The sequence below is a fragment of the Rhizobium sp. CB3060 genome (assembly GCF_025200735.1).
Lineage (GTDB): Bacteria > Pseudomonadota > Alphaproteobacteria > Rhizobiales > Rhizobiaceae > Rhizobium.
Genome location: NZ_CP104158.1, coordinates 1700026 through 1756893 on the forward strand (window position 1 = coordinate 1700026; position 56868 = coordinate 1756893).

At 60.0% G+C, this 56868-nt stretch carries 55 protein-coding genes and 1 riboswitch (2 of these 56 cut by a window edge); of the genes, 20 read left to right on the top strand and 35 right to left on the bottom strand.

The features are described from left to right. From N2601_RS08325 to N2601_RS08380, 12 genes are all read right to left on the bottom strand, one after another. Positions 1 to 403: the 5' portion of a zinc-binding dehydrogenase gene (locus tag N2601_RS08325; RefSeq protein ID WP_104823364.1), read on the bottom strand. It extends 626 nt beyond the left edge of the window; 403 of the gene's 1029 nt are visible here — the first part of the coding sequence; it begins with the start codon at positions 401 to 403; its stop codon lies beyond the left edge, outside the window. Between the two features lie 54 nt (positions 404 to 457). Then, positions 458 to 1744, bottom strand: coding sequence for a beta-ketoacyl-ACP synthase (locus N2601_RS08330; RefSeq protein WP_104823365.1), 1287 nt, complete (start codon positions 1742 to 1744; stop codon positions 458 to 460). A 12-nt stretch (positions 1745 to 1756) separates the two neighbouring features. Beyond that, positions 1757 to 2962: a beta-ketoacyl-ACP synthase gene (locus N2601_RS08335; RefSeq protein ID WP_104823366.1), complete on the bottom strand. Its 1206-nt coding sequence runs from the start codon at positions 2960 to 2962 to the stop codon at positions 1757 to 1759. Positions 2963 to 3005: 43 nt separating this feature from the next. Then, entirely contained in the window at positions 3006 to 3479 is a 474-nt protein-coding gene (locus tag N2601_RS08340) for a 3-hydroxyacyl-ACP dehydratase FabZ family protein (protein WP_104823367.1), read from the bottom strand. A gap of 123 nt (positions 3480 to 3602) precedes the next feature. Further along, positions 3603 to 3887 carry an acyl carrier protein gene (locus N2601_RS08345; protein ID WP_003495848.1) on the bottom strand — a complete coding sequence of 95 codons (285 nt, stop codon included), beginning with the start codon at positions 3885 to 3887 and terminating at the stop codon, positions 3603 to 3605. A gap of 247 nt (positions 3888 to 4134) precedes the next feature. Continuing rightward, a complete protein-coding gene (locus N2601_RS08350; protein ID WP_104823368.1) occupies positions 4135 to 4563 on the bottom strand; it encodes a L,D-transpeptidase in 429 nt (142 codons plus the stop codon). A 121-nt stretch (positions 4564 to 4684) separates the two neighbouring features. Beyond that, entirely contained in the window at positions 4685 to 5665 is a 981-nt protein-coding gene (cbiB, locus tag N2601_RS08355) for an adenosylcobinamide-phosphate synthase CbiB (protein WP_104823369.1), read from the bottom strand. Beyond that, a complete protein-coding gene (gene cobD, locus N2601_RS08360; RefSeq protein ID WP_104823370.1) occupies positions 5662 to 6660 on the bottom strand; it encodes a threonine-phosphate decarboxylase CobD in 999 nt (332 codons plus the stop codon). The genes cbiB and cobD overlap by 4 nt, the downstream gene beginning before the upstream one ends. Continuing rightward, a complete protein-coding gene (locus N2601_RS08365; RefSeq protein WP_104823371.1) occupies positions 6657 to 7964 on the bottom strand; it encodes a cobyrinate a,c-diamide synthase in 1308 nt (435 codons plus the stop codon). Before N2601_RS08365 ends, cobD begins: the two co-directional genes overlap by 4 nt. Then, the gene (cobA, locus tag N2601_RS08370) at positions 7961 to 8809 is read right to left on the bottom strand and encodes a uroporphyrinogen-III C-methyltransferase (RefSeq protein WP_104823372.1); all 849 of its coding nucleotides are present in this window, start codon (positions 8807 to 8809) and stop codon (positions 7961 to 7963) included. Before cobA ends, N2601_RS08365 begins: the two co-directional genes overlap by 4 nt. A 314-nt stretch (positions 8810 to 9123) precedes the next feature. After that, complete coding sequence (locus N2601_RS08375; RefSeq protein WP_104823373.1) at positions 9124 to 10074, bottom strand: nucleoside hydrolase; 951 nt, start codon at positions 10072 to 10074, stop codon at positions 9124 to 9126. A gap of 214 nt (positions 10075 to 10288) precedes the next feature. Beyond that, a complete protein-coding gene (locus tag N2601_RS08380) occupies positions 10289 to 10693 on the bottom strand; it encodes a cobalamin biosynthesis protein (protein WP_104823374.1) in 405 nt (134 codons plus the stop codon). 166 nt (positions 10694 to 10859) lie between these two features. Here N2601_RS08380 and N2601_RS08385 point away from each other — a divergent pair, with 166 nt between their 5' ends. Next, positions 10860 to 11645, top strand: coding sequence for a TSUP family transporter (locus N2601_RS08385; RefSeq protein ID WP_104823375.1), 786 nt, complete (start codon positions 10860 to 10862; stop codon positions 11643 to 11645). A gap of 21 nt (positions 11646 to 11666) precedes the next feature. Here N2601_RS08385 and N2601_RS08390 read toward each other — a convergent pair whose 3' ends face one another. After that, on the bottom strand, positions 11667 to 12779 hold the full coding sequence (locus tag N2601_RS08390) for a DNA alkylation repair protein (protein ID WP_104823376.1): 1113 nt from the start codon (positions 12777 to 12779) through the stop codon (positions 11667 to 11669). Beyond that, complete coding sequence (locus N2601_RS08395) at positions 12764 to 13105, bottom strand: hypothetical protein (protein ID WP_158704459.1); 342 nt, start codon at positions 13103 to 13105, stop codon at positions 12764 to 12766. Before N2601_RS08395 ends, N2601_RS08390 begins: the two co-directional genes overlap by 16 nt. A 72-nt stretch (positions 13106 to 13177) precedes the next feature. Here N2601_RS08395 and N2601_RS08400 point away from each other — a divergent pair, with 72 nt between their 5' ends. After that, positions 13178 to 13912: a helix-turn-helix transcriptional regulator gene (locus N2601_RS08400; protein WP_104823378.1), complete on the top strand. Its 735-nt coding sequence runs from the start codon at positions 13178 to 13180 to the stop codon at positions 13910 to 13912. 4 nt (positions 13913 to 13916) lie between these two features. Here the strand turns inward: N2601_RS08400 and cobO are convergent, their stop codons facing one another. The 7 genes from cobO to cobU are packed head-to-tail and all read right to left on the bottom strand — an operon-like array spanning position 13917 to position 21181. Then, entirely contained in the window at positions 13917 to 14561 is a 645-nt protein-coding gene (gene cobO, locus N2601_RS08405; RefSeq protein WP_104823379.1) for a cob(I)yrinic acid a,c-diamide adenosyltransferase, read from the bottom strand. Next, positions 14558 to 15157 (bottom strand): dimethylsulfonioproprionate lyase family protein, encoded by a 600-nt coding sequence (locus tag N2601_RS08410; protein WP_104823380.1) that lies wholly within the window; start codon positions 15155 to 15157, stop codon positions 14558 to 14560. The genes cobO and N2601_RS08410 overlap by 4 nt, the downstream gene beginning before the upstream one ends. Next, a complete protein-coding gene (gene cobN / locus N2601_RS08415; protein WP_104823381.1) occupies positions 15154 to 18924 on the bottom strand; it encodes a cobaltochelatase subunit CobN in 3771 nt (1256 codons plus the stop codon). The genes N2601_RS08410 and cobN overlap by 4 nt, the downstream gene beginning before the upstream one ends. 24 nt (positions 18925 to 18948) lie before the next feature. Next, positions 18949 to 19248 carry a HigA family addiction module antitoxin gene (locus N2601_RS08420; protein WP_104825122.1) on the bottom strand — a complete coding sequence of 100 codons (300 nt, stop codon included), beginning with the start codon at positions 19246 to 19248 and terminating at the stop codon, positions 18949 to 18951. An 11-nt stretch (positions 19249 to 19259) separates the two neighbouring features. Continuing rightward, positions 19260 to 19541: a type II toxin-antitoxin system RelE/ParE family toxin gene (locus N2601_RS08425; protein ID WP_104823382.1), complete on the bottom strand. Its 282-nt coding sequence runs from the start codon at positions 19539 to 19541 to the stop codon at positions 19260 to 19262. Positions 19542 to 19598: 57 nt separating this feature from the next. Further along, positions 19599 to 20648, bottom strand: coding sequence for a cobalamin biosynthesis protein CobW (gene cobW, locus N2601_RS08430; RefSeq protein WP_104825123.1), 1050 nt, complete (start codon positions 20646 to 20648; stop codon positions 19599 to 19601). A gap of 5 nt (positions 20649 to 20653) precedes the next feature. Beyond that, positions 20654 to 21181, bottom strand: a complete 528-nt coding sequence (cobU, locus tag N2601_RS08435) for a bifunctional adenosylcobinamide kinase/adenosylcobinamide-phosphate guanylyltransferase (RefSeq protein WP_104823383.1) — start codon at positions 21179 to 21181, stop codon at positions 20654 to 20656. Positions 21182 to 21324: 143 nt separating this feature from the next. After that, positions 21325 to 21722, bottom strand: a riboswitch (cobalamin riboswitch). A gap of 181 nt (positions 21723 to 21903) precedes the next feature. On the opposite strand from cobU, the gene N2601_RS08440 reads away from it, so the two are divergent. Continuing rightward, positions 21904 to 23700: a chloride channel protein gene (locus N2601_RS08440; protein ID WP_104823384.1), complete on the top strand. Its 1797-nt coding sequence runs from the start codon at positions 21904 to 21906 to the stop codon at positions 23698 to 23700. Here N2601_RS08440 and N2601_RS08445 read toward each other — a convergent pair. After that, positions 23697 to 25151 (bottom strand): cobyric acid synthase, encoded by a 1455-nt coding sequence (locus N2601_RS08445; RefSeq protein ID WP_104823385.1) that lies wholly within the window; start codon positions 25149 to 25151, stop codon positions 23697 to 23699. The two genes, N2601_RS08440 and N2601_RS08445, sit on opposite strands and share 4 nt — an antisense overlap. Positions 25152 to 25384: 233 nt before the next feature. Here N2601_RS08445 and N2601_RS08450 point away from each other — a divergent pair, with 233 nt between their 5' ends. From N2601_RS08450 to bmt, 5 genes are all read left to right on the top strand, one after another. Next, the gene (locus N2601_RS08450) at positions 25385 to 25528 is read left to right on the top strand and encodes a hypothetical protein (RefSeq protein ID WP_162950158.1); all 144 of its coding nucleotides are present in this window, start codon (positions 25385 to 25387) and stop codon (positions 25526 to 25528) included. An 818-nt stretch (positions 25529 to 26346) separates the two neighbouring features. Next, positions 26347 to 27345 carry an ABC transporter substrate-binding protein gene (locus tag N2601_RS08455; protein WP_104823386.1) on the top strand — a complete coding sequence of 333 codons (999 nt, stop codon included), beginning with the start codon at positions 26347 to 26349 and terminating at the stop codon, positions 27343 to 27345. A gap of 244 nt (positions 27346 to 27589) precedes the next feature. After that, positions 27590 to 28501, top strand: a complete 912-nt coding sequence (locus tag N2601_RS08460) for an ABC transporter permease (RefSeq protein ID WP_104823387.1) — start codon at positions 27590 to 27592, stop codon at positions 28499 to 28501. Next, a complete protein-coding gene (locus N2601_RS08465; RefSeq protein WP_104823388.1) occupies positions 28494 to 29546 on the top strand; it encodes a quaternary amine ABC transporter ATP-binding protein in 1053 nt (350 codons plus the stop codon). The genes N2601_RS08460 and N2601_RS08465 overlap by 8 nt, the downstream gene beginning before the upstream one ends. A 166-nt stretch (positions 29547 to 29712) precedes the next feature. After that, entirely contained in the window at positions 29713 to 30726 is a 1014-nt protein-coding gene (gene bmt / locus N2601_RS08470) for a betaine--homocysteine S-methyltransferase (RefSeq protein WP_104823389.1), read from the top strand. A gap of 107 nt (positions 30727 to 30833) precedes the next feature. On the opposite strand, the gene glf is transcribed toward bmt, so the two are convergent. The 3 genes from glf to N2601_RS08485 all read right to left on the bottom strand — a co-directional run bounded on the left by glf (position 30834) and on the right by N2601_RS08485 (position 35584). Beyond that, positions 30834 to 32009, bottom strand: coding sequence for a UDP-galactopyranose mutase (gene glf, locus N2601_RS08475; protein WP_104823390.1), 1176 nt, complete (start codon positions 32007 to 32009; stop codon positions 30834 to 30836). An 86-nt stretch (positions 32010 to 32095) separates the two neighbouring features. Further along, positions 32096 to 33235, bottom strand: coding sequence for a DUF707 domain-containing protein (locus tag N2601_RS08480; RefSeq protein ID WP_260303885.1), 1140 nt, complete (start codon positions 33233 to 33235; stop codon positions 32096 to 32098). 60 nt (positions 33236 to 33295) lie between these two features. After that, positions 33296 to 35584 carry a capsular polysaccharide export protein, LipB/KpsS family gene (locus N2601_RS08485; RefSeq protein ID WP_158704460.1) on the bottom strand — a complete coding sequence of 763 codons (2289 nt, stop codon included), beginning with the start codon at positions 35582 to 35584 and terminating at the stop codon, positions 33296 to 33298. A gap of 212 nt (positions 35585 to 35796) precedes the next feature. Here N2601_RS08485 and N2601_RS08490 point away from each other — a divergent pair, with 212 nt between their 5' ends. After that, complete coding sequence (locus N2601_RS08490) at positions 35797 to 37008, top strand: glycosyltransferase family 2 protein (RefSeq protein ID WP_158704461.1); 1212 nt, start codon at positions 35797 to 35799, stop codon at positions 37006 to 37008. A 7-nt stretch (positions 37009 to 37015) separates the two neighbouring features. Here N2601_RS08490 and N2601_RS08495 read toward each other — a convergent pair whose 3' ends face one another. The 3 genes from N2601_RS08495 to N2601_RS08505 form a co-directional block, all read right to left on the bottom strand. Beyond that, on the bottom strand, positions 37016 to 37756 hold the full coding sequence (locus N2601_RS08495; protein WP_104823394.1) for a phosphodiester glycosidase family protein: 741 nt from the start codon (positions 37754 to 37756) through the stop codon (positions 37016 to 37018). A 78-nt stretch (positions 37757 to 37834) separates the two neighbouring features. Next, positions 37835 to 38503 carry a ferredoxin gene (locus tag N2601_RS08500; protein ID WP_445944995.1) on the bottom strand — a complete coding sequence of 223 codons (669 nt, stop codon included), beginning with the start codon at positions 38501 to 38503 and terminating at the stop codon, positions 37835 to 37837. Positions 38504 to 38622: 119 nt separating this feature from the next. Continuing rightward, the gene (locus N2601_RS08505) at positions 38623 to 40203 is read right to left on the bottom strand and encodes a trimethylamine methyltransferase family protein (protein WP_104823396.1); all 1581 of its coding nucleotides are present in this window, start codon (positions 40201 to 40203) and stop codon (positions 38623 to 38625) included. Between the two features lie 262 nt (positions 40204 to 40465). On the opposite strand from N2601_RS08505, the gene N2601_RS08510 reads away from it, so the two are divergent. Then, entirely contained in the window at positions 40466 to 41167 is a 702-nt protein-coding gene (locus N2601_RS08510) for a corrinoid protein (protein ID WP_104825124.1), read from the top strand. 66 nt (positions 41168 to 41233) lie between these two features. Here N2601_RS08510 and N2601_RS08515 read toward each other — a convergent pair whose 3' ends face one another. Beyond that, complete coding sequence (locus N2601_RS08515; protein ID WP_104823397.1) at positions 41234 to 41392, bottom strand: entericidin domain-containing protein; 159 nt, start codon at positions 41390 to 41392, stop codon at positions 41234 to 41236. Positions 41393 to 41412: 20 nt separating this feature from the next. On the opposite strand from N2601_RS08515, the gene N2601_RS08520 reads away from it, so the two are divergent. The 7 genes from N2601_RS08520 to N2601_RS08550 all read left to right on the top strand — a co-directional run bounded on the left by N2601_RS08520 (position 41413) and on the right by N2601_RS08550 (position 47736). Next, positions 41413 to 42051, top strand: coding sequence for a DUF1638 domain-containing protein (locus tag N2601_RS08520; protein WP_104823398.1), 639 nt, complete (start codon positions 41413 to 41415; stop codon positions 42049 to 42051). A gap of 228 nt (positions 42052 to 42279) precedes the next feature. Next, the gene (locus N2601_RS08525; protein ID WP_104823399.1) at positions 42280 to 42582 is read left to right on the top strand and encodes a virulence factor; all 303 of its coding nucleotides are present in this window, start codon (positions 42280 to 42282) and stop codon (positions 42580 to 42582) included. After that, a complete protein-coding gene (locus tag N2601_RS08530) occupies positions 42575 to 43153 on the top strand; it encodes a methylenetetrahydrofolate reductase C-terminal domain-containing protein (RefSeq protein WP_104823400.1) in 579 nt (192 codons plus the stop codon). The genes N2601_RS08525 and N2601_RS08530 overlap by 8 nt, the downstream gene beginning before the upstream one ends. A 3-nt stretch (positions 43154 to 43156) precedes the next feature. Further along, on the top strand, positions 43157 to 44263 hold the full coding sequence (locus N2601_RS08535; protein ID WP_104823401.1) for a methylenetetrahydrofolate reductase: 1107 nt from the start codon (positions 43157 to 43159) through the stop codon (positions 44261 to 44263). Positions 44264 to 44368: 105 nt separating this feature from the next. Beyond that, positions 44369 to 45334, top strand: coding sequence for a methyltetrahydrofolate cobalamin methyltransferase (locus tag N2601_RS08540; RefSeq protein ID WP_104823402.1), 966 nt, complete (start codon positions 44369 to 44371; stop codon positions 45332 to 45334). A gap of 92 nt (positions 45335 to 45426) precedes the next feature. After that, positions 45427 to 45687: a hypothetical protein gene (locus N2601_RS08545; RefSeq protein WP_245463841.1), complete on the top strand. Its 261-nt coding sequence runs from the start codon at positions 45427 to 45429 to the stop codon at positions 45685 to 45687. 45 nt (positions 45688 to 45732) lie between these two features. Then, on the top strand, positions 45733 to 47736 hold the full coding sequence (locus tag N2601_RS08550) for an ASKHA domain-containing protein (protein ID WP_104825125.1): 2004 nt from the start codon (positions 45733 to 45735) through the stop codon (positions 47734 to 47736). A 17-nt stretch (positions 47737 to 47753) separates the two neighbouring features. Here N2601_RS08550 and N2601_RS08555 read toward each other — a convergent pair whose 3' ends face one another. Beyond that, entirely contained in the window at positions 47754 to 48695 is a 942-nt protein-coding gene (locus N2601_RS08555; RefSeq protein ID WP_199773475.1) for a LysR family transcriptional regulator, read from the bottom strand. Positions 48696 to 48772: 77 nt separating this feature from the next. Here N2601_RS08555 and N2601_RS08560 point away from each other — a divergent pair, with 77 nt between their 5' ends. From N2601_RS08560 to N2601_RS08570, 3 genes are all read left to right on the top strand, one after another. Beyond that, positions 48773 to 49018 carry a hypothetical protein gene (locus tag N2601_RS08560; protein WP_104823405.1) on the top strand — a complete coding sequence of 82 codons (246 nt, stop codon included), beginning with the start codon at positions 48773 to 48775 and terminating at the stop codon, positions 49016 to 49018. Positions 49019 to 49092: 74 nt separating this feature from the next. Continuing rightward, on the top strand, positions 49093 to 49299 hold the full coding sequence (locus tag N2601_RS08565; protein ID WP_104823406.1) for a hypothetical protein: 207 nt from the start codon (positions 49093 to 49095) through the stop codon (positions 49297 to 49299). 301 nt (positions 49300 to 49600) lie between these two features. Continuing rightward, positions 49601 to 50620, top strand: coding sequence for a GlxA family transcriptional regulator (locus tag N2601_RS08570; protein WP_348632693.1), 1020 nt, complete (start codon positions 49601 to 49603; stop codon positions 50618 to 50620). A gap of 19 nt (positions 50621 to 50639) precedes the next feature. On the opposite strand, the gene N2601_RS08575 is transcribed toward N2601_RS08570, so the two are convergent. The 5 genes from N2601_RS08575 to N2601_RS08595 all read right to left on the bottom strand — a co-directional run. After that, complete coding sequence (locus N2601_RS08575; protein WP_104823408.1) at positions 50640 to 51968, bottom strand: diguanylate cyclase; 1329 nt, start codon at positions 51966 to 51968, stop codon at positions 50640 to 50642. Between the two features lie 204 nt (positions 51969 to 52172). Then, on the bottom strand, positions 52173 to 53003 hold the full coding sequence (locus tag N2601_RS08580; RefSeq protein ID WP_104823409.1) for a response regulator: 831 nt from the start codon (positions 53001 to 53003) through the stop codon (positions 52173 to 52175). Positions 53004 to 53198: 195 nt separating this feature from the next. Further along, positions 53199 to 55829 carry a mechanosensitive ion channel family protein gene (locus tag N2601_RS08585; RefSeq protein WP_104823410.1) on the bottom strand — a complete coding sequence of 877 codons (2631 nt, stop codon included), beginning with the start codon at positions 55827 to 55829 and terminating at the stop codon, positions 53199 to 53201. 170 nt (positions 55830 to 55999) lie between these two features. Then, on the bottom strand, positions 56000 to 56560 hold the full coding sequence (locus N2601_RS08590) for a DUF924 family protein (RefSeq protein ID WP_104823411.1): 561 nt from the start codon (positions 56558 to 56560) through the stop codon (positions 56000 to 56002). 75 nt (positions 56561 to 56635) lie between these two features. Beyond that, positions 56636 to 56868: the end of a FecCD family ABC transporter permease gene (locus N2601_RS08595; RefSeq protein ID WP_104823412.1), read on the bottom strand. It continues 778 nt past the right edge of the window; the window shows 233 of its 1011 coding nt (coding positions 779–1011); its start codon lies off the right edge, out of view; the stop codon is at positions 56636 to 56638.

Here is a 56868-nt window from a genome sequence, read left to right on the forward strand (position 1 = left end):
GCGCCGGAACCAGCAGGCGCGCCGGCAGGTTGACCTTCTCCTGCGCGAAGCCATCGAGATGGAAGCCATGCACGCCGCCGACATGTTCGCAGAGATTGTCGCGGCCTTCGCGGCAGTGGCGGCAGAGACCGCAGGTGCGGGCACCGTAGATCGATACGAGCTGGCCGGGCAGTACGTTGGCAACACCCGGTCCGATCGCCTCGACGACACCGGCCGCTTCCGCGCCGATCACCAGCGGCATCTTGCGCTTGGCAAACGCCATCCCACGCCAGCCCCATACGTCGATATGGTTGAGGGCGACTGCCTTCACGCGCAGGGTAACCTCACCCGCGCCCGGAGCTTCAGGCTCCGGTAGATCGGTGATCTCAAGTTTGCGGTCGTCGATCAATTGCAAAGCGCGCATGGCAAAATCCCCCGCCTCTCGGGCGCAGTAACGTCTTTTTGTTCAAAGGTCCGATTAAGCCGGTTCAAGCGCCATGACAAGGCTGGCGTTCTGTCCGCCGAACCCGAAGGAGTTCGAAAGAATGGCGCCCACCTGCTTTTCGCGCTTCTTGTTCGGCACGACGTCGAGAATGATCGACGGATCGGGATTGTTGTAATTGATGGTCGGCGGCAGCGTGCCGGTCAGCATGGTCTGCAGCGAGAACACCGCTTCGACCGCGCCGGCGGCCGTCAACGTATGGCCGATCATCGACTTGTTCGACGAGACCGGAATGGACGGAAGCCGCTCGCCGAAGACGGCGGACATGGATCCGTACTCCATCTTGTCGTTTTCCGGCGTCGACGTGCCGTGCGCGTTGATATAGCCGATATCGGTTTCAGCCATTCCCGCATCGGCAAGAGCAGCGCGGATCGTCGCGATCGCCGGGCCGCCGTCCGGCGACGAGCGGGTGCGATGGAAGGAATCCGCCTTGTCGCCGGCGCCCTTCATGATGCCAAGGATCTTTGCGCCGCGGGCAATAGCAGATTCCAGCGATTCCAACACAAGCGTTGCGGCACCTTCCGCGATAACGAAGCCGTCGCGGTCCTTGCTGAACGGCTTGGACGCCTTGGTCGGCGGGTCATTCTGCGTCGACAATGCCGAAAGCAGCGAAAAGCGGATCAGCGCTTCGGCACTGAGCGAACCATCCGTCGCGACTGTCAGCGCCCGCGTGGTGCGACCCTGGCGGATTGCCTCGATGCCGAGCTGGATCGCGGTAACGCCCGATGCACAGGCCGTCGACAGCGTCACCGGCAGGCCGCGTGTACCGAAACGGTCGGCAAGACGCTCTGAAATGGCGCCGAACAGGGCTGCCTCGTGGAAAGCCGGATCGGGACGCTCACGCATTGCCGCGAGGAAGCGCTCATAGGCATCGGCCGGATGATCGGCCGGCGGCGAGCGGTCGGCCAGCTCGAAGCGTGCGCTCCATTCCGGCTCGATCGGCGGTGCGGCGAGGAAAAGCGGCGCGTTGAAATCACCCGAAATGCCTGCCTGGGCGAGCGCCTCGATCGTGGTCTCGCGAGCAAAGGCATAGGAGCGCTCGACCGCGTTCGGTACCGGAATATCGATGAAATCCACGGTGCCGGCAATGCGCGTCGAAAGGCCGTCGGTCGGGAAGCGGGTGATCCCGTGGATGCCGGACGTGCCCGAGGAAAGCGCGTTCCAATTGTCCTGCAGCCCCTGGCCGAGTGACGTGATGATGCCCATGCCGGTAACGGCGACGATCGGGCGGCCGAGATGATCCTTGTAGGCGGATGCGGTCATGATCCTAACTCCTCACGCTTCGGCGGAAAGTACGGCGACGCCTTCACCGCGCACATGCCCAACGGTCGTGACGACCGCTTTCTGCGCGCCGGCAGTCATCGGCTTTTCATGCGTGGCATCGAAAGGCGGTACTTTGGCCTTGTTGGCGACCGCCAGAGCGGCAAAGGCGAGCCCAAGCGGAAACTGGCTTTCAAGGCCGTGGCCGGAAACGCCGGCATAGCCCCGAATGGCCGATCCGGGCAACTGCGCTTCCAGAACGGCCTTCTCGCGCGTCGCGAGATCTGGGATCGCAGTCGTGCCGCAGAAGACGACCGTGCTGTCGCCTTGCGCGTCCTTGGCGGGCGCGAGCAAGTGCTCCAACCGGGCCTCGAACTTGCCGCTATCGCGGCTGCCGCGATCGCCTTCGATGGCGTCGATGGTTGCGTAGATGCGCGCGCCACGGCCTTCGGCATGGGCGCGCGATTCGAGCACGAGGAAAGCGCTGAGCGAACCCATGATCATACCGCCGCCATCTTCAGGCTTGCGGGACCAAAGCGGATGCCAGTCGCCGATCGCATGCGCGTTCACTGATTCGATCAGCAGTATCATGTCCTGACGCTCGGCCGAAAACGCACCGCCGACCAATGCATGGCTCGATTCGCCCGACCTGATGCGATGGAAAGCAGTTTCGATGGCCGAGATGCCGGAAGCTTCCTCGCCCATGAAGGTACGCGACGAACCCGTGACCTTGTGGACGATGGAGATATTGCCAGCGAGCAGATTGGAAAGCTGGGCGAGGAACAGCGTCGGACGCAGCTCGGTCGTCAGCTTCTCGTTCAGAAGCAATTCGCGGTCGTTGCGCTTCAGACCTTCGTTGACGATCAATGTATCGACATTGATGTCGCGCTCGCCGCCGCCGGCCGCAACGATCATGTCCATGCTGCCGCAAGCGTCCAGATCGTCCTTGAAGCCGGCATCATCCAGCGCCAGGCCGGCAGTGAAGACGCCGATGCGCTGCCAGTTTTCCATCTGGCGCTGATCACCACGCTTTGGGATCTGTTGCGACCAGTCGATCTCCGGCAGCGGATGCACGGGATAGGGTTTGAATTTCTCGGTCTCGACGATGGTCGGCGGCACCTTGTCCGATGTCAGCAGGGCGACATGCGCATCCTTGCCGACACCCTGACAGGTGACGATGCCGATACCCGTGATCACCACATCATTCTGAGCCTTGCTCATTCATCAATCCTCTTAGAATGCGGCGCCATGCAAGCCGGAAACGTCAGCCATTAGCGGCGATAGCGTCGAGAAGCCCGACCTCGCCTGCCCGCTTGCGCACGATATCGGCGAGCGGCACCTCATTAAACGGCATGGTGCGCAGCTTCAACTGCGCATCGCAGATCTTCTTGCCGGCAATCGTGATCCGCGCCTTTGTCACCGCAAAGCCCGAGCCGTCATGCTCCAGTTCCGCCTCGATGTCGAGCTTTGCTTCTGGCTCGACGAAGGTACGCATCTTGGCGCCGTCGACCGACATCAGGAACGGCATATAGGCGAATTTCGTTGCCGCGAGCACCAGCATGCCCGACGCCTGCGCCATGGTCTCGATCAGAAGGACGCCGGGAACGAGCGGCATGCCCGGAAAGTGACCTTCGAAAACGGGGCTCTTGGCCGGAACGACCGAATGCGCCTTCAAAAGGCCCTTGGTGAGATCGACCGACTCGACCCGGTCAATCATCTGGAAATATTCCAGCAGCATTAACGCCTCCGATCCGACCCGGTGACGCGGTTTGGCCCGGGCAGGATACGATAGTTAAGAATGAAACCGCCCGGCCGCCATATTTCAAGGGCGGCTGGGCGTCAAAAAAAGCAAGGACGTTGCTCAGCCCTTGGCGGCGCGCAATTCGTCGATCTTGGCACAGAGGTTCTTGAGGACGAAATATTCCTCGGTCGAAACCTTGCCCTCGTTGACTTCCTGCGTCCACTGTTCCAGCGGAATCTTGATGCCGAATTCCTTGTCGATGGCGAAGACGATGTCCAGGAAGTCGAGGCTGTCGATGCCGAGGTCGTCGATCGTGTGGCTCTCTGGCGTGATCGTTTCACGGTCGATTTCGCTTGTCTCAGCGATGATGTCGGCAACTTTGTCGAATGTAGCAGTCACGCCCATACCTCTTGAAATGATAATTCAACCCTCCTCATAGGGAAATCCATTCCAAAAGCCAATGGTTTCCACCCGAGACCCCGGTAATTTGGCGAAGCACTGTTGCCTAAACAGCAAAGATACTTCCGGTGCGCAATTGCCGGAACAGCGGCCGGCATGCGAGCAAGATACGGCAGCATTGCGGCTTAGTGGCAAAGCCAAGCAAATTAGTTGCAATCCCAGCCAGATCGCTGGTGCAATGAGCAAACCGTGGTCACTGGTTGATGATAATGCGCGTGTTGCTCAGCCCCACCTGCGATGCCATCGAGAAGAAGGTCGCGGCGTTTCGCGGTTCCAGACGAACGCAGCCATGCGATGCCGGCCGGCCGAGATGCTTCAGCTCATAGGTGCCGTGCACCGCGTAGCCGCCGTTGAAGAAGACCGCATAGGGCATCGGCGCATTGTCGTATTTCTTCGAGCGATGATCGCGCGACAACCACTTCGCAGTATAGGAGCCGGTAGGGGTTACATAACCTCTGCGGGCCGTTGATACTTTCCAGCGATACTTGAAAACGCCGTCTTCGGAAACGGTCATCGTCTGCGACCGAAGATCAACACTGGCGAGAACAGTTCCAGCCTGCGCTGTTGTAACATGAAACTGCATGCATAGACATGCGGCAGCGGCCGCCGTTATTCGCTTCATTTCGCCCCTCCACCGTTTGCTTCTTTTCGAAACAATTCCGATGGAGGGAATAACTACCAGCTCTCTGATTATACTAAATTAATACAGATAGTGACCAATTCGTTAACGCAAGCGTGGCCAATCACAACAACAACAGGAATGCCGCGAAGGCGATAAGCGTCAGCATCGTGCATGCCGAATAGAAGATCGAGATGCCGCTGTCGACATCGCTGACGGTGGCGATATCGCGGCCGGAACCGTTGATCATCGGCTCGCGAACGACCTCGCCGCCGTAGACGCGCGGCCCGGCAAGCTGGATATCCAAGGCGCCGGCCATCGCCGCCTCCGGCCGGCCGGAATTCGGCGAGCGGTGCAGCCCGCCATCGCGAACCGCCACGCGGATCGTATTGCCGAGTGCCGAAATCCCCTTCTTGGCGAGCGCGCCGGCGGCAATGAACAGGATCGACAGCCGCGCGGCCGGCCAGTTGGCGATGTCGTCCAGCCGGGCCGCAGCCCAGCCGAAATCGATATAGGTCTCGGATTTATGGCCGATCATCGAATCGGCCGTATTCAGCATCTTGTAGAGAAACAGGCCCGGCAGGCCGAACACGGCATACCAGAGCGCCGGCGCCACCACGCCGTCGGAAAAATTCTCGGCAAGGCTCTCGATCGCGGCGCGGCAAACGCCGGGTTCGTCCAGCGTTTCGGGATCACGACCGACAATGCGCGATACGGCGCGGCGTCCACCGTCGAGCCCCTCGCTGCGCAACGCCTTCGATACCTCGCCGACATGATCGGCCAGGCTCTTCTGTGCCAGGAAGATCGCCACCAGACCCGCTTCAGCCAGGATGCCGAGCCAGCCGAAGAAGGCGAGCAGCCCGTGCACGGCGAGGCCGGCTATGACCGCGCCGAAAAGCAGCGCGACAATCGACATCACGCCATTGCGGCGTCGCACCAGACCAGGCAGGCCCTTGATGTTGAAATGACCGTCGAAAAAGGAAATCGCCTTGCCGAACAGCGCGACGGGATGCGGCATGCGCTGCCATAGCCAGTCCGGATCGCCGATGAGGCGGTCCAACAGCAATGCCAGAACGAGGATGAGCAGATGTTCGTCGATCGTCATATCGAATAAGCCTCGAGCGCCCCGGCAAGCCTGCGATCGGTCACCTCGCCTGGGGCAAGACCAAAGCGCAGCCAATTCGGCGCATAGTCGAACTTGCGGACAAGAATATGATGGCGGCAGAGATGCGTATATATGTCGCTTGCGCGATCATCGGCAACCAGCGCGAACAGCCCCGTGCCGCCGGCGACCTGAAGCCTGGCTTGGCGAAGGACCGCATCCAGCGCCGATCTGCGATCGAGAATGCGGTTGCGGATGGAGGTTGTGTCACCGGTCATCAACGAGGCGGCCAATGAAAGCGCCGGTCCGGAAACGGCCCACGGGCCGAGCCAATCCTCGAAACGCTCCAGGATCGAGGATTGCGCGATAACGAAACCGAGGCGCAGACCAGCCAACCCGAAGAATTTGCCGAAGGAACGGAAAATGATGAGATTCGGCATGGAGGAAGCATAAGGCGCCAGGCTGCTTTCCGGCTCCATGTCCCCAAATGCTTCGTCGACCACCAGCATGCCGCCGCGCGGCTGCAGCCGGTCGTGCAATTCCCGTAGCCGGTCGACGGACAGAGTTCGGCCATCCGGATTGTTGGGATTGACGACGATGACCAGCTTCTGTTCGGGAGTGAGATCATCGATCCCCGTAATCTTGCAGACGGGCAGACCCGCCAGCGCAAAGGCGCGGGCATATTCCCCATAAGTTGGCGACAGGATGGCCACACCGCTTGCCGATGCAAGTCGCGGCAGTAGCTGAATCACCGACTGCGTACCTGGGACAGGCAACGGCAGGATATCCCCGCTGCGATAATAGACTCTCGCCGCCGCCCTCGCCTGTTCCACCAGATGCTGATCCGGCAGCCGATGCCAGGCCGAAACGGAAATTTCCGGCAAGGCAACAGGATTGGGGTTGATGCCGGTCGATAGGTCGAGCCAGTCCTCCGGTTGCCCGCCGTAAAGACGAGCCGCCGCAGTGATGCCGCCGCCGTGTACGATCCTGTTCGTCATGCGGCGTCACCGGCAAGATCGATCAGGTGCATATAGGAACCGGCGACATTGCCGCGCTGCAGCCCGGCCGTACCAAGATCGTCCCCCAACGCGTCTTTGACAGCGAACAGCCGATCCGCCGTACCTTCCGAGACAATGGTCGAATAATGGAATTCATGCGCCGTCATCGGTCGGTCGAAGAAAGAACCGTCAAGCGGCACCACGCGCCGGTAGCCGAGATGCCGCTGGCGCTTTTGATAGCTGGTGACGACGGGCAACAGCCCGAGCATTTCATGACGCATGCCGGTAGCATCCACCAATCCTTCGCCAAGCACCATGTAGCCACCGCATTCGCCATAGATTCGCGCACCCCGCGCTGCGGCTGCCTTCATTGCCCCTTGAAAGCGGGATGCGGTCGCGAGCCTGCCCGCATGCAATTCCGGATAGCCGCCGGGCAAATAGATGGCGTCGGCATCATCAGCCGGCGCTTCATCGGCAAGCGGCGAGAAAAACGAAATCTCCGCCCCGCGCCGGCGCCAGCCGAGCAGCATATGCTCGTAGCAGAAGGCAAAAGCGATATCGCGCGCCACGGCGATGCGCTGCCCAAACGGCATCAGCCGGGCAATGTTGGCGGCCGATGGCCGAACGAGATTCTGGTGTGCGGCGCGCAGCAGCAGCCCGAAATCGCATGCCTTGGAGACCGTATCCGCCGCGTGCTCGATGAACGCCTCCAGGCCTGCATGTTCTCCCGCCTGCACCAGCCCGAGATGCCGCTCCGGCAACGTCAGTCCCTTGTCGCCGCGAATGACGGCGGCTACGGGAATGCGCACGGCTTCCAAGGCGCGGCGCAGCATCGCTTCATGCCGGTCGCTGCCGACGCGGTTAAGGACGACACCGGCGATACGGACATCGGCGCGAAAATTGGCAAAGCCGCTGACAAGCGCTGCAATCGACTGCGACATCCGTGAGGCGTCGACCACAAACACGACGGAGAGTCCAAGGAAAGCGGCGAGATCGGCCGGTGTGCCCGAACCATCCGCCGCCCCGTCGAACAACCCCATCATCGCTTCGATGACCAGCATCCGCCCTCCGCCACGATGAAGCGCCGAATTGGCCGAAATCAATTCGCGGCGCATGGCCCAGGGATCGAAATTGAGGCAGGGCGAACCGCTAGCAGCGGCGAGGAAGGCAGGGTCGATATAGTCGGGACCGGCTTTGCCTGGGGCCACCGCAATCCCCCTTTTCCGCAGCGCTCGCAGGAGGCCGAGCGTGACCGTGGTCTTGCCCGAGCCCGAAGCCGGCGCGGCGATCAGCAAGCCGCTCATGCTGGCACCTTATGACCGGTTCCCGCCCGCACCTCCGTCTCCGGCAGGAGCTTGCGGCCGGATAGAGCGCCCAGCCAGTCGAGGGAAGGCCGCAGCTTGACCACATTGCCAACCACGACGATTGCCGGCGGCTCCAGGCCGGAAGCGGCGACATCGGCGTCGGCTTGCCCGAGCGTCGTCTCCAACACCTGCTGCGCCGGCGTCGCGGCATTGCAAACGAAGGCGACCGGCTCGTCGGCCGAACGGCCAGCGGCAATGAGATTGGCGCTGATCTGCGCAATATGCTTCATCGCCATGTACATGACGATAACGGGCGAGCCCTTGCCGATAGCTTCCCAATTGATCCCGTCCGGGACGACGCCGGAGGAATCGTGGCCAGTCAGGAAGGTGACGGCATGATTGACGTCGCGGTGGGTTACGGGAATGCCAGCATAGGCGAGACCGCCGATGCCGGCGGTAATACCCGGCACGATGCGAAACGGGATCCCGTGTTCGACCAGCATCAGCGCTTCTTCGCCACCGCGCCCGAATACAAAGGGATCGCCGCCCTTCAGCCGCAACACGCGCTTGCCCGCACGGGCCAGCTCGACAAGACGCAGGGAAATGTCCCGCTGCTTGGCAGACGGCTTGCCTCCGCGCTTGCCCGCATATTCCAGTATCGCACCGGGATGGGCGAGTTTCAGGCAGTCCTCGTTGACGAGCGCGTCGTGGACGATGATGTCGGCCTCCGCCAGTCCCTTGGCCGCCAGCAAGGTCAAAAGCCCGGGATCACCCGGCCCCGCGCCAACAAGCCAGACGGAGCCCGGCTCCAGCGCCGGCAGATTGGAAAATGCGGTATCGTTCATCCCACCTGTCCTATGCCCGGATGGGCAAAATTGCAATCTTGGGAATGGGATAAGGCCGCTCCGGCTCGACTCTCATTTCCCTCGTAGAATGATAGGATAAATCGGATCTCAGCAGCGGCGATGCTGCGCTATTCGCTTTTCCCAAGACGACGAAGACACCGGAAAGAAGCCGATGTATCGCTTGAAATCTCCGACTCGAACTGTCAGGGCGTCGGCACAACGATCTGATAATATTATAAAATAAAAAACCTTGCGAATAAGACGCTTTCGGAGAGGGCCGCACAGCCTCCCTCTCCGAATCTGTCCTCAGCGGTTCACTTGCCGAGAATCACATCGCGGATCAGATCGATCACCGCTTGTGAACGGATGCCGGTGCAAACGATCTGGCTCGGAAGATTGTCCCATTCGTTCGGCGGAAAATGGCGCCCGTTCGGTTTGACGATCGTCTGGCCGTCGGCAATGCCGCCGCAGACGACGCGTACCGAACCCTCGATCGTATCGAACAGCTCCGGCGCCACGACATAGACGCAGGCGCAGCTATCATGCACCATCATGCCGTCGTCGACCGCATGGCTGTAGAAATCGATATAGGATTGCGACAGGTCGGCCAGCAACTGCACGGACGGCCCCCCGGCCTTTGCCATGTCGGCGAGATAGCTGCGGCTCATCGTCGTGATCGCGGTCACGTCGAGGCCGACGACTACGACCTTCCAGGCTGCGGTCATGACGGCATCGGCGGCTTCCGGGTCGCCGTGAATATTGGCTTCCGCCACCGGCGTGACGTTGCCCGGAACATAGAAATTGCCGCCCATGATGACGACGTCTTTCACCAGCCTGGCGATCTCCGGATCATGCTTCAGGGCCATCGCCAGATTGGTCATTCGGCCGACGGCGACAAGGGTCACCTCGCCCGGATTGGCGCGGACTGTATCGATGATGAATTGATGCGCCGGACGCGGATCGGTCGCCAGATCGATCGTTTCAGGCACTTCGATATCGCCGAGACCATTATGCCCATGCACGAAGGTAGGCCAATCCCGCTCCTTTCGCGACGGATCGAACGTGACGCTGGCGCCGCGGGCGACCGGGCACGGAATATTCCATTCGCGCTTCAGAAACAGCGCGTTGCGCGTCGTCGTGTCGACGGAAGCATTGCCGAACACGGTGGTGATGCCGAGAAGATCGATATCCGGATGGCGATGCAGGAAGAGAAGCGCCATGGCGTCGTCGACGCCAGGGTCCGTGTCGTAAATGACCTTGTGCATGATTTTTCCTTGTTATCCTTTTGACCAGCTTGATCTTGTCCAAAGGCTGCGCCGCAGTTTTTGGGGATCATGCTCCGAAATCACCGGGGCGCACGAGAGCCGTGCTCAGCGAAATGCCTCACCATAGCCGCAGACGCCATTTCTGCAATATCGGATACAATCTCGTGCGAATTCGCCACAGATTGCGGCAAATCGATGCCAATCAGCCGAAAATTCAGCCGATTTTCGCAATTGCGGCGGTAGCAAAATCGGATTTGATTTTCGGAAGAACAAGCTCCGCAACGGGTCCGGCCGCCGCCAGTGCGGCCGCCTCGGCGACACCGTGGCAGCCCACACGCGCAAAGACGAGTTCGGACGGGTTCTTCAGACGAGGCGTCTCGCGCTCCAGGGTGGCCGCGTCGAAAAAATGCAGCGGCAATTGAAGATGAGCGGCCGTTTCTACGATTGCGGGCTCGTTGCTTCGCGTATCGATGGAGGCGATCGCGACGACTTGAGCGACCTCTATCCCACCCTCCCGCAAGGCCCGTTCGGCAAGCAGGCGCACATCGTTCCAGTCCGTACCGCGCTCGCAGCCGAGACCGAGGATGTAGCGGCGGGTGAAAGGATCAAGAGTCGTCATGGGGCCTCAGCGACGGCGGTTATGATTGGGCATAGTCTCCTTTGTCGCGCGTTCGTGTCCACCCCCCTGCCCGTCAATTTCGCCCGGTGTGTCCCTACAGCAATTGCCCTAATGTGTTTGCAGTGCCAGAAGACGTCTCAACTTCACGCCGTCGAGTTCCCCGCCCTTGCAAGACATCACCCTTCACCTGCTGCTTCTGCTCTTCGCCGCTTCCTTCTTTGCCGGTTTTGTCGACTCCATTGCCGGCGGGGGCGGACTTATCACCGTACCAGCCATGCTGCTTGCCGGCATTCCGCCATTGCAGACGCTCGGCACCAACAAGGTGCAATCAATCTTTGGTGCCGCCTCGGCGACTATTGCCTATGCCCGCCAGGGCCATGTGCGGCTTCGCACGCAATTGCCGATGGCCCTGATGGCTGTCATCGGTGGCATGCTGGGCGCTGCGCTGGCGACGATCATGCCCGGCGATGTCCTGCGCATCATCTTGCCGTTCCTGTTGATCGCCATCGCGCTTTATTTCGCCTTCAAGCCCAATCTCAACGATATCGAAAAACACGGCCGCATGAGCGCAACGCTCTTCGGGTTCACCTTCGTGCCGCTGATCGGCTTCTATGACGGCGCCTTCGGACCTGGCACTGGCTCGTTCTTCATGCTCGCCTTCGTCACGCTCGTCGGCTTCGGCATGCTGAAGGCGACGGCTCATACGAAGCTTTTGAATTTCGGCTCGAATCTCGGCAGCTTGATCGTCTTCATCTTCTCCGGCGTCATCCTATGGAAGGTCGGCCTCACCATGGGTCTCGGCCAGTTCCTTGGCGCTCAGGCCGGCTCACGACTCGCCATGCGCATCGGCGCAAGGCTGATCAAGCCGCTGCTGGTCGTCGTCTGCATCGCCTTCGCCATCAAGCTCCTGGCCGACCCGACCAATCCTGTTCGCGTCTGGCTGGGGTTCTAGTATCAGGCGGCTTTGAGGCGCTTACTGGCCCAACACGAACTCCCCGACTTGCATCGCCACGCCATTCACCATTGCATCGATCCGATGGAGACCAGGATAATGTTTGCGCGTCGTCAGGTCATCCAGCCGCAATGCCTTGGAGAATTGTGCCGTTTCACCGGGCGCCAAGGATACTGATGTCAGCTTGAAGACCTTTGGCCTTGCCATGCCGTTTGCCTTGACGAAGTGCACGGCAAAATCGACGAGCAGAGATTGCGCAGCTTCTCCCTCGTTGACGAGGGAAAAGCCGATGCGGACGATGTCGCCCATCTGCGCCTTCGCCGGCATTATCTCAGCACTGCCAACGCGAATGCCTTCGACGGCGGAATAACCCATAGCGCCGATCGCATCGGCCTCACCACGCTTGACGGCGGAGCGCAGCGCATGACGGATCAGGCGCAGACGTTCCCGCGGCGCATCAATGCTCCAGCGGCGTACCGTCTCTATGAGAACGCCGGGATGATCTTTACCGATATCGTTGAGATTATTGGCGACGGAACGACGGACATAAAGCTCCGGATCGTCCTTCAGCAATTCCAATAACTCAAGCACCGGCGCCGGATCAGCCTGAAAGGCGCGGAGCCGTTGTGCCCATGGAAGACGTGGCCGCGTACCTTCCGACACCAGCCGCCGGACGTGCACATTGGCATCGCTGGCCCACATACGCAGCCGCTCCAACGTCTCCTCCTGCCTCTTGTCGAGGAAGGTGCGGACCGAGAATTCAGCGGTAAAGCGCTTCGTCAGCTCATATTGCGCCCGCATGGACGGCTCGAAGTGATCGATGCCGTTGTCGGCAACGAAGATCGTGTGTGGCAGATAAAGAAACGGCGTCATGCCGAAATTGTCGCTGCCATTCATTTCCGGACCCAGCGAGCGAACGAGAATATCGATCGCCTCAGAATAATCTCCCGGCAAAAACACCTTGAGCGTGCGCGCTATCGCTCGCCCACGATCCATCAGTTCCAGCGGCTCGTATCCATCAAGCGTCGCCGCAACGAAGCCTTTCCGGTCGAATGCCGGATGCACCGCACCGATCATTTCGGCGATACGGGCCGGCACCTCTGCACCGAAGCGATCCTTCAGGCGTTCAGCCATGCCATCCCCTCAAAAGCTTCGCAGTTGTTCGAATGCAGCACGCTGGTGCCGGCATTGGCGGCATCGATCTGCATGTGATCGAAATAGTCGAGGCAATCCTTGCTCGCATGCACCTTCGGCAGAGCGGCCACCGCATCAGCATGAGAGCGCCACCAGATGACATCGACATAGCCGCCATCACAGCCGCGCACCAGTTCGCGATTGATATAGCCGGGCTGGAGCTTCAGAAAACGATCCTGCATTCTCGCAGCCGCTTCCAGAAGCGCACCTTCGGATAGGTCGGCGCGGAGCTTGAACGGCGCCCATTCCATAACTTTTCCCGTCATCGTCTTTCCTCGGGTTCAGTCAGATGCCCATCGCTTATTGCTTAATAGGACAGATAACGACATATTTCAGCAATGGCGCGCACGGCGGATGGAACAAGGCTGAACAGGCTGGAAGAGCTGAAAGGGCTGCTTCGCGAACGTGAGCACGCGACAGCCGCCGAGCTCGCTGCCGAGATGGGCGTCAGCCTGCGCACGCTCAACCGCGACATTGCGCTACTGCGCCAAAGTGGCCTGCCGATCGATGCCGACCGCGGCCGCGGCGGCGGCATGCAATTGCATCGTAGCTGGTCGCTCGGCCGGCTGCATCTCGATCATCTCGAAACGATCGACCTGCTGCTCAGCATCACCATCGCCGAAAAGGTTGGTTCGCCTCTGCTGTTGCAACATCTGACGTCGATCAAGCGCAAGGTCTCCGCCGCCTTCACCGAAGGCTATCAGGGCCGCATCCGCGACCTGCGCCGCCGCATCATCGTCGGTGCGCCGGCAACGCTCAATGTCGTCAACAGCTATGTGCCGCCAAGTCGCGCCAATCTTGCACTGATATCCCAAGCCTTCTTCGAGCAGCGGCAGGTGATCATCGATTACGAGGCCGGCGACGGCGTTGTCACCAGCCGCCGGATCGAGCCGCAATTCCTCTATTTGAATGCGCCCGTCTGGTATCTCATCACCTGGGATCACCTGCGGGATGACATCAGAACCTTCCGCGTCGATCGCATCCGCGCGGCAGAACTCCAGCCGGCAACCTTTCGCATCGGCGATCCGAAGATCTACATCGCCGCCGCGGACCGAAGCGCCTCGCTTCTCTAATTCCTCAGAATTCGACGCCCGGCTGCCCCTTGATGCCGGAACGGAACGGATGCTTGATCAGCTCCATCTCGGTGACGAGGTCGGCGATCTCGATCAGCTCTTCCTTGGCGTTGCGGCCAGTCAAAACGACATGCGTCATGTACGGCTTCTCCGTTTTCAGGAAGTCGAGGACGTCGTTGATATCGAGATAATCATAGCGGAGCGCGATGTTGATCTCATCGAGAAGCACCATCGAATTGCGCTCGTCGCGAATCAAATCCTTGGCCTTCTCCCAGGCTGCCGCAGCGGCCGCCACGTCGCGGGCACGATCCTGCGTCTCCCAGGTGAACCCCTCGCCCATGGTATGAAACTGGCAGATATCGGAGAAATGCTTTTCGATCAGATCCCGCTCGCCGGTCCACATCGCGCCCTTGATGAACTGCACCACTGCGCACGGCTTCCTGTGAGCGATGTGACGGAAAATCATGCCGAACGCGGACGACGACTTGCCTTTGCCCTTGCCGGTATGGACGATGATCAGTCCCTTCTCGTCCGTCTTCGTTGCCATGATCTTGTCGCGCGCGGCCTTTTTCTTGGCCATCTTGTCGGCATGGCGTGCGTCATCGTTCTTCGGTGCTTCAGTGCCCGTTTCGGTTGGTTCTTCGCTCATTCTACTCTCCCTGCAATTGTCGATTTCTGCGCTAACGGCCCGCCACGCCAAAGGTAAAGCGCCGCCAGCGGTGTCCTCTCGGTTCGCATCGCATGGCGAATATCCGAGGGATGATGAATGATTTCGCCTGTCCACCGCGGCAGGAAGGCTTGACTGTCCTTGCTCCACAGTGAGCCTTCCGTCAGCGGAATATAGATTTCCTCGGCGATGTGATGGTGATCCGGATAATGCACATCTGGCCCGAGCAGCAGAAAGCCGCCGGCCATTTCATCGCTGACGAAGTGGCCGCGCGTGCCGAAAAGCTCGACCCAACAGTATCTCTGCAGAAAATCGGCGCCGAAATCAGCGATGTTATAGGTCTGCGCCCAGTGCAATGCGTCTGCCGCACCTACGAGGCTGGAAAACAATTCACTTTCCGCGACATCGGCTGGCCGGTGGAGATCGTTCAGATAACTCACGACCGGCAGACTACGTGCCGCAAGTAACCGCCCGCCCATCCGCCAATCAAAGCCTGCAATGAAACGCCTCAATATGGGATCGCTCCGCGAAGCGACATAGCGCTGGAAGGCTTGAAGAAGATCGTCGACCGCACTCAAGCTACGACCTCCTTGTCAGTCAAAGTCTCCAGATCGAACCGTGCCGAATTGCTGCGTGGCGTCCAGAGTTGGCGATCGATCGCTTCGAGCAGACGCTCTTGCATCTCCCGTAAGGCCGCCGGATTCTTCTCCGCCATGAAATCGCGCACCAGGGGATCGACGACAAAAGCCTGATAGACCGCCTCGAAATGATGATTGCGCACGGCGCCCGTGGTTGCGGCGAAAGCGAAGAGGTAGTCGACCGTGGCTGAAATCTCGAAGGCGCCCTTATAACCATGGCGCATCACGCCATCGATCCACTTCGGATTGACGACACGGCCGCGCACGACACGGCCGATCTCCTCTTCCAGCGAGCGGATAACCGGCTTTTCCGGGCGGGAATGGTCGTTGTGATAGATCGACGGACGAGCGCCCGCGAGCTGCTCCGCAGCAGCCGCCATACCACCTTCAAACTGGTAGTAATCGTCGCTGTCCAGCAGGTCGTGCTCTCGATTGTCTTGATTCTGCACCACCGCCTGAATCGAGCGCAACCGCTCCTCGAACACGCCGCGCTCGGCTTTCCCGTCCTCGCCTGCGCCATAGGCATAGCTGCCCCAGACGAGATAGGCCTCCGCCAGATCGGCGCGACGCTCCCAGCCCTTCTCGTCGATCAATGCCTGCAGTCCGGCTCCATAGGCGCCGGGCTTGGAACCGAAGATACGGTAGCCAGCTCGCCTGCTGGCCGAAGCCTCGTCCAGTCCTGCCGCCTCCAGCCGCCTAATCTCGCCGCGCACGCGTGCCGCGATGGGATTGTCCACGGCATCCTCATCCAACGCCCCGACCGCGCGGACCGCCTTGTCGAACAGTGCGATCTGCTCCGGAAAGGCATCGCGGAAGAAGCCGGAAATTCGCAACGTCACATCGACACGCGGCCGCCCGAGCTTTGCCGGCGCAATAATCTCATAGCCGGTAACGCGCCGCGAGGTCATGTCCCAGACGGGCCTGACACCGATCAAGGCCAGCGCCTGGGCAATATCGTCACCGCCGGTGCGCATATTCGACGTGCCCCAGGCCGTCAGCCCGAAGGAAACCGGCCACTCACCGTGATCCTGCACGTAGCGGCGGACTAACAGCTCCGCCGACTTCTTGCCAAGCTCATAGGCCGCCGGCGTCGGCACGGCGCGGCTGTCGACGGAATAGAAATTCCGACCCGTCGGCAAAACATCTGGCCTACCGCGTGTCGGCGCCCCTGAGGGGCCGGGCGGCACGAACCGGCCGTCGAGGCCTTTTATCAAGGCGGCAATCTCCGCATCGCCGCACGCGAGAATGGACGGCTGCAGTTGCGAGAAAATCCCCTCAAGAACCATGTGGGTGTTTACCCAGCTCTCTGGACAGACCATCCCGCGTGAAACGAGTTGAGCGGCCAGCAGCTCGATACGTTCGACAGTGTCGCCTTGCGTGCGCCAGGGCGCATCGGAGGCGTCTTGCAGGATAGATGGGCGCGGGCCGAGCCATTCGTCCGCCATATCGCAATCCAGAGGATCGAACGACGTAGGCTGCACCAACGCATCCCGCGCGATCGCCCGCTGCAAACTCTGATCGCCGCCCTCGCCCAATCCCCGCGGCACGCGCGCCAGGGCCACCGTCAAATCCGTGAGCAGCCTTCCGGATGGCGAAACGCCGAAAACATGCAGTCCGTCACGGATCTGCATTTCCTTGAGGTCGCAGAGATAGGCGTCGAGCTTCTTCAGCGCCTCATCCTCACCTTCGCCTTTGGCAATGCCGGCATCCTGATCCAGGCCGATATCGGTGACCAGATCGAGAATCTGTTTGCGCAGCAGCCGAATACGGCGGGGATCGCCGCCGGAAGCCTCATAGTATTCGTCCACCAGCGCTTCGAGGTCCTTGAGCGGGCCGTAGCTTTCGGCGCGTGTTAAAGGCGGGGTCAGGTGGTCGATGATCACGGCGCTCGCGCGGCGCTTGGCCTGCGTGCCCTCGCCTGGATCATTGACGATGAACGGATAGAGATGCGGCAACGGCCCGAGAATCGCTTCGGGATAGCAGGTTTCTGACAGCGCCAGGGCTTTCCCCGGCAGCCATTCGAGATTGCCATGCTTGCCCATATGAATGACGGCATGCGCGCCGAAAGACCGGCGCAGGAATGCATAGAAAGCGAGATAGCCATGCGGCGGCACGAGGTCCGGCGAATGATAGCTTTCCTTCGGATCGATATTATAGCCGCGCGCTGGCTGGATACCCACCAGCACGTCGCCGAAGCGGGTGAAGGGCAGTGCAAAGGCACCTTCGCGAACATAGGGATCGCTCTCCGGATCACCCCAACGCGCAGTAGTCTCGTCCTGAATCTGAATAGGAAGAGATGAGAGGAAATTCTTGTATTCGCTTATAGAAATGGTCTCGCGTACGACCTTGCCGTCGTGGCCGGAATTGGTCGGCCCGTCCATCAGGTGCCGCATGAGCGCATCGCCATCGGCAGGCAGATCGGCAACCGGATACTCCGCCGCCTGCATAGCTTTCAGCACTTCCATCGTGCCCGCCGGCGTATCGAGCCCGACGCCGTTACCAAGCCGTCCGTCGCGGTTCGGATAGTTGGCCATGACGAGCGCCACCCGCCGATCTTGCGGGCGCGTTTTGCGCAATCCCGCCCAATTGGCCGCCAATCGAGCGGTATAGCGCATGCGGTCGGCTGCCGACTCGCTGGCAACGATATTGGCCTCGACACGATCATCATAACGCGCCGCCGCCTTGAAGGAGACGGCACGAGCCAGTACGCGCCCATCCACCTCCGGCAGCGCGACATTCATGCCGAGATCACGTGCGGAAAGCCCTTGTGACGAAGCATCCCAAGCCTCTCGCGATGAAGCCGAAAAGATCGCCTGCAGCACGACGGCGTCACTCGCCTCCAATACGGTCGGCTGCCGATCCGCGCCCGGCGCCGAGACGGCAAAACCGGTCGTGTTGATCACGACGTCGGGCTTCAGCTCGCCGAAAACGCTTTCGAGAATGCCGACTGAAACCGGATCCTTGAGGCTGTAGGCAAAGACCGGCAGCGGCCGCATGCCCTCGGTGATCAGCGCCTCTATCATGGCTTCGACCGGCTTGGTTTCACCGCTTTGCACGAGGGCACGATAGAACGAAATAGCGACGGTCGGGGGTTCAAATCCCTCTCCCGCTACCATCGAAGATGCTGAGATATTTCTCCACTCCTCGGTCCCAATCACGCCCCTGCCCGGCCACCAGATCCCCGCCTTCATCAACGGAGCGGCCGGCGCCGGTTTTTCGGCGCCCGACAGCAACGCCCCGGCGTAGCCGAGAAAGTCACGAGAATTCGCGTCGCCGCCTTCGATCAGATAGGACCAAAGCGCGTTGAGGTCCTCGAGCGCAACATTGGAGAACGGCGTCAGCCCGGGATCAGGCTTGGAATCTCCCGGAAGTACCGCGATAAGCGCACCGCTGCGTACGGCGCAGGCATGCAACGCCTCGAGCGCATAGTGGAAATAGCTGGCACCGCCAAGCGCCCTGACGATAATCAGCTTCGCATGCCGAGCCGTCCGTTCGATATAGGTATCGACGGACATCGGATGCTTGAGGCTCATCAAGCTCGCAAGCCGCAACGAATAGGCGGCTTCCCCCTGCCCATGGGCGGCAGCGATCGCCGCAAGCTCCGTATCGGCGGCCGACAGAAACAGGATATCGCCCGGCGACTGGCCAAGATCAATCGCCTCCTCGCCATCGCTGATCGTTCCCTTTTGCGCTAGGAGGAGATGCATGCCGCCCCAATTCGTTTCATTGATTTAAGCCGCTTCAAGCGGCTTGATGGCTGCGAATACATCGCTCTTTTCCGCTTGCGCGATCGCGAGATCATAACCCGTTTGCATCGCCATCCAGAAATCTGGCGTCGTGCTGAAAAACCGCGCGAGCCGAAGTGCCGTATCCGGCGTGACCCCGGTGTCCTCCGAAACCAGCCTCTCAATACGCGTTCGAGGCACGTTAAGATGTTTCGCCAAAGCACCGGCGCTCATCGTCAATGGCTTCAGATACTCCTCCCGCAAGATTTCACCCGGATGGATCGGCGGAAGTTTGGTCTCGGTCATGTTACGCTCCATCAGTGATAATCCACGATCTCGACATCACGCGGTCCAGCTTCGGTCCATAGGAAGCAAATGCGCCATTGATCGTTGATTCTGATCGAATACTGGCCAGAACGATCACCTTGCAAACGCTCCAGCCGATTGCCGGGAGGCGATCGCAGGTCGTCCAGCACAACCGCATAGTTCAATATCGTCAGCTTGCGTTGCGCGGAACGAACGAGGTCGGCTGGAAAGCCCTTTGGCACGTTTCCTGAGGCCACAGCTTCGGCGAACTTCCCCTTGTATGAAACGATCACCGCTATCTCAACTTCCGCCTAAGCAGTATATCCAATGTATCATGACCTGATACAAAATCAAGCTAACTGCTCGATCGCCTTGCGCACGATCTCCTCGTCCATCTCGTGCAGCCCAATCACCACAAGCCGCGTCTGACGCTCTTCGCCCGGCGTCCAGGCGCGGTCGAAATAATGGTCGATGCGGCTGCCGACGGCCTGGATCTGCAAGCGCATCGGCTTGCCGGGCACATCGACAAAACCCTTGAGGCGCAGGACATCGTGTTCGGCAATCACGCCCTTCAAGTTCTCGATAAAGGCAAGCGGATCGGCGATCGGGCCGAGCTCGACGATGAAGCTGTCGAATTCGTCATGATCATGCGGTGCGCCGTCCTCGTGTTCCAGCTCGTGATGTGATTTGCGGTTGGCGATATCGCCTTCGGTGCCGATGCCGAGGCCGAGGAGGATGGCGGCCGGAACCTCACCATTTTTCGCTTCGATGATCGTCGGCTTGCGGGCGGTGCGAGAGGCAACTTCGGTACGGACGCGACCAAGGCCAGCGACATCGATCAGGTCGGTCTTGTTGAGAACGATAAGATCGGCGCAGTGCAATTGATCCTCGAACAGCTCCTCGATCGGGCTTTCGTGATCAAGCGATTCGTCTTCGACACGACGGGCTTCGACAGCATCGTGATCATCGGCAAAACGGCCGGCGGCGACAGCGGCGCTATCGACCACGGTGATGACGCCGTCGACGGTGACCTGGGTGCGGATATCCGGCCAGTTGAAAGCAGCGACGAGGGGCTGCGGCAACGCCAGACCGGAAGTCTCGATGACGATATGATCGGGACGCGCATCACGCTCCAAAAGCTTGGTCATGGTTGGGATGAAATCGTCTGCGACCGTGCAGCAGATGCAGCCGTTGGTCAGCTCGATAATGTCGTCCTCGGTGCAGTTTTCCGCGCCGCAGCCCTTCAGCACGTCACCATCGACGCCAAGATCACCGAACTCGTTGATGATCAGGGCGATCTTCTTCCCACCGGTGTTCTGCAGGAGGTTGCGGATCATCGTCGTCTTTCCGGCGCCAAGGAAGCCGGTGATGACGGTGGCGGGAATTTTTTCCTGATTCATGCAGATCAACCCTTCATTTTCAGCGGCAGCCCCGCCGCGATAAAATAGACTTCGGCGCTTGCCGCCGCGAGCATCTGGTGCAACCGGCCGGCATGATCGCGAAACTCGCGTGCCATACGGTTTTCAGGCACGATGCCGAGCCCGACCTCATTGGAAACGAGGACGAGGCGCGACTTTGCGCCTGGTAGAAATTCTGTGAGAGCGGAAAATTCCGCCGCGATGTTGCGCTCGGCCATCATCAGGTTGGTGACCCAAAGCGTCAGGCAATCGACGAGAACAGCGCGGTCCTCGCCGTCGATCGCCGCCAGCCGCGCCGTAAGATCGAGCGGCTCCTCATGCGTCGTCCAGAGAAGATCACCCCGTTCGGCGCGATGTTGTGCGATGCGATCGCGCATTTCGTCGTCCCAGGCCTGGCCCGTCGCCACGTAATGACGATCGAGGCCGGTATCCGAGATCAGCGATTCGGCGAATCGGGATTTACCGGAGCGTGCGCCGCCGAGAACAAGAACGGCGCGGGACGGTGAGGATAGCATCGGCTATTTCCGCCCCGACACAAAGGCGACCGCGGGCGCGATGCCGCCAAAGCCGCAAAGCAGGCGCCTGCGCGCCCAAAATTCATTTCGCGCCATGACAACCTCCGTGCTGGCAGCCGAGACATCCGTCCCTGGGGTGGGCCTTGTGCCCGGCACGTATGGCAGGTCTCCTGGCTCGCGGATGAGGCGCAGCAAGCGGGGCAAACCGAAATCGGTCGCCTCCGCTCCTGCACCAGCGGATCTCCCTCGCCTTCCCGGCAAACATCATGAAAAGGCGGACGATTCGTAGAATTAGAGGCGTCCAGCCCTGGTTGATCATGATGCCACGCCAGTGGCTTTTCCGGCTCGAAGCTGCTTTCACCTGCCCGCACCACGCGGACCATCAGCAAAATACCCCCCAAACCGGATGAAAGACCCTGACCGCTCTACAGTCGCGGGGTCGGCTGTGATGAGAACGCCCGAGTTGGGTCCGCCCCTTCACATTCCCTTTTCATCCCATGCGACAGATCGCCGCTCGGGAACCATTCGTTATGCCGCAATGATTAGGCTTTCGGTCCCGGCAAGTCAATCAAGGCCGGCCGATACGACATCGGCTGTCCTAACGGCGAAATATGCATAAAAGTCGCAGCGGTTTGGCGCTCTTTTTGCCGTATTTCTTTGATGTTAGGAGTTTATAGAAGCCAAGCACGTAGCTTTGAGCAAAAAACTGTCGTCTGTTCCCCATGTTGCAGAAATTCCAACCGCGCCGCCTCGGCGTCTTCTCCGCCCTATTCGAACTTGGTCGGTTCAGGGCATTGCTGCGTCGTGGCGAATTGGGGCTGGTTTTCGCCGGCGCCCTGGCGGGAATAGTCTCCGGTTGCGCCGTAACAGCGATGAGCTTTGTCTCGCGCAAGCTTCACAGCGCCATCTATGGGATCACCGACTATGAGCGCCTGAGTTCGGCAGCGGTAGCTATACCAGACAAGTCGGTGCTTCTGATCGCGCCCATAGCCGGCGGCATCATCCTCGGCATCTTGCTCTATATATTGTCGCGCACGCGCAAGAAGCCGATGGTCGACCCGATCGAAGCCAATGCGCTGCACGGTGGCCGTATGTCGCTCACCGATAGTATCCTCGTTGCGGTGCAAAACCTGATCTCGAACGGTTTCGGCGCGTCGGTCGGGCTTGAAGCTGGCTACACGCAGCTTGCCGCCGGCATTGCGTCGAAATTCGGCTATAAGATGCAGATGCGCCGCGCCGACCTGCGCATGCTCGTCGGTTGCGGCGCTGCCGGCGCCATCGCCGCCGCGTTCAATGCGCCGCTCACCGGCGCCTTCTACGCTTTCGAGCTGATTATCGGAAGTTATTCCATCCTCACCCTGACGCCGGTCGTCGTCTCAGCGCTGATATCGACCATGATCGCAAGATTGCTCGCCGGTGACGACTTCGCCATCGACATCGATCATTTCGGTGCGATCGTCCCTGCCGACTATCTTCCGGCTGTCCTGCTCGGTGCTTTCTGCGCCGGTATAGGCATCCTGATCATGCAAGGCGTCGCCTGGGTCGAAGAGTTTGCACGCAAGAGTTCCATCGCACCGCCCTTCCGCCCCGCGCTCGGCGGCCTTGTCGTCGGCCTGTTGGCGCTGATCTCGCCGCAGGTTCTGTCGGCTGGCCACGGCGCACTGCATCTCAACCTGTCGACAAATGTGACCCTCAGCGCATTGGCCGGACTTTTCATCCTGAAATCACTGGCCTCTGCCGTGTCGATCGGATCCGGTTTCAGAGGCGGCTTGTTCTTTGCGTCGCTGTTCATGGGCGCGCTGCTCGGCAAAATCTTCGCCTATTGCGGCCCCTATTTCGATCACGCCACACTGACGCCGGCCGTCTATGCCGTGGTCGGCATGAGCTCGCTTGCCGTCGCCATCATCGGCGGCCCCTTGACCATGACCTTCCTGGCGCTGGAGATCACCGGCGATTTTCCGATCACCGCCCTGGTGCTCGCCGCCGTCATTACCTCGTCGCTCGTCGTGCGCACCACCTTCGGCTATTCCTTCGCAACATGGCGCTTCCATCTGCGCGGCGAAAGCATCCGCAGCGCCCATGATGTCGGCTGGATCCGCAATCTGACGGTCGTCCGCATGATGCGCCCGGACGTCCACACGGCTGATGTCAACACGAGCATCGAGGAATTTCGTCACCGCTTTCCGATCGGCTCGGCGCAGCGCGTCATTCTTATCGACAAGGACGAGAAATATGCCGGCATGGTGCTGATGCCGGACATTTATGCGAGCCCGGTCGAGAAGGACGACGAGGAACACGGCCTCGCCGATTTCATCCGCCATCGCAACGATTTCCTGCAGCCGCAGATGAACGCCAAGCAGGCCGCCGCCCTGTTCGACCAGACGCAAAGCGAAGCACTGGTGGTGATCAACGACCTGATCGAGCGCAAGGTGATCGGCCTGCTCACCGAGAGCTATACGCTGCGCCGCTACAGCGAAGAACTCGACCGCCGCCGCCGCGAAGTGTCGGGCGAAATTTAGTACACGAGGCTGTCGAGCCAGGCCGGATCAAGCACCGCTTCCAGCTCCGTTGCAATCTGGTCCAGAGCCGCCTCGACGCCGGCGCGGTAATCCATCCGCTCGCCGGTCAGGCCGAAGCTTGCAAGCAGCTTTGCCCGGTAGGCGTCGCTGGTGAAAAGCCCGTGCAGATAGGTGCCCATGATCAGGCCGTCGCTGGAAAGCGCACCATCCGGCCGGCCGTCGATCATCGTCGAGGGCCGGTCGCAATCGGTGCCGCGAGTCACGCCGAGATGGATTTCATAGCCCGAGAGCGGTGCGTCGTATTCCCTGGAAAAAGCCACGCTGTTGCGCAATGTCTTTTCCGGCGCCATCTCGGTCTCGACATCGAGCAGGCCAAGCCCCGGTATCTCCGTCACCGATCCCTCTATGCCGAGCGGATCATGCACCACGCGGCCGAGCATCTGATAACCGCCGCAAATGCCGATGACGCGGCCCCCGCGGCGGACATGATCAGCTATATCCTGATCCCACCCCTGCGCCCGCAAATCCATCAGGTCGCCGATGGTCGATTTCGAGCCCGGCAGGATTACGAGTCCTGCGTCCGCGGGCAACCGCTCGCCAGGGCGCACGAAGACGAGATCGACATCGGGCTCGGCGCGCAGCGGATCGAGATCGTCGAAATTGGCGATGCGCGGCAAGACAGGCACTGCGATCTTCAACGCGCCATCCGAGCCGCGCGCCAGCCGCTCCAGCACGACCGAATCCTCGGCTGGCAGCCGGCCCGCCGCCTTTAGCCAGGGCACGACGCCATAGCAAGGCCAGCCAGTGAAGCCCCCAATGGCATCCACCCCTTCGCCGAACAGCGAGATATCGCCGCGAAACTTGTTGATCAGGTAGCCACGGATCATCCGCCGGTCTTCCTCGGGCAGGATATGATGGGTGCCAACCAGCGAAGCGATCACGCCCCCGCGATCGATATCGCCGACGAGCACGACCGGGACATTAGCGCGGGTGGCAAAACCCATATTGGCGATATCGCCCTTCCTGAGATTGATCTCGGCCGGCGAACCGGCGCCCTCGACGATCACCAGATCGGTACCGGCGCGCATGGTCGCAAAGCTTTGCAGCACGGCGCCGAGCAATTGCGGCTTCAGCGCCTGGTAATCCCTGCCCTTTGCCTGCCCCCAGACCTTGCCCTGCACGATGATCTGGCTGCCGGTTTCTGATTGCGGCTTCAGCAGCACCGGGTTCATATGCACCGATGACGGCACGCGCGCGGCCAGCGATTGCAGCCATTGCGCCCGGCCAATTTCGCCGCCGTCCTCGGCGACCGCGGCATTGTTCGACATGTTCTGGGGCTTGAAAGGGCGCACCCGAACGCCCCTGTTGGCAAACAGCCGGCAGAGTCCGGCGACCAATACCGTTTTTCCGACATCGGAGCCGGTCCCCTGCAGCATGATCGCCTTCGTCATCCGTTATCGCTCCGATATGGCACTACGACCGAAAACCCTGGTTTCGCCTTGATTCTGCCGCGATGATTAACAGCGAAAAGCCGGATCTGCGAGGCAAAAAAGCATCACGTCCTCACATACTCTATTTGCGACATTCGATGACGACTTCATCCATTGTTCGGCGCACTGAAGAGGATTATCTCCGTCGCCAATCAAACAACGAATGCCGGTCGATCCGGCCCGAGGAAACCCCGATGCTCTTCATCTTCAACAACAAGAATTCCATCCAGATCGCCTGGAATTCGAAACTGCCGTCGCGCCGCCCCGAGAGCCGCCTGCAGCAGCTCGATACCCGCTTCGGCCCGATCGGTTTCATCCGCACCTACAGCGTCGGTTGATAGGCCGTCAAGGCCGCCAACCGACCGCACATCAAGCCGCCATGCGAGAGCATAGGCGGCTTTGCTGTTTCCGCCATTCAGGTGCGCCGTGGTCCGTCCGCACCTCGGGAATATCCTATATCGATTCTGCCTGAGACCGTTAGCCTAAGCCCAAAACGCGAAAACCGCGCGATCTCCAGATCGACGCGGTTTGCCAAAAACGCCGGCTCGCTTGCATTTCACACTGCAAGGCTCGCTTCCTCCGGTACGCACTACCTGATCCGGAGAGGCAGGTTTGTCCCCCGCCACGTCCAGATTGATAGCCGGACATCGTTACCGGAGGGTTATTAAGAGCTTAAATAAGGATGAATCCGAAAATTTTTTGAATTTTTTTCGGCTTGCCTCGACAGACTGAAAACGGCGCGAATGGAATAAAAAAGGTCTTTGCCGGGCGCGATATTTTAGCGATGTTTAATCGCTACGGGTTCGCTTGCCTCTTCCATAACCATTTTACAGCCATGAATAGCAGAAAACAGGCTAATTCAAGCGCTTATATAAGCTTTTCGACAAGGCGTGGTAAGCCCGCACGGTCGACGGCAGGTTGATTTCTTCACTCAAATCCTTAGGCTGCATCCTGTCGATGCGAAAAAGAGCACGGTCGCGACATGGTTCGTAGCCGCATAAAGAGCAAGCGCACGACTGAAAAACAGGGGACCGGACAGACGTCGTCAGCGGCGAGTGAACGGTTGTGGTGCGACCACGCTGACGGGGGATCGGCAGGCATCATGTCTGCTGGAGTCGATTCCCGTAACTTAACGAGAACTGGGAGACATTATCCAATGAAGAAGCTCATTGCTTCCGCCATCTTTGCATTTGGTGCCTATGCTTTGGCTGGCTCGGCGCAGGCTGCGGAATGCGGCGACGTGTCAATTGCTGAAATGAACTGGGCGTCCGCCGGCGTCGCCGCGCAGGTCGACAAGATCATCCTGCAGAACGGCTATGGCTGCAACGTGACGCTGGTCACCGGCGACACGCAGCCGACCTTCGCCTCCATGGACGAGAAGGGCGAGCCCGATGTCGCGCCCGAACTCTGGGTCAATGCCGTGCGCACCGCGCTCGACAAGGCCGTTTCCGAAGGCCGCCTGATCGAGGCCGCCCCCCTTCTCAGCGACGGCGGCGTCGAAGGCTGGTGGATTCCGAAATTCATGGCCGACGCCCATCCGGATATCAAGACCGTTCAGGACGCGCTGAAGCATCCGGAACTTTTCCCCGCCCCGGAAGATTCCTCAAAGGGCGCAGTCTACAATTGCCCGTCGGGCTGGAACTGCCAGATTTCCACGGCCAATCTCTATAAGGCGCTTGGCGCCGAGAAGCTCGGCTTCACGCTGGTGGACACCGGCTCGGCCGCTGGTCTCGACGGCTCGATCGCCAACGCCTTCGAAAAGAAGACCGGCTGGCTCGGCTACTACTGGGCTCCGACCGCGATCCTCGGCAAGTACGAGATGGTGCGCCTGAGCTTCAACGTGCCGCATGACAAGAAGGAATGGGATGCCTGCACGGCCATCCAGGATTGCGCCAATCCGAAGGTCAACTCCTATCCGGTTTCCGACGTCTATACCGTCGTGACCAAGGCGTTTGCCTCCAAGGCAGGTATTGCCATGGATTACGTCAAGACCCGCAAATGGGACAACGGCACGGTCGGCAAGGTTCTGGCCTGGATGACGGACAATCAGGGCACCAACGAAGACGGCGCAAAATACTTCCTGAAGACCTACCCCGATATGTGGACCAAGTGGGTATCTCCAGAAGTAGCCACCAAGGTGAAGGCTTCGCTTTGACATGAAACGCGTGGACTGGCGGCCGGCACTGCGTCGGCCGCCAGTTCCATATTCGCAGCCGCGGCGTCGACGCCCATATCGACGGAGTAACGCGGCCTTAGGTCGCAACAAGCGCAGGATGGCGCCTTCAAATGGTGTAAAAAAATAAACAGCAGTCTGACGAACCGGTCGCAGCGCTGCCCACCATCCGCACGTGAAGGCCACACGCACGGGCTGGTCAAAACCGGACAAGAAGGGGAATTTCATGGCTATACAATGTAGTTTTTTGCCGGATGTTCTATGTAATTTTCCGGCGATCGACGACACTCTCATTCGCGCCGCGCGCAAGAATATCGATGATGGCTTCAGAGGAATAGTGCGGGCTTATGGCAATGTCATCGATGCCGTGGTTCAGCCGCTGCAATGGTTTCTGAACTATCTGGAATGGCTTTTCACCAATACGCCTTGGTTCATTGTGCTCTTCGTCATGATGGCCGTCGTCTACGCCGCCAGCCGTAATCTCAAGATCGTCGCCGGCACCGCCATTTCCATGATCCTGATTGGCGTCTGTGGCCTCTGGGGCGACACGATGGTGACCCTTGCCATGGTGACCGTCTGCACCCTGATCGCGATCGTCATCGGCCTGCCGATCGGCATTTTGATGGCCCGTTCCGATCGGCTGCAATCGATCATCAACCCTACCCTCGACGTGATGCAGACGATGCCAAGTTTCGTCTATCTCATCCCCGTCGTCGTTATTTTCGGCATCGGTAAGGTCCCTGGCCTGATCGCTGTCGTCATCTATGCCGTTCCGCCGATGATCCGGCTAACCAATCTCGGCATCCGCCTCGTTGACAAGGAAGTGCTTGAGGCAGCGGACGCCTTCGGCTCGTCGCACCGGCAGAAGCTGTTCAACGTGCAGATTCCGTTGGCGCTGCCCACCATCATGGCCGGCATCAATCAGACCATCATGATGTCGCTCGCCATGGTCGTCGTCGCCTCAATGGTCGGCGTCGGCGGGCTTGGCAAGAACACGCTGCAGGCGATCAACAACCAGTTCTTCACTGTCGGCTTCCTCAACGGCTTCGCCCTGGTCGCGATCGCCATTATTTTTGACCGCACGAGCCAGGCCTACGGCAGACGGCTCCAGAAGCACTCGGAGGTCATCCATGGCTAGTCATGCGATCCAGATCAAAAGCCTCTACAAGATCTTCGGTCCGCGTGGGCGCGACTATGTGGATGCGGTGAAAAACGGCATCGGCAAGGCCGAACTCAATGAGACGCATGGCCATGTCCTCGGCCTGCAGGATATCAATATCGATATGCCGGCCGGCGCCATTACGGTCGTCATGGGTCTCTCCGGCTCCGGCAAATCGACGCTGATCCGCCATATCAACAGGCTCATCGAACCAACCGCCGGCGAAGTCCTCTATGACGGCGTCGACGTCTGCAAGATGGGCGAAAATTCCCTTCGCGAGTTCCGCCGTCACAAGACGGCGATGGTGTTCCAGAAATTCGCCCTGCTGCCGCACCGCACGGTGATCGAAAACACCATTTACGGCCTGGACATCCAGGGCGTGGCCCGGACCGAAAGCCAGAAGAAAGGCCAATACTGGATCGAGCGCGTCGGCCTGAAGGGGTTCGAGAACCACTATCCGAACCAGCTTTCCGGCGGCATGCAGCAGCGCGTCGGCCTTGCCCGCGCGCTCACCAACGATGCCGACATCCTGTTGATGGATGAAGCCTATTCAGCACTTGACCCGCTGATCCGTGTCGACATGCAGACCGTGCTTCTCGACTTGCAGAAGGAGTTGAAGAAAACCGTCGTCTTCATCACCCACGATCTCGACGAAGCACTGCGCCTCGGCGACAAGATCGCCATTCTTAGGGACGGCAAGGTCGTGCAGCAGGGCAGCGGCCAGGAAATCGTGCTGAAACCTGCCGACGACTACATCACCGCCTTCGTCAAGGAAGTGAATCGCGGCCGCGTTATCCAGGCTCAGACGATCATGAAGCCGATTGTTGGCGAGGCGCACGGCGTACGCATATCCGGCGACATGACGCTGGAAATGGCGGCCAAACAGATGACCGACGGCGGACAGACCGCTGCCGTCGTCACCGATGCCGGTGGCCGGCCGATCGGCGCAATCGACCTGCAAACCATCATTGCCGCCATGGTGACGCCGACGACACATGAAGCGGCGCAGATGGCAGCCGCCTGAAACGAACCTCCATCGTGAAGCGAAAAAGCGCCCTACCCTGGGCGCTTTTTTCTTGTCCATCGCATTATCGGGTAACCTCTGCCTTTATCCCGGCATTGTACTCATATAAAGAAATGTTTATATCTGCATTTCAATCCGATTTATCCGACGCATTCGAGGAGACGCCATGACCGTCACAGCCAATCCCTTGACCGATCTTCTTGCCGAAAAGGGCGTGCTGCTCGCTGATGGCGCGACCGGTACCAATCTTTTCGCCATGGGCCTGGAGGCCGGTGAAGCGCCGGAACTCTGGAACGAGCAGCATCCCGAGCGGATCACCAAACTGCACCAGGATTTCGTCGACGCTGGCGCCGACATCATTCTCACCAACACCTTCGGCGGTACCCGCCACCGGCTGAAGCTGCACCATGCGCAGGACCGCGTTCACAGCTTGAACAAGCAGGCAGCCGAGATCGCCCGCGCCGTCGCCGACAAGGCTAACCGCAAGGTCATCGTCGCCGGCTCCGTCGGCCCGACCGGCGAATTGTTAATGCCGCTTGGTGCGCTGACCTATGAGGACGCCGTTGCCGCCTTCGCCGAGCAGATCGAAGGCCTGAAGGCCGGCGGCGTCGATGTCGCCTGGATCGAGACCATGTCGTCGCCGGAGGAAATCCGCGCCGCCGCCGAAGCCGCCGTCAAGGTCGGCCTGCCCTACACCTATACCGGCTCCTTCGACACCGCCGGCAAGACGATGATGGGCCTGCATCCGAAGGATATTCACGGTGTCGCCAATGATGTTGGCGAAGGCCCGCTCGCCGTCGGCGCCAATTGTGGCGTCGGCGCATCGGATATCCTCTCGAGCCTGCTCGACATGACCGATGCCGATCCTGCTGCGGCCGTGATCGTCAAGGGCAATTGCGGCATTCCGGAATATCGCGGCGCCGAGATCCACTATTCCGGCACGCCGCCGCTGATGGCCGATTACGCCCGCCTCGCCCGCGATGCCGGCGCAAAGATCATCGGCGGCTGCTGCGGCACCTCCTGCGGCCACCTCGCCGCCATGCGCGAGGCGCTCGACAGCTATACGCCCGGTCCGCGCCCGACGCTGGAAACAATCGTCGAGCGGATCGGCCCGTTGCGCAACAAGACCGCCAACGAAGGTGGCGCCGCCCCGACGCGCGAGCGCCGTCGCCGGGGATAAAAACAATCGGGCGGAATGTCCTTTAGATGGTCATTCCGCCCACATCTCGAATGATGGCATCGTCCGAAAACGATGTACATGCTGATCCTCTGAGTTCAGCTCAAAGCCTATTTTTCGCCGCCGAGGATACGGCCCTCGGTGAAATGCGGAACGACGCGGCTCTCGAACGCCTTCAGGGCCGCGCCGATTGCCTGGTGCATGTCGAGATATCGGTAGGTGCCGAGCCGTCCCCCGAAATGGACGTTGGTTTCCGCTTCCGCGCGTGCCCGGTATCGCAGGAAGACATCCTTATCCTGCCGGGTGTCGATCGGATAATAGGGCTCATCCTTTCGCTGCGCCGAGCGCGAATATTCCCTTACGATGATGGTCTTTTCCGTCTGATAGCTTCTTTCGGGATTGAAGTGGCGGAACTCGAGGATGCGCGTATAGGGGATGGTCTCATCGGCATAGTTCATGACCGCCATGCCCTGGAAATCGCCGGTGTTGACGGTCTCCTGTTCGAAATCGATCGTGCGCCAGCCCAATTCCCCTTCCGAATAGTCGAAATACCGATCGATCGGCCCTGTATAGACGATCGGTAGATTCGGCGGCAGCGAGGATTTCAGCGAAAAGAAATCAACACCAAGGGCGATATTGATCTTGGGATGCTTCAGCATCCGCTCGAAGATCGCCGTATATCCGTCGACCGGCAGACCCTCGTATTTGTCGTTGAAATATCTGTTGTCGTAGGTGTAGCGGACCGGCAGCCGCGTGATGATATGCTCCGGCAGATCGCGGGGGTCGGTCTGCCACTGCTTTGCGGTGTAGCCGCGGATGAACGCCTCGTATAAGGGCCGACCGATCAGGGAAATCGCCTTCTCTTCCAGATTCGCCGGGTTGCGCCCTGCCATCTCGGCCGCTTGGTCCGCGATCAGCGTCCGCGCTTCGGCCGGAGAAAGACGCCGGTTGAAGAACTGGGAGATGGTGCCGAGATTGATCGGCATCGAATAAACCTGATCCCGATAGGTCGAATAGACCCGATGCTTGTAATCGGTAAATCCGGTGAACCTATTCAGATAGGTCCAGACCGTTTCGTTCGGCGTATGGAAAAGATGCGCACCGTAACGGTGAACCTCAATCCCGGTCTCGCTGTCGAATTCGCTATAGGCATTACCGCCGATATGACTGCGGCGATCGATCAGAAGAACATTCTTTTGCAGTTGGTTCGCAACCCGCTCGGCAATCGTCGCGCCATAGAAACCTGCGCCGACGATCAGCAGGTCAATGTTGGAAAAATCGATCATGAAACTTTCAGGTCCCCGGGATTGGAAAGGAAATCAGCTTGCTGGCTCGGCTGCGCCCACGACACATGGCCACACAGCTGGGCGCATCAGTTCACGCCTGGAATTCTCGTGTAGGTAAACCCATAGGCATTCCAGAGCGCCGCCTGCTCGGCAATTGCAGACCGGACGTCATAGCTCGCGCCGATCGGCCGGGTATGAACGATACCGACCGCATCGATGATGCCCATGCGCGCCGCGGGCCGGCCAAGGAATGAAGGCCACAAATGATCCAGGCCATAGCCCGAAACCGCATCCTTGATGCTGCCGACGCAAATGCGCAGTGCCCGGCGCGAAAAGAGCGGGCACATGATCTCGACGAAGGGTTCGAAGCGGACGTCGCCCCCTTGGCGCTGAGCGGTTATCGGATGATTGATGTGGCAACCGGGCTCCTGGCGAAGCGATGGCTGAGCCAGATCGAGCCCGTATTTGCGCGACAAATGGAACATCTTGTTCAAATCCGATCCGCTGCATAGCAGATCGTCATCGGGCAACCAGATGCGATCGTAATCCCAAAGCGGGCTGCCTTCGTAAAACAGATCGAAGATCGGTTTGAATTTCCGTTGGTTCGGCGCATGGGTCAGGTATTCCGGCGAAACCGATGCGTCGGGGGTTTCGTCGCCGTACCAGCTTACGCAGAGATCCCAGGTGCGCGTATTGTCGTCGAGCCCGTCGAACCAGCGCGGATGCAGGGATGAACCGTTGGCGCGGACGACAACGAGATTTGCCCGGCGCGCAGCCGCCGGCGGCTGCTTGAGGAACATCGCCCGACGCGCGATATGAGGCGATGTCAGCGATACCGGATGCGGCGGATGATCGACGAGGTTCAGAATGTAGATCGCTTCGACGCCGCCAAGGACGGCGTGGCCGGCAAGCGCCACGACCACCGAATTCACGACACGAGCCGCGGTGAATACGATCGTCGGCATCCCCTGGCTGTCGAGGATGCAAAGTTTACCATTGGCCACGTACCAGTGATCCAGCGATCCGTGAAAGGCGTTGCCGACAATTCCCTCGGGGGCAAGCACGACGAACGGCAACAACTGCCGCCCGTTCAGATCGCTCAATTGCCAGAATGTGCCTGAAAGCATCTCTGCCTGCAAAGGCGGAGCATCAGCCCATTGTTCTGCAATTGCCACACGCTCCGCATGCGAAAGAGTTTGCAGATTACTCGCGGCAAATGATGTCATGGATTGCCCCTATTCCTCGGCCTGTCTGATTTTCGTCCGGCTGCCCTGGCGGGACGACACTCAATTGACGCGATGTACCTCGTACGCCTCGCCGTTCAGATTGTTGATCTGCATGACCCGGCCATCCGGAGCAGGCCGCAGCAGATCGATCATCTTCGAATTGGTCCAGTTCATAGCAGCGGATCCGTCCGCCATGGGGAACCAGGTCGCGACAGCCTGCCCGCCGACGCGGACGGTGAAATCGTTCAGGAACGTCACCTGCTGACCCGTATTGGTCGCCCAGGTGCCCACTATGCGACCGAGATTCGGAAACTGGTCCGGGGCCTGCTTCAGGTTGGTGATCACGCAAACCAGACGATCGGGACGGGATGGCCGCGTCACCACGGCGGCAAGCTCGTAGGCCGGGTCGATGCTTTTAAACAGGCCAAGCCATTGTCCGGGATGGAGAACCGCGCAATGGCTGTGTCCGTCATCGTAGCAGGCGATAACGTGATAGTTGATTCGCGCACTGCCGTGCATCTTGCGCAGGAGCTGCGGCAGCACACGCGGCTCGAAATGTTCAAGAACGTCGGCCGAGCAGCAGACATCACCCTGCGGGAGATTGTCGACGAGGACATTCGTCGTCCGGAACATGACGTTGGCCGGAAGTTCTCCCATCTGCGCTGATCGAGCCCAATCGAGCCCGATGACAGTCTCTACGCGGCGCGCGATCTCGTGCAGGAACCGGCCATTGCCGCAACCAACCTCTACGACCACTCTCGGAGATGCCATGTTGATGATATCGCAGTGATCGACCAGCCAGTTGTTTTCCTGATAGCCTTTGGCGGTGTCATGCAGGCGCTGATAGTCGTTTGCCGTGGTGTTCCGGTGGGCGACGGCGGGATCCAACCCCGATGCGTAGCCGCTGCGCAGCAATTCGGCATCGATGGCAGCCTCGGCGAGCGGATTCCCACGCATTTTCACGGCAAGCTCCGCATAGCGTATGAATGCTTCGCGCGAGGTGTTGCCGACGACCATTTCGCCGATACTTGCCGCAAGGGCAGCCTGATGCAGGGTGATAGCCGCCTGGGTTGCCGCTTCCAGCATGACATCGGCATCCGCCGCATGTCCGGCCGGGCGGACAGCTTCATTCTTTTCGGCGGCTAGACGGTCGGCAAGCTCGACGGCCTGGCGGGCGATTCTCTGCACATTGGCGAGTTCCGCCTGAGACTTGGTGAACATGCGCCTGAAGTCTTCGACCTGGCCGTATGCCCGGAAGAGCTCCTTGCGATCGTCGTGCGGCATGATTCCGGCCGGGCGGGAAATCTTCGAAAGCGCGTGGTCCACGCGCTGCTCGATGGTGGAGATATCGTAGATCGAGAAGCAGCAGTGATCGAGATAATATGCGAGAAACCTCGCCGCGCGACCATCATCGGCGGGCAAGACGGCTGAGAATGCCTTGTGAAGCTCATCGAGAGACGAGACCGCGGTCGTTGCCAGCTCATATTCGCTCGCCGCGAAAGAAAAGACCGGCTTTCCGTAAAGGAGCGCTTCCATGCCGACGCCCGAATTGGCGACGATAACGGAATTGCAGCCTTCGAGATGGCGGTGAATCGAGGCGTTGGAGACAATAACGTTCCTGAACTTCCGACGCAGATCGTCCAGCGTTTGCCCGATGACAATGCTCTCGCAAAGAGGGTGACGCTTCACGACCAGCAAGGTGTCGGTCTGATCCGCCAGCTCCGCCGCGCGATAAAGGACCTCAAGCGTATTCAGCCGGCAGAATTCCGCGACCGGGTCATCCACCTTCTGCAACGGAAAATAGACATAGGGACGAGAGACGTCGAAACTTTCCGAGGACTGATTGTATTTGGACAAATTGCGTTTGCGCAGCTCGTCGCGCAACGCTCCGATACGCTGACGCGCGGCATGGGTGTCCATGCGGTCGATTGCGGGGGCATGATTCTGCGGAAAGCGAGCAAGCGAACTCCAGCCCGAGAAACCGTTGGCATCGAAGGAATACCATCCGGCAATAGGCGTCTCCTTGATGCGCCATACATTCGGCTCGTCGCCCACCGAATGGTACGAAAGCACGATGCCGCCCTCGGGTGCATTGCGTGGCATGTGATGGACGCCACCCATGACAAGCGACATGTTCACCGAAACCGGGCGCTGCGCAAGAACGGAACACAGGCGCACGAACATCCAGCGATGGCGGTCTCCGTCCTGGGCGATTGGAAACCATGTCACTGGAACTTCGAGATCGACGGCGATGCGCCCCTGACCTGCGGCAGCCGATCCTTCCGGCGCTCCCAGAGGCATCAGTTGTTCGCCGGACACAGCGAGATTCCAGCCCGAGTTGATTTGCATAAGAAGTCCTTCCTTGACCCCACCCACTGCGCACAGGATTCCAGCCATGGCTTGCGTCAGGCTGTCTGAGAGATGTCGTGGTTGGATCGATGCCCCGTGCGGCACGGCTTAAGGGGGTCAAGGGCGGACAAGGACAGCCCCACGAAAGCAATCTCTCCTATCCAACGGCGAAGCTTGCGCTCCGAATCGCGCCGATGCCCCTGGAGAAGTCGATGTCCTCTATTGAATCCCCCGTCCTTTCGATCTGCGTTCCGACCTACAATCGGCAGTTCATGCTTGAGCGCAATGTAAGCTTCCACCTGGAGGCCTTTCGCCGGCTCGGCATTTCCTTCGAGATCGTGATCGTCGACGACTGCTCCACCGACAATACCGCTGCGTATGTGCAATCCATCTCGCATCATCCGGAAATCAATGCCTACCGGCGCGCAAGCAATGCCGGTTTTCTCAGCAACTATGCCTTCGCCATGCAGCGCGCCCGCGGCCAATACGCGGTTTTCCTTGGGGACGATGACCTGCTCATTCCGGAAAAAGTCGTCGAATATATCCGCTTGATGACGGACGACCAGCGGATCGGCATGGTGCAGGCGCCGTGGATGCTCGTCGATGGACGGCCGAGCGGCGGTGACATGCAACCCTTCTATCACCTGCCCTACCCGACGCGTCACGCGAAGGGCGATTTCCATTCGATGCTGGAATTCATTCTGGAGCGGCACGTCTTCCCAGAGTTCATGATCATCAGGCGCGATGTTCTGGCCAAGGCCATCTCCAGCCCGACGCCCTTCATCTTCTGGGCATTTCTCTATACGACCCGCGCGCTCGACAAGGCCGACATCCTCTTTATGCCGGAACCCTTCGCGCGCGTGACGGCAGTTTCCGATGACCCGCGCCTGCAGCAGGGTAACAAGGAATGCATGTTCCAGTGGGATAGCTACAGGGGCGGCCTGGAATATCTTGCCTCGCAAGCTCTTCGCGACGGCCGGCTTCCCGCCGAGTACCGGACGTCTCTAATGCAGCGCATCACGCAATTCATGCTGCAGCGTCAGGCGGTTGCGATGCGCCTGCATGTCAACGCGCAAAATTGGGTCGAGGCTTACATCATGTATCATCGCATGGCGGCCTATCATCCCGCGCCGCTGCCGCCGGAATCCTACGATCAGATCCGCAAGCTCGCCGGCATCGCGACCGCCGCAACGGAAGCAATCGCATTCAATGGCGAACCAGTGATTGTCGAGCCGATCGTCGACGACACGACGATCAATCTTCTGCCGCCATCGATCCGGGAACGCTTAAGCCGGGAAGCTCCGCAACTCGATAGGTCCGACAAGCCAAGGGCTTTCCTTCGCTTCACCCAGAACTTTCCGGCCAATCCCGGTCCCAAGGATGGGTTGTTCGATATTCTCACCTATATCGAACAGTTCGTTTGAGGCTTCCTCAGTCCGGCAGCAACGCCGTGACCGCGATAATCGGGCCGAGCGGGAATAATTCGTCCCGTCTCTGCCATTCCGGTATATCGAGGCTGGAGATGCTGCCGTCGAGGAAGAGAGCATTGGCGCAGCCGAGATCGTCACGGAACAAGGTCGCGAAATCGTGGAAGCGGACGGCGCCGTCGGACACGGCGAAGATCACCTTACCGTCCGCCGAAACGCCGACGCCGTTGCGTGTCTTGAAACTGGTGCTGTCTGCCAGGAACGACGGATGCAGCTTGCCGTCGATCACGAGCATCGGGCCGGATTGCGTTGCGTAGAACGGCTTGATGCCGGAAGCCACGAAGGCCTTGCTCTCCATGATGCCGGCATGGCCCGGCTGAATGTAGAACACGCCGTTCGGCAGCAGATGAAAATTGCCCCATCCCTTGTTGACGTTGATCGCTCTCTGCTGCCTACCTTCTTCGATATAGAGGCCCACCGGCGACTGATCGTCCCGGTACATGCCGCCATTCATGGCAAATCGAACATAGATGCGGTCCTGACGCAGATCGTCTTCCAGCGCCCGGAACGAACCATAGGGCTTGCCGCTACGGTCGTTCTGATAGAGCCGGATGCCGTCGATGGCAGGATCGAAGGTGCAGACCGTGTAGCTGTCGCCGAGATGCAGGACCTTGCGGCAGGCCTCATCGGCAAAAGCCGTGGTGGCGCAGGCGAGCAGGGCAAGGGCTATCAGCAATCGGATCAAGCGCACAACTCCGCTGCGAATTTCTCAAACATTAGAGCGCAATGGAAATGCGGCAAAAGAAGGAAATTGCTCGTCTTTTTAGGGCTTAAGTGCCGCCATGTGAAAGGCGCGCTGCGCCTGCGAATAGCGGTAGGCCGAGCCCACCGGACAGGCATTGCGCGCGAGACAACCACCAGCCATGCAGCCGGTTTTCCCTGTGTCCGTGCGCAGATGCGACCGACAGGCCGCAACATCGAAGCCGGTGGACGCAACGGCGTCGACGGGACAGGCGGTCAGGCACGGCTTTTCGGCACAATGGTCGCAGGGATGCGCAACGGCCATCCTTGCCTCTTCAATCACAGCGGCAAACCCGAGCGCACCGCGATAGCCGTGCCATAGGCCATAGTCCGGATGGATCAGGATGCCGAGCGGCGATGCCTTCAAACCTTCCGCCTGCATTGCCCATCGCTGAAAGGGCTGCCACGGCGGATCGGAGGGGAAATAGGCTGTCGCCTCGAATGCTGCGGCGATAGGCCGTATGACTGCCTTCGACCACTCGTCCAGCGGATCGTTGCGGTCGGCACTTTCGGACGATTGCCGCCACCGGGAAAACGGCTCCCAGATCGAGCCGCCGATATTGCCGAGCAGGATCACGCTCCTCGCCGGCATCCCATCGGCTAGTAGCGGCCCCTCACCTTCGCCGAAGGTAACCGTCCCGCGAACAAAAACTCCGTGCGGAGCAAGCGCCGCACGGAGTTCATCAACCATGACGGAGCCGCCGCTCATCGCGGCCCCTTATATTGATAGTGCGGCCGCCAGACCTCTTTCTGAATCAGATCGGCGACGCGTACCGCGCCGCCTTGCTCCCTGGCGGCCTCGGGCTCTCTTCAGGTGAAAGCGTCCGGCATCGAATCCTTACGCTTCTGGATGTAGGCCAGCAGCGCCTCATCGATCGCAGGATCCAGCGGCGGTGCTTCGTAGTGGTCGAGCCAGGAGCGGCAAAGCGCATTGGCACGTTCCTCGACGCGCTTCTGGCCCTCAATTTCCCACTGCTCGAAGGAGTTATTGTCAGCCAGTGCCGAACGGTAGAAGGCCGTCTGGAAATTGGCCTGCGTATGGCCGCAGCCGAGATAGTGGCTGCCGGGACCGACTTCGCGGATCGCATCCAGCGCCTGGCCATTTTCCGAAAGATCGACGCCCTCGGCCATTTTCTGCATCATGCCGAGCTGGTCCTGGTCGATCATGAACTTCTCGTAGGACGAGACGAGGCCGCCTTCGAGCCAGCCGGCGGCATGCAGCACGAAATTCGTGCCGGCAAGCAGCGTCATGTTCAGCGTGTTGGCCGATTCATGCGCCGCCTGCGCATCCGGCACCTTGGAGGCGCAGAGCGAACCGCCGGTACGGAACGGCAGGCCGAGACGGCGGGCAAGCTGGGCCGAACCGTAGGAAACCAGCGATGGTTCCGGCGTGCCGAAGGTCGGCGCGCCCGACTGCATGGAGATGGACGCAGCGAAGGTGCCGTAGAGCACCGGCGATCCCTTGCGGATCAACTGCGTGAAGGAAGCGCCGGCCAGAACTTCGGCCAGGATCTGCGTCAGCGTACCGGCAACCGTCACCGGGCTCATCGCTCCGGAGAGGATGAAGGGCGAAACGACAGAAGCCTGGTTGTGGCGCGCATAGACCTTCAATGCGCCGAGCATGGTCTCGTCGAACACCATCGGTGAGTTCGCGTTGATCAGGTTCAGCGTGACGCAATTGTTTTCGACGAAATCATCGCCGAAGACGATCTTCGCCATGGCGACTGTGTCTTCGGCGCGTTCCGGCGCAGTGACCGAGCCCATGAACGGCTTGTCGGAATATTTGATATGGCTGTAGACCATATCGAGATGGCGCTTGTTGACGGGAATGTCGACCGGCTCGCAGACCGTGCCGCCCGACGAATGGATCGACGGCGCCATATAGGCGAGCTTCACGAAATTGCGAAAATCCTCGATCGTCGCGTAACGGCGATTGCCTTCGAGATCGCGGACGAACGGCGGGCCATAGACCGGCGCGAAGATCGTCCCCTTGCCGCCGACATGGGCGTTGCGGGCGCTGTTGCGCGCATTCCAGGTGAATTCCTTCGGCGCGGTCTTCAAGAGTTCGCGGCAAAGCCCCTTCGGGAAATGGACCCGCTGCCCCTTGACGTCGGCGCCGGCTTCCTTCCAGAGCGCCAGCGCTTCCGCATCGTCGCGAAACTCGATGCCGATTTCCTCGAGCACCTTATCGGCATTGCGCTCGATAAGCTGCAGGCCCTCTTCGTCCAATACTTCGTAGACGCCGATCTTGCGGGTAATATATGGAAGCGACGGACCTGGCCCGCCGCCGCTGCGCGATGCGCGCCGCGCGGCCGCACCCCTGCCCTCGCCGCGCGAACGCCGTCCGCCACCATCGCCGCCTGCGGCCGGTTGCTCAATCATATCGTCCATGATGCTTCCTCACTCTTGCGCATGAATGCGTCTGTACATTGCCCCATGCTACCCGATTCCGTCGCACGGACATTCCTTTATGCGCCAGCGACTAGCATAGGACAGACATGGGTGGGGCGAAATTGCTTCATGTCCATCCGTCGCGATTTATCTGCACTACGTCGCTTTCGAAAAGGGTTTTGTTAGGCTTCGGGTCTATCGGTAATGATAGCAGTGTTTTATACAAACCCCTGATGCATCGCACGAAAACGGGATGGAGCGCATGTCTGACGATGAAATCATTCTCGCGGAACTTTCGGACGAGGAACTCGTGCAGCAGATGCACGATGACCTCTATGACGGACTGAAGGAGGAAATCGAGGAAGCGACCAATATCCTCCTCGAACGTGGCTGGACGCCTTACGATATCCTGACCCAGGCGCTTGTCGAAGGCATGCGCATCGTCGGCATCGACTTTCGCGATGGCATTCTCTTCGTTCCCGAAGTGCTGCTTTCCGCCAATGCGATGAAGGCCGGCATGTCGATCCTGCGGCCGCTGCTGGCCGAGACCGGTGCGCCGAAGCTCGGCAAGATGGTGATCGGCACCGTCAAGGGCGACATTCACGATATCGGCAAGAACCTCGTCGGCATGATGATGGAAGGCGCTGGTTTCGATGTCATCGACCTCGGCATCAACAATCCGGTCGAAAACTATCTCGACGCCATCGAGCGTGAACAGCCTGATATTCTTGGCATGTCGGCGCTGCTGACGACGACGATGCCCTACATGAAGGTTGTCATCGACACGCTCAAGGAAAAGGGCATGCGGGACGATTACGTGGTCCTCGTCGGCGGTGCGCCGTTGAACGAAGAGTTCGGCAAGGCGGTCGGTGCCGATGCCTACTGCCGTGACGCGGCCGTCGCGGTCGAAACCGCCAAGGACTTTATGAAGCGCAAGCACAACAGCCACGCTGCCAGCGCCTAATCACGACGAATGTCAAGGCGGCGGCATCCACAGGGTTGCCGCCGGCCGATCGGCACACCAAATCAGTTATTGAGCCGCCTTTTTGACCTTATGGCCGGCATCCTGGGTCGCGTTGACGGCGTTGGCGCTATCTCTGCCCATGCCGCGAATTGTGTTGGCGCATGAAGCGAGTGCCATGAGGATCGCGCAGGCGGCGGCGATTTTGGTCAGTGTCGGTGTAGTCATGATCGGAAGCCCTTTCGGAAATGGATATTGATCGACAAAAGGCGGAGACAACGACTCCGCGAGATAAACGCACAATCGCGCAAAAGGTTCATGTGATCGCGTGCGGTGCAATCGCGCGCGAAATATTGGCGATCGCCAGAATTAATAGCCTCGATCATATCGACCTGCACTGTCTTCCCGCCATCTATCACTCCTATCCACAGAAGATCGCGCCCGCGCTTAAAGACGCGATTGCCAATGCCCGCTCGCGCGGCTTCGAGAAGATTTTTATTGGCTATGCCGATTGCGGCACGGGTGGCGATATCGACAGGATCTGCGAGCGCGAAGGTATCGAGCGCCTCTCCGGCCCGCACTGCTATTCCTTCTTCAGCGGCAACGACGCTTTTGCCGCCCGCGACGACGACATCACCTCGTTTTTCCTCACCGATTTTTTGGCCCGCCAGTTCGAAGCCTTCGTCATCGTGCCCCTCGGCCTCGACCGGCACCCGGAGCTGAAGGAAATGTATTTCGGCAATTACCGGAAGGTCGTCTATCTCTCGCAGGAAGAGGATCCGGCGCTTCAGGAAAAGGCGAAGGCGGCGGCAGCCTATCTCGGCCTCGACTACGAATACCGCTTCACAGGCTATGGCGATCTCGCCCGCGAATTGCTGGCGGTCTGATTACGACATTGTTTTCAGCCTGCCCACTTGCGGCCGCCCCTGGACGCGGCCATGCTGAAAGCCCCGAATTCCACCGAAAAACAAGACGATGTCACTTATAGGTGACTAGAGGTTGCGGTTGAGGAGGCGGTTTCGATACCGCGTCGTTTTTTGGCATGGGCCGCGTCGCCGCAAGCGCAGTCCCCAGACCGGCGGACGTGCATTCTTGTACAAAGAGGAGAATTTTGCATGGCAGATCGCATTGTCGTCTACTGGCGGGACATTCCTGCCCAGGTCATCATCAAGAAAGGACGGCAAACGGCGAAGCGTGAATTGTCACTGCGCTTCACTGAAGCGATCGACATGTGCGCCATGCGCACCGGCGCCGCCGAGACCGACGATTATCTGGCCGAATGGCGCAAGGCCGATCCCGTGCCGGTTTCCGACGATCTGGAGGCAGAGGCAGACAGCGCCGCAAGCGAACTCGAAGCCGCCTATGATCGCGAGCGCCTGGTGGCATTGGTGAAGGCCGGAGGCCGTGACAATGGCTGATGCTGTCCAGAAACCCGGCAATGCCGCAGCGGGTGCGAAGGCAGCCAGCGGCGCCTATACGCCATCAGGTGTTTCGCCGAACCGCCGCGCCCGTCGCAAATACACCGTCCGTCTCTGGGCCGTGCGTCATTCGCGCTTCCTCGAGTGGTTTTATCATCGCTTCGCCGACGCCTTCCTCCTGCTGCATCCGCTCTGGAAGGCGATCGGCTATGGGCGCGTCGAACGGCCGATCACCGTGATCGAGCGCAATGTGAAAGGTTTTCTCTTCGATTGCCGCATGTGCGGCCAATGCGCATTGTCGTCGACCGGCATGTCCTGTCCGATGAACTGTCCGAAGCAGTTGCGCAACGGACCTTGTGGCGGCGTGCGCGCCAATGGCAATTGCGAAGTCGAGCCCGACATGCCCTGCGTCTGGGTGCAGGCCTGGAACGGCTCGCGCAACATGGTCAATGGGGACGCGATCTTGAATGTGCAGAAGCCGGTGAACCAGTCGCTGCGCGAAACATCCTCGTGGCTGCGCGTGACGGCGGAAGCTGCGGCAGCGCGCGAAGCGACGAAGAAGGAAGCCTGATCGATGGCGCATATTGATGAAAATCCGCTTGGCGCGCATCTGCCGCTCGATCCCCTGCCCGGCCATTCCTCGCTTGGGCGACTGGAGCGCGTGTTGCGTCGCGGCGAGTTCGCCGTCACGGCAGAGCTGAACCCGCCCGACAGCGCCAACCCCGAAGACGTCTACGAACGCGCCTCGATCTTCGATGGCTGGGTGGACGGGATCAACGCGGTCGATGCCTCCGGCGCCAATTGCCACATGTCCTCGGTCGGCATCTGCGCGCTGCTGACGCGCATGGGCTATGCGCCGATCATGCAGATCGCCTGCCGCGACAAGAACCGCATCGCCATTCAAGGCGACGTGCTGGGCGCTGCCGCCATGGGCGTCTGCAACATCATGTGCCTGACCGGCGACGGCGTTCAGGCCGGCGACCAGCCGGGCGCCAAACCGGTTTTCGATCTCGACTGCATGTCGCTGCTCGAAACCGTGCGCATCATGCGCGACAACGCCAAGTTCCTCTCAGGCCGTAAGCTGACGTCTCCGCCGAAAGTCTTTCTCGGCGCAGCTATCAATCCCTTTGCGCCGCCCTACGACTTTCGGCCCTATCGCCTGGCGAAGAAAATCGAGGCCGGCGCGCAGTTTGTTCAAAGCCAGTATTGCTACGACGTGCCGATGTTCCGCGACTATATGAAAAAGGTCAGGGATCTCGGTCTGGATGAGAAATGCTTCATCCTCGTCGGTGTCGGACCACTGGCTTCCGCCAAAACCGCGCGCTGGATGCGCTCGAACGTGCCGGGCGTGCATATTCCGGACGCCGTGATCAAGCGCCTCGAAGGTGCTCAGGATCAGAAGAAGGAAGGCAAGCAGCTCTGCATCGACATCATCAACGAGGTGAAGGAGATCGTGGGCGTTTCCGGCATCCATGTCATGGCTTATCGCCAGGAAGAATATGTCGCCGAGATGGTACATGAATCGGGCGTCCTGAAAGGTCGCCAGCCCTGGAAGCACGAGGCAAGCCGCACCGATGACCTCGTCGCCGAGCGGCTGGAGCATATCCGCGGCGGCATGGAGGAGAACCAGCAGCAAATGGCCGAAGCCGCCGCCCATCATCCGCCGCACCAGACGCATTGAACGAGAATATTCGCAACAGGCCCGCGGAGGAGCCGGCCTGGCTTGTAACCGAAATCATCGCACGATAGACCACCCCTATCGGGCCAACTGACCAAAGGATCAGACATGACGCGCACCATCGTTGCTTCAGCCACTCGCGAAATCATCATCGGTTTCGACCAACCCTTTTGCGTGATTGGCGAACGCATCAACCCGACGGGGCGCAAAAAGCTGGCCGCCGAGATGATCGAAGGCAATTTCGATACGGTCATCAAGGACGCGCTGGAACAGGTGGCCGCCGGCGCAACCATGCTGGACGTCAACGCTGGCGTCACCTCGGTCAACCCAAACGAGACCGAGCCGGGCCTGCTGGTGCAGACGCTGGAAATCGTCCAGGGCCTCGTCGACGTGCCGCTGTCGATCGACAGCTCGGTGACGGCCGCTATCGAGGCGGCGCTGAAGGTCGCCAAGGGCCGGCCGCTGGTCAACTCCGTCACCGGCGAGGAAGAGAAGCTCGAGGCCATCCTGCCGCTGGTGAAAAAGTACGACGTGCCCGTCGTCGCCATTTCCAATGACGAGACCGGCATTTCCATGGACCCCGATGTTCGCTTCGCCGTCGCCAAGAAGATCGTCGAACGCGCCATGGATCACGGCATCAAGCCGCATGACATCGTCGTCGATCCGCTCGTCATGCCGATCGGTGCGCTGGGCGACGCCGGCCGTCAGGTCTTCGCGCTGCTACACCGCCTGCGCAACGAGCTGAAGGTCAACACCACCTGCGGCCTCTCCAACATTTCCTTCGGCCTGCCGCACCGCCATGGCATCAACGCCGGCTTCATCCCGATGGTGATCGGTGCTGGCATGACCTCGGCGATCATGAACCCGTGCCGCCCGCAGGAAATGGAAGCCGTGCGCGCCGCCAACGTGCTGAACGGCACCGACGCGAATTGCACCAACTGGATCATGACCTATCGCGACTATAAGCCGGCAGAGGGTGGCGCGGCAGCAGCAGCCACGGCGGCGCCGGCAGCGGGCGGCGGTCGGCGTGGTGGACGCGCGGCCCGCGCTGGGGCAAGCGCAGCGAGGGAATAACGATGTATCCGAGCAGCCGGCTTTCCAACGATCTTGCGACGTTGTGGCTCCAGGCGCCCATCGTAATTGCAATGCGCACGCAGCAAATATGGATGGCAGCGATGACCGGCGGTACTTTGAACACCGCGGAATTCAACCGGATGATCTCGGAAAAGATGATGGCGGCGGCGGAAAGCGCCGTCGCCGCCAACATAGCCATCACCCAACAGAGCGTCATGGCGATAACAGCAATGGCAAAGGGCGGCAGCGCCTCATCGCGTCGCGCTGCCGATGCGGTGGCCCAAGCCGCCGTCAAGCCTTACAGCGCGCGCGTTCGCTCGAACGTGCGCCGCCTCACCAGACAGAAAGACTGATCCGTGGCCCAAGCCAGCGACAGCACGAATCCCCTCGTCCTCTTCATGCCCTCCGGCAAGCGTGGCCGTTTTGCGGTCGGCACACCGGTGCTGGAGGCAGCACGGCAGCTTGGTGTCTATGTTGAGAGCGTCTGCGGCGGCCGCGCGACATGCGGACGCTGCCAGGTGTCCGTGCAGGAAGGCAATTTCGCCAAACATAAGATCGTCTCCGCCAACGACCATCTTTCGCCGATCGGCCCCAAGGAAAGGCGCTACGCCGAAGTCCGCGACTTGCCGGATGGGCGCCGCCTCTCCTGTTCGGCCCTGATCCAGGGCGATCTGGTCATAGACGTACCGCAGGATACGGTGATCAACGCGCAGGTGGTCCGCAAGGCCGCCGACGAACGCGTCATCGCCCGCGATACGGCCGTGCATATGTGCTACGTCGAGGTCGAAGAACCGGACATGCACAAACCATCCGGCGATCTCGACCGGCTGAAAGCCGCATTGGCCGCCGACTGGAAATACGACAATCTCGAAGTCGATTTCCATATCATCCCGCAGCTGCAATCGATTCTGCGCAAGGGCGAGTGGAAGGTTACGGCCGCGATCCACCGGGATCAGGAGGGCGACCATCCGCGCCTGATCGCGCTTTATCCAGGCCTGAAGAATGAAGCCTACGGGATTGCCTGCGACATCGGCTCGACGACGATCGCCATGCATCTCTCTTCGCTGTTGTCGGGCCGAACGGTGGCATCCGCGGGCGCGTCCAACCCGCAGATCCGCTTTGGCGAAGATCTTATGAGCCGCGTTTCGTATGTGATGATGAATCCGGACGGGCGCGGCGCCATGACCAACGCCGTGCGCGAAGCGCTGAACGGACTGATCGACAAAGTCTGCGCCGATGGCGGCGTATCGCGCCAGGACATTCTGGACGCCGTCTTCGTCGGCAATCCGATCATGCACCATCTTTTCCTCGGCATCGATCCGACTGAGCTCGGCGGCGCGCCCTTCGCCCTCGCCGTCTCCGGCGCCGTGCATCTGACCGCGACTGACGTCGGCCTGCCGATGAATGCCGGCACACGCATCTATATGTTGCCCTGCATCGCCGGCCATGTTGGCGCCGATGCTGCCGCGGCAACGCTGGCCGAAGGGCCGCACCGGCAGGACGAAATGATGCTGCTGGTCGATATCGGCACGAACGCTGAAATCGTGCTCGGCAATAGCAATCGTGTCGTCGCAGCCTCCTCACCGACCGGCCCAGCCTTCGAAGGCGCCGAGATTTCCAGCGGCCAACGCGCCGCTCCCGGCGCCATCGAGCGCGTTCGGATCGATCCCATCACGCTGGAGCCGCGCTACCGTGTCATCGGCATCGAACCATGGTCGGACGAACCCGGTTTTGCGGAGGCCGCGGCCACAGTCGGGGTCACCGGCATTTGCGGCTCGGCCATCATCGAGGTGGTCGCCGAGATGTTCCTGACCGGCATCATCTCCGAAGATGGCGTCGTCGACGGCAGCATGATGGCACGCTCGCCGCGCATCCTGCAGAACGGCCGCACCTTCTCCTATCTCGTGCGCGACGGCGAACCCCGCATCACAGTGACGCAGAACGATATCCGCGCCATTCAGCTCGCCAAGGCCGCCCTTTATGCCGGCGTCAAGCTGCTGATGGACAAGCAGGGCGTCGACCATGTCGACCGCATCGGCCTTGCCGGCGCCTTCGGCACCTTCATCGACCCGAAATACGCCATGGTGCTCGGCCTGATCCCGGACTGCGTCCTCGACAAGGTGAAGGCAGTCGGCAACGCCGCCGGCACGGGCGCGCGCATGGCGCTCCTCAACCGCGGCCACCGCCGCGAAATCGAGGAAACCGTCAGCAAGATCGAGAAGATAGAGACGGCGCTTGAATCAAAGTTTCAGGAGCATTTCGTTCACGCCATGGCCCTGCCGAACAAGGTCGACGCCTTCCCGGAACTGTCGAAGGTCGTGACATTGCCGGAACGCAAGCAACTTGCTGATGATGCGAGCGGCGAAGGCGGCGGCCGCAGACGCCGCCGCAGCCGCGAGTAATACGCGACCGGCAGTGGTTATGCGGCCATTTTCCGCCCGATCTCTATGAACGCCTGCCGGATGCTGTCGGCCACCGCCTTCATCGGCCCTGTCATCTGCGATGCCGTCAGCAGGCGAATGTCGAAGGATGTGAGTTCCGGCAGCCCCTCATTCTGCCCAAGGATTTCCATGTCCTCCGTGACGTAGGAGCGCGGGAACGGCGCCACCGCCAAGTCCGAAACCACGGCGGCGCGCTGCGCCATCGTATGTGCGCTGAGGTAGGAAACACGATATGGCCGCTTGTGCCGCTCTAGTTGCGCCAAGGCTTCCGATCGCCAGATGCAGCCGTCTTCCCAAATCGAGATCGGCAATGGATCGCGGCGGTAAGCCGTACCGCATTTTGCGCCGGCCCAGACCAAGCGCTCGGTATATATAACCTCACCATCGGTCGGGAAAGGCCGCGTCGCGCAGTTGATCAGGGCCAAATCCAGCCGCTGCTCCTCGATGCGCTTCTTCAACTGAAGACTCATGTCGACGGTAACATCGACCATGATGCCCGGATAACTCTCCGAAAAACTCCTCAAAATGCTCGGCAGCAGGCGCTCACCGATATCGTCGGGCGCGCCAAGCCGCACGACGCCGCTAAGCTCCGGCATGATGAAGCGCGACACGGCCTCGTTGGATAGAGCCAGGATGTTGCGGGCATAGGAAAGCAGCATTTCGCCATGCTGCGTCAGGCTGACGGAACGCGCGTCGCGCAGGAACAGCGTCACGCCGAGTTGCTCTTCCAGCTTCTTGATCTGCATCGAGACGGCGGACGGCGTGCGATAGACCGCATCGGCGGCGGTCGAAAAATTGCCGGTTTCGGCAATGGCGACGAAGGTGCGCAGAACTTCATTGTCGAGCAACGGTATGGGCCGGCGAAACGGTACGGTCATAACGGCATCCTTCAATTTTTCTGATTTTAAGCACCATATCATTTCATTTGTCTGAATGTCAACGAAGCACCATATTAGGTCTAACGGAATTGATAGAGGCAGCCGAAAGGAGCAAGACCATGGCTGGCACAGCACTTCGCGAGGCTTCTCGCTTGTTCAACCTCATGCGCGCCCGCGAAATTCAACGCACCGCGCAGCACACGCTCGATGACATCGCAACGCGTTTCCCGGCGCATCTGATTGACGATGTCAACGCCCGCGGCCTACCGCCGGATCGCATAGTTTCGGCCATCGAACGGAAGCCCGCCAACGTGCGATCGTTCAAGAATGCTAATGGCAGCTATAAAATCTATTCGCTTGATTGATAGGTGAAGCAACCCCATATTGGCTCGCAAAGGTCGCGACCTTTCGGGCATCTGAGAACCGAAGGAACCTTGAAATGACCACGATAACCTATAGACACACCGGCAGGACGCATAGCTCGCTTCCGCCGAGCGCCACTTTTGTACCGTTCATCACGCGGATCTTCGATCGCTGGCAGCAATGGCGTTCCGAGCGCGAGCTCGAGTCCCTTTCGGACGACGTACGCAAGGACATTGGCTGGCCGGCCATCAATGAGGCCAAAAATTCCAAGGTCCAGCGATGATCGCAATATGCTTTGAATTCTGAAGGCGACGCTCAACCACGCCGGGTGTCGCCTTTCGAACATTTATGCATCTAAACGCGTATTTGGTTTTATTTTGATTATTGTCGAAATATATATTTGGTTGCTTCAGGAAATTGCTTACCCGCCTCGCCCGCTTTATTTAAAGCGTCAATTTTAGTGAGCTTGCACAAATATCTCTTTGCGGCCGCTATTTTCCATGCCAATGTCGCTATTGGACCATCGAGCCGACGCATTTGACGCAAGGAATACGGCATGGTCGTGGAGCATGGATTTTCCTGATATGAGCAAGACTCCGATTAAGACGCGTTCCCTGGTTTTCTTCCTCGTTCCCCATTTTACCATGCTGCCGTTTTCCGCTGCGGTCGAGACGCTGCGGATTGCAAACCGCATGCTCGGTTACCCCGCCTATACGTGGCGACTGGCCTCGACAGATGGCCAGAAGGTTTATTCCTCCAGCGGCATCGGCCTCGAGGTCAATTCGTCGCTTGCCGACGAGCGCCGCAATCTCGGCGGTGAAAACCGGCCCAACATGGTGCTCGTCTGTTCGGGCATTTATGTCGAGGAGTTCCACAATAAGTCGGTCAATGCCTGGCTGCGTGAGACGTATAATCGCGGCGTTGCCGTCGGCAGCCTCTGTACGGGCGCGCATGTACTGGCCCAGGCCGGCCTCCTGAACGGCAAGCGCTGCGCCATTCACTGGGAAAATCTCCCCGGCTTTGCCGAAAGCTTCCCCCAGGCGGAAGTCTATGCCGACCTCTATGAGGTCGACAGCAATCTCTATACCTGCGCCGGCGGTACCGCTTCGCTCGACATGATGCTCAACCTGATCGGCCAGGATTTCGGCGAAAACCTTGTCAACCGCGTCTGTGAGCAGCAGCTTACCGACCGTGTCCGCAGCCCGCACGACCGCCAGCGTCTGCCGCTGCGCGCGCGCCTCGGTGTTCAGAATGCCAAGGTGCTGTCGATCATCGAGCTGATGGAAAGCAATCTCGCCGAGCCCCTGTCTCTGCTGGAGATCGCCGACGATGCCGGCCTTTCGCGCCGTCAGATCGAACGCCTCTTCCGCCAGGAAATGGGCCGCTCGCCCGCGCGCTACTATCTGGAAATCCGGCTCGACCGTGCACGTCACCTGCTGGTGCAGTCCTCTATGCCGGTCGTGGAAGTGGCGGTCGCCTGCGGTTTCGTTTCCGCCTCGCACTTCTCCAAGTGTTATCGCGAACTCTACAACCGCTCGCCACAGCAGGAGCGCGCCGAGCGCAAGCTCACCATGTCGAGCAACCGCACCGGCGTCGTCGTCTGAGCTTGGCCGACGGAGGCGGCTATTCCGCCGCTTCCTCTGTCATCTTGGCGTCGGAATAGACCTGATTGCGGCCCTTGTGCTTGGCCATATAGAGAAACTGGTCCGCGGCGTTGAGATAGTTCTCGAACGCCTCATGGCCCGCAATCTCGGCCACTCCGATCGACACGGTCACCGACAATTCCTCGTCGTCCGCATTCACCTTCAAATTGGAGAGATTGACGCGCACCTCGTCGCAAAGAGCCGTTGCAGCGCGTGAATCCATCTCGGTGAACAGGATAGCGAATTCCTCGCCGCCGAGACGCGATAGCAGGTTCTCGCTGCCTTCGAACAGGGAATGAAGCCGGCCCGCGACGGCCTTCAACACCTGGTCGCCGATCTCATGGCCATAGGTGTCGTTCAGATGCTTGAAATGATCGATGTCGAGGATCGCGACCGAGGTCGGCCGATGATGGCGCAGGCACTCGTTGACGATCCGCGGGCCGTGATCGTAGAAATAGCGTCTGTTATAGAGCCCAGTCAGATAGTCGCTTGCTGCGGCGGCGCGCAATTGCTTGAGCTGCATCAGCGTTTCGACATTGTGGGCGATGCGGCATTGCAGCTCCTCGGCCACAAACGGACGATAGATGAAATCGCTGGCGCCGGCCTTCAGGAACATCGCCGACAACAGACGGTCGTTCGAAGAGGAGATGCCGACGACCCGCATCCGATCCGAACCGTAGCGGTGGCGAATACGCCGGGTCAGCTCGTAACCGTCCATATCTGGCATGTGATGGTCGGTCACCACCACTTCGATGTCGCCATAGTCGTCAAGCATTGCCAAGGCTTCGACGCCAGTGCCGGCTTCGGCCACCTTGAACTGCTGCGCCTCCAGAAGCTCCACCAGCACGCGCCGCGCCGATGGGACATCATCTACCACCAGCACCCGCGTGCCGCGATTGGAGATGGCGCGCCGTACGGTGGAAACGAGATTGTCGAGCGCGAATTCATTGTTCTTCAGAACATAATCGACAATGCTGCGCTCCATGATGCGGTTGCGCATGTCCATGTCGAAGGACGCGGTGAAAACCACGGTCGGAATATGATGAGCGATAGCGACATCCAGAGCCTCGCCATGGGGTGCATCCGGCAGATTGAGGTCGACCACAGCCATGGTGAAGCCGTGCCCCTCCGCCAGCGCTTCATTCAGCGCCTTCAGCGAGCCGCAATGGGTAACGCTGAGGCCGAGTTCGGTTTGGAACCGGTGGGACAGGACAGAAGAAAACATGCGCGAATCTTCAACCAGAAGTATCTTCTGGCTGCCGCGGCGATGACCACGGCCATCGCTGAGGAAATCCACGCGGAACACCATTTGCCTTCACGTCCTCCCAGACTACCCGGCAGTCGCTGGTCGCATCTGCCTATCCCGAGCGAGATGAACGCCCGCCCCTCAACTCCATCGTGAACAGGATTCGTGAAGAAATTGGAACCAGAGATTGCAGAAATCTTGTACAGAAGATGAATTATCCTCATATTTTGTATTTCTGAACATCACCCGGTTCCTACTTCCTCCATGTCAGGCCCTCAACTTTACCTGCTGCATTGATTGGATCTGCAGCAGCGTGTCGAGGTTTTGGTTCACGCGGCAATAGAATTCTTCGTCGATGAACGGCCGCAGGATGAAATCATTGCCGCCGGCCTTGAGAAAACGCGCCGATAGGAGCCGATTGGTAGAGGATGAAACGCCGATGATGCGCAGCTCGTGCGAACCGATACTGGCTCGAATGCGACGCGTCAGTTCGAAACCGTCAATATCCGGCATGTTGTAGTCGGTAACCATCAGGCCGATGTCGCGATTGGCTTTCAGGATCTCCAGCGCCTTTGTGCCGTTCTCGGCGACGCTGACACGGAAATTATAGCGCTTCAGACGGCTGGACAGCAGCGCACGCGCCGTGGCGCTGTCGTCGACGATCAGCACGTGATGACGATGATTGGTCAGGAATCGGCAGATCGACTCGGCCAGCAGATCGACGGCGAAGATGTTGTCCTTGAGAATATAGTCGACAATATCCTTCGCAATCAGTTCGTCGCGCATGCCTTCCTGGAACGTGCCGGTGAAAACGATCGTCGGGATGCTGAGATCGATCAGATATTCCAGCGCCTCGCCCTTTTCTGCCCCCGGCAGATTGATGTTGGAGATCGCCAACCGGATCGGCTCCGACGACTTGTCGTAAGCAAACTGCAACTCTTCGAAATTCCTGCAGATTTCGATGTCGATATCGAAGAGTTCCTTCAGCTTCGTGCTGATCATCGACGTAAAGACATTCGAGTCCTCAGCGAGAAGAATGCGCGCTCCAGCAAGAGAGCCGCCGGAATACTGCATTCCCGAAATACCCAAAAATGGCATGATTAAACCTGCTAATAGAAATCGGCCCCATTCGAAACTTCTACAGCAAAGCACTTGAATATTTATTAAGTCGACTGGTTTCCCATAAATGAAAAAGACGACCGCCGGCCGCCTTCTCATATACTATACTCTGGACGTTGCCGCTCGGATAAGGTCATCAACCGCCCTCGCCCGCTGCCACGCCGTGCGATCACATCACTGGGCAGATGCCTTGCCGCGACGACGAGTGCCGCTCCTGACCTCCAGCGGCTCCGGCAGTTCCTCTTCGACCTGCGGAGCGATGTCTTTCACGACATCTTCATTGACGACTTCCGGCCCATCTGCGGAGTCGGCCAGATTGGTGGTCGCCAGCAGATCGGTCTGCCTGCCGCGCTTGCTGTCGCGGACGATGTGCAGCTCCTGATGCGGATAGGGAATAGCAATCCCCTCCGCCCGAAACCGTTTCAGAATATCGATGCGCAGATTGTTGCGGATTTCCATGCCGTCGGAGAGATCGGAGAGATAGAAGCGCATTTCGAAATCGAGCGAGGACGGACCGATGCGCAGGAATTCGACATGCGGCTCGGGATTTCTGAGCACCTTCGGGATGTCGCGCACCAGCTCCAGCAGAATGTCCATCACCCTCTGCGGATCGGCATCGAAGCTGACGGAAACCGGGATTTCAGAGCGCGCCAAGCGGTTGCGGTGCGTCCAGTTGCCGACGGAGCCGTTGATCAGCTCCGAATTCGGCACAATGATCGACTGCTTGCGGAAGGTTTCGATCTCAGTGGCGCGTACCGAGATGCGCTTGACGATGCCTTCCGAGGTACCCGAGACGATCCAGTCGCCGACCTTGAAGGGCCGCTCGACCAACAGGATCAGGCCCGAGACGAAGTTCGACACGATATTCTGCAGGCCGAAACCGATACCGACCGAGAGCGCGCTGGCGACGAGCGCCAGACTCGACAGGTCGATGCCGGCAGCCGAAATGGCGATGATAGACGCCACCGCTACGCCGAGATAGCCGATGCCGGTCTTCACAGAGTTGCGGACACCTAAGTCCACCTGGCCGCGCGCCATGACGTTGCTGTCCAGCCAGCGCTGGAACCAACGCGTCACGAGATAACCGCCGGCAAAGAGCAGAACGCCAGCGAAAATGCCGACCAGCGAAATCGACATGTTGCCGATGCGGATTTCGGTGAACAGACGATAGGCAATCAGCTCCAGATCCTGGATATGGAATCCCCAGGACAGCAGGATCAGCGGAATGCCGGTCATAAGCGCGACGGCATAGGTCGCAAGGCCGGCCCCGAGACCAGCCTGATCGAGCGCAACGTCGCCGAGCGCGAAACGGCTTTCGAGGAAACGTCCAATGATCGTCTCGGCAAAAACGCCCTGCCTCGACACCGACTTGCCGAGCTGGAAGCCGAGATACATGGTCGCCAGAACGGCGCTGGTGACGATCAACTGCGTTGCAATGAAGCGCGCCAGGCCGACATAGCCGATAAAAGCCGTGAAGATCAGCAATGTACCGAGCACCCGAAGGATGATCGCCATGCCATGCGGCCAACGACGGCCTGGAGCATCGGGATTGCCGTTCTTTGCAAGGATCGGCGAACCGAAGGAGGCGGCAATCAGAATAAGACCGATCAACAGAGCCGCAAAGAAGCTCTTCGCCACCGTGACGACAACCGGCGATCCCATGGATTCGCTGATGCGGTCGAAAACATAATCAAGACCGTTGACGACGGCCATGGCCTGCATGCACCAGCTCAGCGAGCGGGCACCTTTGTTGGACAGCTTGACGAGCCGCCAATGCGGCCTGAAGGGCGCAAAAACGGCATTGGCCAGGCGGCCGACGAAATAGACCAGTCCGATGAAGCCGAAGAGAGCGGCCAGGACAGGCGCGATATCCGGCCGCAGCACGTTGAAATTCGACAGGAAGAAAAAGGACGTAACGAGGAATGCGACCAGCGACAGCGTGCGGATCAGCGTCGACCAGAAGGCGACCGAGAGGCGGCTAATATAGGGCGGATTTTCAATGTTTTCGTCCCGCACATAATATCTGCGGAACAACCGGTAGCCTCCGGACAGAAAAATCAACGCCGCACCAAGCGACAGGAAGAGGGCAGCCATAAGCGACCCAAGCTTCGCCTTCACGACAAAGCCGATCCAGCTTGTTACGGCAGTGCTGAACTCTACGCCCTCGTTGACAAAGGCCGTTCCAGCATCCTCGAATGTGGTGGCGGAAACGCCAGTACGCTTGAACAGCGTCTCGGCAAACAGCTTGCGGCGCACTTCGACAAGTTGCATCACAAGCCGGTTACTCGCAGCAACGAGATTGTCGGCGTCGACAGTCACGGCGCTGATCTGCGAACGTTCGGCGTTGAGACGGTCGCGCTCCTGGGTAACGATCGCGGCTTCCGGCGGCTGCCCCTCCTTGGGCGGCGCACCGAGCTGTGTCAGGCGCGCGTCAATCTCGGTAGTGCGCGGCTTCAACCGCGCCGAAATCGCCGCTACGGAGCGATTGAGCTCGTCCGCCCGGCCGGAAAGGGCGACCAGCGCATTGTCATCAGCGCCCTCTTCCTTGGAGTCACCTTCGATCGAGGCGAAGTCCTTCTTTGCCTTGGCGAGATCGGCAACGGCAGTCTCCAGCAAACCGTTGGCGAGCTGCGCCGACTGCGGCGCTTGGCCTGCGGGCTGCTGTTCCGGTTGCTGCGTCGGTTGTGCCTGCTGCTGGCTTTGCGCAAAAGCCTGCCCGCCCATCAAAGGGCCGGCAACAATGGCTGCGCTCAGCCCCATAAGCAGCACGGGCAAAAAACGGAGACGGTGTTTCAGCGGGCGCAAGCAAAGCTCCTCGTCGCAGTAAAGTCGCCGGCGACGAGTAAACGGATTCGCCGCACGAAAAAACGGAAGATCGGATCTTCCTAAACTGTGATTGCGAATTTCATATTCCCTTGGCCTACGCCTTGTAAGGCAAAGAAAGGCGACACAAAGGCATTTACACCTTTATTCCCTCAGAATCCTGCTCCAGGCTCGGCGAGATAGTCTTTCTCAGCCTCTGTCGACACCCGGCCAAGGAAGACATTGCGATGCGGGAAGCGGCCGTAGGCGGCGATGATGGCGCGATGGCGAACCGCATAGTCGATCTGCTCTTCAAGGCCGAGCGAACGGAAAAGTGCCACGGACCGATCCTGTTCGGCCAGGTCTTCGGCATGCTCGAAAGGCAAGTAGAAGAATATCCGTCGTTCCGCCGGCATCCCTCGATCTGCGCCGAGCTGCAAAGCCTCTTTCGCCTCCTGCAAAGCCAAACCATCCGTCGCAAAGGCCAGCGGCGTGCCGCGATAGATGTTGCGGGCGAACTGATCGAGGACGATGACCGCTGCCAGCCGGCTTTCGGGCGTTACGCACCACAGATCCGGCACGCCAGCCGCCAATGCCAGATGCGTGTCGCGAAACCGACGGCGCATCTCTTCGTCAAGAGCAACGGTGGAGCGGAACCAATCCTCGCTCGTGCACTCCTCGAACCAGAAGCTCAGCACTTCCTCTGGCGTACAAACAATCGGATCTGCGGCCATTCGCTCCCTCCCGGCATGCCCGTCGGGAGATAGGTCCACGAGCGGCGGGTGGCAATGGTGAACGCCGCCCGTTGGTCACCTTTTTCGCAGGATCAGAATGAAGGCAATGCCGCCGACCAGACCGGTAACGATGCCGATCGGCATGTCCTCCGGCGCCATGACAAGCCGCGCAGCAATATCGGCCCAGACCAATGTCAGTGCCCCGAAGGCGGCGCTAAGCGGCACGACACGGACGTTGTCGCCGCCGGCGAGAAGCCGGACGAAATGCGGCACCATCAGTCCGACAAAGCCGATCGCGCCCGAAAAAG

What these genes read in the sequence shown, in the direction of transcription:
- N2601_RS08330 (WP_104823365.1), bottom strand. Translation starts at nt 1,744, where the DNA reads ATGACCGCATCCGCCTACAAGGATCATCTCGGCCGCCCGATCGTCGCC.
- N2601_RS08335 (WP_104823366.1), bottom strand. Translation starts at nt 2,962, where the DNA reads ATGAGCAAGGCTCAGAATGATGTGGTGATCACGGGTATCGGCATCGTC.
- N2601_RS08340 (WP_104823367.1), bottom strand. Translation starts at nt 3,479, where the DNA reads ATGCTGCTGGAATATTTCCAGATGATTGACCGGGTCGAGTCGGTCGAT.
- N2601_RS08345 (WP_003495848.1), bottom strand. Translation starts at nt 3,887, where the DNA reads ATGGGCGTGACTGCTACATTCGACAAAGTTGCCGACATCATCGCTGAG.
- N2601_RS08350 (WP_104823368.1), bottom strand. Translation starts at nt 4,563, where the DNA reads ATGAAGCGAATAACGGCGGCCGCTGCCGCATGTCTATGCATGCAGTTT.
- cbiB (WP_104823369.1), bottom strand. Translation starts at nt 5,665, where the DNA reads ATGACGATCGACGAACATCTGCTCATCCTCGTTCTGGCATTGCTGTTG.
- cobD (WP_104823370.1), bottom strand. Translation starts at nt 6,660, where the DNA reads ATGACGAACAGGATCGTACACGGCGGCGGCATCACTGCGGCGGCTCGT.
- N2601_RS08365 (WP_104823371.1), bottom strand. Translation starts at nt 7,964, where the DNA reads ATGAGCGGCTTGCTGATCGCCGCGCCGGCTTCGGGCTCGGGCAAGACC.
- cobA (WP_104823372.1), bottom strand. Translation starts at nt 8,809, where the DNA reads ATGAACGATACCGCATTTTCCAATCTGCCGGCGCTGGAGCCGGGCTCC.
- N2601_RS08375 (WP_104823373.1), bottom strand. Translation starts at nt 10,074, where the DNA reads ATGCACAAGGTCATTTACGACACGGACCCTGGCGTCGACGACGCCATG.
- N2601_RS08380 (WP_104823374.1), bottom strand. Translation starts at nt 10,693, where the DNA reads ATGACGACTCTTGATCCTTTCACCCGCCGCTACATCCTCGGTCTCGGC.
- N2601_RS08390 (WP_104823376.1), bottom strand. Translation starts at nt 12,779, where the DNA reads ATGGCTGAACGCCTGAAGGATCGCTTCGGTGCAGAGGTGCCGGCCCGT.
- N2601_RS08395 (WP_158704459.1), bottom strand. Translation starts at nt 13,105, where the DNA reads ATGACGGGAAAAGTTATGGAATGGGCGCCGTTCAAGCTCCGCGCCGAC.
- N2601_RS08400 (WP_104823378.1), top strand. Translation starts at nt 13,178, where the DNA reads ATGGCGCGCACGGCGGATGGAACAAGGCTGAACAGGCTGGAAGAGCTG.
- cobO (WP_104823379.1), bottom strand. Translation starts at nt 14,561, where the DNA reads ATGAGCGAAGAACCAACCGAAACGGGCACTGAAGCACCGAAGAACGAT.
- cobN (WP_104823381.1), bottom strand. Translation starts at nt 18,924, where the DNA reads ATGCATCTCCTCCTAGCGCAAAAGGGAACGATCAGCGATGGCGAGGAG.
- N2601_RS08420 (WP_104825122.1), bottom strand. Translation starts at nt 19,248, where the DNA reads ATGACCGAGACCAAACTTCCGCCGATCCATCCGGGTGAAATCTTGCGG.
- cobW (WP_104825123.1), bottom strand. Translation starts at nt 20,648, where the DNA reads ATGAATCAGGAAAAAATTCCCGCCACCGTCATCACCGGCTTCCTTGGC.
- cobU (WP_104823383.1), bottom strand. Translation starts at nt 21,181, where the DNA reads ATGCTATCCTCACCGTCCCGCGCCGTTCTTGTTCTCGGCGGCGCACGC.
- N2601_RS08440 (WP_104823384.1), top strand. Translation starts at nt 21,904, where the DNA reads ATGTTGCAGAAATTCCAACCGCGCCGCCTCGGCGTCTTCTCCGCCCTA.
- N2601_RS08445 (WP_104823385.1), bottom strand. Translation starts at nt 25,151, where the DNA reads ATGACGAAGGCGATCATGCTGCAGGGGACCGGCTCCGATGTCGGAAAA.
- N2601_RS08450 (WP_162950158.1), top strand. Translation starts at nt 25,385, where the DNA reads ATGCTCTTCATCTTCAACAACAAGAATTCCATCCAGATCGCCTGGAAT.
- N2601_RS08455 (WP_104823386.1), top strand. Translation starts at nt 26,347, where the DNA reads ATGAAGAAGCTCATTGCTTCCGCCATCTTTGCATTTGGTGCCTATGCT.
- N2601_RS08460 (WP_104823387.1), top strand. Translation starts at nt 27,590, where the DNA reads ATGGCTATACAATGTAGTTTTTTGCCGGATGTTCTATGTAATTTTCCG.
- N2601_RS08465 (WP_104823388.1), top strand. Translation starts at nt 28,494, where the DNA reads ATGGCTAGTCATGCGATCCAGATCAAAAGCCTCTACAAGATCTTCGGT.
- bmt (WP_104823389.1), top strand. Translation starts at nt 29,713, where the DNA reads ATGACCGTCACAGCCAATCCCTTGACCGATCTTCTTGCCGAAAAGGGC.
- glf (WP_104823390.1), bottom strand. Translation starts at nt 32,009, where the DNA reads ATGATCGATTTTTCCAACATTGACCTGCTGATCGTCGGCGCAGGTTTC.
- N2601_RS08480 (WP_260303885.1), bottom strand. Translation starts at nt 33,235, where the DNA reads ATGACATCATTTGCCGCGAGTAATCTGCAAACTCTTTCGCATGCGGAG.
- N2601_RS08485 (WP_158704460.1), bottom strand. Translation starts at nt 35,584, where the DNA reads ATGCAAATCAACTCGGGCTGGAATCTCGCTGTGTCCGGCGAACAACTG.
- N2601_RS08490 (WP_158704461.1), top strand. Translation starts at nt 35,797, where the DNA reads ATGTCCTCTATTGAATCCCCCGTCCTTTCGATCTGCGTTCCGACCTAC.
- N2601_RS08500 (WP_445944995.1), bottom strand. Translation starts at nt 38,503, where the DNA reads ATGGTTGATGAACTCCGTGCGGCGCTTGCTCCGCACGGAGTTTTTGTT.
- N2601_RS08505 (WP_104823396.1), bottom strand. Translation starts at nt 40,203, where the DNA reads ATGGACGATATGATTGAGCAACCGGCCGCAGGCGGCGATGGTGGCGGA.
- N2601_RS08510 (WP_104825124.1), top strand. Translation starts at nt 40,466, where the DNA reads ATGTCTGACGATGAAATCATTCTCGCGGAACTTTCGGACGAGGAACTC.
- N2601_RS08515 (WP_104823397.1), bottom strand. Translation starts at nt 41,392, where the DNA reads ATGACTACACCGACACTGACCAAAATCGCCGCCGCCTGCGCGATCCTC.
- N2601_RS08520 (WP_104823398.1), top strand. Translation starts at nt 41,413, where the DNA reads ATGGATATTGATCGACAAAAGGCGGAGACAACGACTCCGCGAGATAAA.
- N2601_RS08525 (WP_104823399.1), top strand. Translation starts at nt 42,280, where the DNA reads ATGGCAGATCGCATTGTCGTCTACTGGCGGGACATTCCTGCCCAGGTC.
- N2601_RS08530 (WP_104823400.1), top strand. Translation starts at nt 42,575, where the DNA reads ATGGCTGATGCTGTCCAGAAACCCGGCAATGCCGCAGCGGGTGCGAAG.
- N2601_RS08535 (WP_104823401.1), top strand. Translation starts at nt 43,157, where the DNA reads ATGGCGCATATTGATGAAAATCCGCTTGGCGCGCATCTGCCGCTCGAT.
- N2601_RS08540 (WP_104823402.1), top strand. Translation starts at nt 44,369, where the DNA reads ATGACGCGCACCATCGTTGCTTCAGCCACTCGCGAAATCATCATCGGT.
- N2601_RS08545 (WP_245463841.1), top strand. Translation starts at nt 45,427, where the DNA reads ATGGCAGCGATGACCGGCGGTACTTTGAACACCGCGGAATTCAACCGG.
- N2601_RS08550 (WP_104825125.1), top strand. Translation starts at nt 45,733, where the DNA reads ATGCCCTCCGGCAAGCGTGGCCGTTTTGCGGTCGGCACACCGGTGCTG.
- N2601_RS08555 (WP_199773475.1), bottom strand. Translation starts at nt 48,695, where the DNA reads ATGATATGGTGCTTAAAATCAGAAAAATTGAAGGATGCCGTTATGACC.
- N2601_RS08560 (WP_104823405.1), top strand. Translation starts at nt 48,773, where the DNA reads ATGGCTGGCACAGCACTTCGCGAGGCTTCTCGCTTGTTCAACCTCATG.
- N2601_RS08565 (WP_104823406.1), top strand. Translation starts at nt 49,093, where the DNA reads ATGACCACGATAACCTATAGACACACCGGCAGGACGCATAGCTCGCTT.
- N2601_RS08570 (WP_348632693.1), top strand. Translation starts at nt 49,601, where the DNA reads ATGAGCAAGACTCCGATTAAGACGCGTTCCCTGGTTTTCTTCCTCGTT.
- N2601_RS08575 (WP_104823408.1), bottom strand. Translation starts at nt 51,968, where the DNA reads ATGGTGTTCCGCGTGGATTTCCTCAGCGATGGCCGTGGTCATCGCCGC.
- N2601_RS08580 (WP_104823409.1), bottom strand. Translation starts at nt 53,003, where the DNA reads ATGCCATTTTTGGGTATTTCGGGAATGCAGTATTCCGGCGGCTCTCTT.
- N2601_RS08590 (WP_104823411.1), bottom strand. Translation starts at nt 56,560, where the DNA reads ATGGCCGCAGATCCGATTGTTTGTACGCCAGAGGAAGTGCTGAGCTTC.